This is a genomic window from Desulfosporosinus sp. (genome assembly GCF_014237355.1).
Classification (GTDB): Bacteria; Bacillota; Desulfitobacteriia; order Desulfitobacteriales; family Desulfitobacteriaceae; genus Desulfosporosinus.
Window position 1 is genome coordinate 1 of record NZ_JABZFS010000080.1, and the last position, 57,671, is coordinate 57,671.

Consider the following 57,671-nt stretch of genomic DNA (forward strand, 5'->3'; position numbering starts at 1 on the left):
CGCCCCGACTTCTCCTGTGGCCCCAGTTGCTCCTGTCGCCCCAACGTCTCCTGTGGCCCCAGTTGCTCCTGTCGCCCCAACGTCTCCTGTGGCCCCAGTTGCTCCTGTCGCCCCAACGTCTCCTGTAGCCCCAGTTGCTCCTGTCGCCCCGACTTCTCCTGTGGCCCCAGTTGCTCCTGTCGCCCCAACGTCTCCTGTGGCTCCCGTAACTCCTGTCGCCCCAACTTCTCCTGTGGCCCCAGTTGCCCCTGTCGCCCCGACTTCTCCTGTGGCTCCCGTAACTCCTGTCGCCCCGACTTCTCCTGTGGCCCCAGTTGCTCCTGTCGCCCCGACTTCTCCTGTGGCTCCCGTAACTCCTGTCGCCCCAACTTCTCCTGTGGCTCCCGTTACTCCTGTCGCTCCGACTTCTCCTGCAGCGCCCGTCGCTCCTGTCGCCCCGACTTCTCCTGTGGCTCCCGTAACTCCTGTCGCCCCAGCTTCTCCTGTGGCTCCCGTTACTCCTGTCGCTCCGACGTCTCCTGTAGCGCCCGTCGCTCCTGTCGCCCCGACTTCTCCTGTGGCTCCCGTTGAACCGGTTATTCCATCAGGCCCTATTGGATCGAGTTCTGCTGGTAGCACTCGATGAGCTGAAACCAAATTGCCAGCAGCATCTTTCCCCCAAGCCGAGACCTTTACAGCATCGGTACTGGTGATGAATTGAAACTCAAAAGCATCCAACTGCGCAAAATAGTTTCGGGTGACAACATCCCCCGCTGCTATAGCAAAAGCCTCATGAACATAAAGGTTCTTCGTAGTCCCTGTCACAAAAAAACCCAATATTTCAATGGTTGTAGCGATTGTGTCGTCGTTGCTGATTCTTACCGTAAACGTTGACGTTGGTCTTACACCAGCGACCGATGTATTTTCGATTAATCCGGTAGTTAACTCAGGCATTTTCCAGACTCCTTTACGTTTTTTATTTTAATAATTTAAGTTAATATTTGACCGTACTTACTTTAGTCTTCTTATTTGGGATATTCTCTTTTTATAGTCTTTAACTATTTTATTGTACAGGTTGATTTTTGTTACAACTTGTTTATTTTCTCGTATACACTCAAAACTAAACGGCATTTCATGATAAAACCAAAAGGGTGAAAGCAAACTCTTGTGCCTCACCCGTTTGGTTTTTCAAATCCACTAAAAATTATTGCAATTCTTACAATCTCTTAGTAATTTATTCTTTTTCCTGCCAGGCCAGTTGAAGCTGACGTTTCCTACAAATTGTTAGGCCTGGAGATAGCGGAATTGTCATTAACTCATATGACAATCCTTTTTCTCGAAATAACTCTTCAATTGCCAAGTAAGCTGTACCGCACCATTCTGGTCGAATCATCTGCTCATTTCCAGGATGAGTATCATGCAGTAGAATCAAACCATGTGGAACAATATAGGGAAAGAAACTTTTAAAATCTTCTAGTACTGCCTCTTTTGAATGATCTGCGTCAATAAATAGCAAATCAATTTTTAGGGAATTACTTTCTACTTCCTTAGCAAACTCTTGGGTTGTACCGTTAAAAAAACGTGTTTTAGAAGATTGTTGCATATAGTTGCCAGCTTCAGGGCTAATATCCACTCCAACTAATTGTTCGGCAAAGGGGATTATTCTATTGAAAAGGGTACAATGATATAACCCCAGTTCAACGTAAACCTTTGGTCTGATTAGGCTTACCAGGTGAACAATAAAGTCTTCGTGCCAATTTAATACGGCCATTTTACTCTACCTCTTTCTCTGAATGATAGGGAAATTTTAATTTGTGTTTTTCAAAGACACCTTCCAGATACTTTTTGTTATATAAAACCTGGGTATTGTCTGGCCGATACTTTCTGGCAATTTCATTATGCTCATAAGCTAATTCATATTTACCAAGGCGATCATAACAGACACATAACTGTAAATGAGGTAACCATGTCCAGCAAGCTTCATTTATAGGTCCCCAGCTATTAATGGGTTTTTCTAACTTAGTAGCTAATTTGTACCAAAATACCCCTTGTTCATATTGCTCGGCACTTAGAAAATAAAACCCCAATCGACAGCAGAACTCCGCCCTTGGGGGAGCGTACTGAAAAGATTTCAATATATACTCAAGCTGTTTATCTTTTTTCTGGAGCTTTTGGTAACAGTCTGCTAGTTTTCCACAAGCAGAAATATTGTCCTCCACCCAACCCTGTCCAGTATTCAAAAAGTCCCGATAAGACTCAATTGCGCGTTCATGGAATTGGTGATCGTAGAGTTCATTGGCATAGTAATATAAGTCCCGTGGGGAAAACGCTTCCCCTATTTCCTTACGCCTTTCATATATCTTAAGGTTTCGGTCGGAATCGTGACCTCCTATACCTTTGTGGGTTACACAAATATCTGAATTGAGAATATTTCCATACACTTCCAAATACTCGTGTACTGGTCCAATCCAACGATAATTCTTACTTCTTTTAACCAGGCGATTCCTTCTTAAACTAAAAGTAGCTATTCCAGACTGATCGAATGCTAAGAGGTAAGGCATATTAACGACATCAAATGAGTTATTAAAATCTTCCTTTAATTTAAGAAACTTGTCACGATCAGAATCTGCAAAAATATCATCTGCATCCAACCAAAGGATATATTCCATAGTCGCTTTGCCAAAAGCAAAATTTCGAGCTGCAGCAAAGTCGTCAATCCAGGTAAAGTCATCTATTTTATCTGTATATTGACGTACAATCTCTTTCGTGCGATCAATAGAGCCTGTATCAATAATTACAATTTCGTCTGGAATTCCCTTTACCGAGTCCAGGCACCTAGCGATTGTCTTTTCCTCGTTGCGTACAATCATACACAAACTTATAGTAATGGAGTTATTAGACATGATTTACTTACTCCTCAACGTTAGATTTAGTCATATTATATGGTATTCAAAGATCCTGGAGGGGGAAACCACGTTTAATATCTGTTTTTCCTAGACCTTGATAATACTAAATTGAACATCTTGCGTAACTCTCACAACAGTAACCTCTGGAATTGTCAAGTTTTAGCGGTTAAGCCCGTAATGACAACTTCAAAAAAATCCATTATTTGAAAATTTGAGAGCCCTTCTTGATTACTAAATTTACATAAAGGACATTCAATCATCCGATATGCAACAGCTGCAGGCCCTCCAGAGCCCGCAGCTGTTATTTATTTGAATCCCTTTTAACTTATTAGTCAAACTTTGCTAACGTCATTTGAGCACCTACACCTGGCGCCAAAGTCATCGTAAATGCGATTGCCGAGTTATTTCTAAGTGTTATAGCGTCCCCAGCTGCAAGAGTTAAAATAGCCTGCCCAACGATTTGACCTGTAGAAACTAGTGCCGGTATTGATGTCGATCCATCCACGATGCCATTTACGGCAATAGCTATCTCTGAGCCAACACCTGCTGTTATGCTTACACTATAGTCAATCTGATAATTTCCGGCAGAAGGCACAGTTACAGTAGTTGTACCGGCAGTATGCGTTACCCCCACTAATGGTCCGTTATTACTGAACGGTACATCAGCGCCGCCAGCTATGGTTGCATCTGCTAAAGTAGCAAGTTCATAAACATATCCGAAAGCAGATAAACCGGCTCCTGTGGCTCCTGTCGCTCCGGCTTCTCCTGTCGCTCCTGTAGCTCCCGTCGCTCCGGCTTCTCCTGTCGCCCCGGTGGCTCCCGTCGCTCCGGCTTCTCCTGTCGCACCTGTAGCTCCCGTCGCTCCAGCTTCTCCTGTGGCACCTGTGGCTCCTGTCGCTCCGGCTTCTCCCGTTGCCCCTGTGGCTCCTGTCGCTCCGGCTTCTCCCGTTGCCCCTGTCGCTCCGGCTTCTCCCGTTGCCCCTGTGGCTCCTGTCGCTCCGGCTTCTCCTGTGGCTCCCGTTGCTCCGGCTTCTCCTGTCGCTCCTGTGGCTCCTGTCGCTCCTGTGGCCCCTGTTGCTCCGGCTTCTCCTGTGGCTCCCGTCGCTCCGGCTTCTCCTGTGGCTCCCGTTGCTCCGGCTTCTCCTGTCGCTCCTGTGGCTCCTGTCGCCCCTGTAGCTCCCGTTGCTCCGGCTTCTCCTGTCGCCCCTGTGGCCCCTGTCGCTCCGGCTTCTCCTGTGGCTCCTGTTGCTCCTGTAACCCCTACATCTACTGAACCAATCGGATCTAATTCTGCTGGTAAAACTCGATGAGCTGCAACTAAATTTCCCTCTGGATCTTTTCCCCAAGCAGAGACTTTCATCGCATTACAGCTAGTAATAAACTTAAACTCGAAAGCATTAAACTCCGCGAAATAATCTCTTGTCACAACACTCCCCGCCGCTAAAGCAATAAGCTCTTGAGCATAAAGTGTTTTTATACCTCCAGATACAAAAAAACCTAATATTTCGATATCCGCAACAGTTGTGTCATTGTTAGTAACCTTTACAGTGAACGTTGACGTTGGTCTTATACCATTAACTAGGTTATTTTCAATTAATCCGGTAGTTAATTCTGCCATGGCCTCTTCTCCTTAACCCTTGAAGTTGAATGTCTTAATATACGACTCTTCCTATACGTTAAAATATCCATTATATGGATCTATATAATATAATATATTATATTGTACTTGTTTCATTTTGTTACCCCCATATGCCTAGGGTTACCTTTGGATATCGAGTACTTCTCAGTTGTATTAATTAATGGGATAACCATTTAAATGTTGGTAATTGTTAGAATGAATCAACCTCTTGGGCAACTACCCGATGGGCTGTAGTTAAATTTCCCGCAACATCTTTGCCCCAAGCTGTAACCTTAACTTCTTCTGAACTCACAACAAATTGGAATTCAAAAGCATCAAAATCTGCGTAGTAATTTTCAAGCACAACGCCACCTGCGGCAAGTGTAAATAACTCCTCGACATACAGTACTTTTATCGTTCCGCTTTGGTAAAAACCTCTAATTAAGACTTCTTCAGGTGTTGTATCATCATTCGTAATATTCACCGAGAGCGTTGAACTCGGCCTAACACCCATAACAGGGGTATTTTCAAACAAACCTGTTGTTAAATTAGGCATATTTTTTCTAACCTCCAAACTTTTTTTGGCCTTATATTGTATGGTACTTGTCTAATTTTCGTTACGACTTATACGTTAACTTCGGCAGCTTTTAATGGAGCTGAAATAAGATTTCCGCTAGAATCTTTGTACTCTAAAGAGATTGCCACTGTTGGAGAGCTAATAAAAAAAACAAATTCGAATTGATCAAATGGGATAAAGTAGTTTTTCAAAATCACTCCACCCGCAGAGAGAGTAAAAAACTCTTCTACATACTTAACTCTTTTAGATTCGTTCTGAGAAAAGCCTTCGATTTGAATGGCAACCGTTGAATTATCACTATTTGAGATGTTTACCCAAAGCTTGAGGCTCTGTCTTATACCCTTAGTCGAGACATTTTCCAACAACCCCGTTGAGAAATATGGCATATTTTCCCCTACCTCCTAAATTATGGGTTTATATATTATATTGTTCATGTCCTAATTTTGTTACTAACAATTAATCCCTTATATCAAGTCCCTTGACGGGTACAAATTCTTTAGTACAACATATCCCAGACAATTTATATTCCCACCGATCCATTATGATCAGCAGAAGGAATAAGGAGTTACTAGGGCGACAATCTCTCATTCAGGAGTTTTATCCAACAAAAGCAACAATCATAAAAACGTCCTCACTTCACTTTACCGTGAAACGAGGACGTTTTATGATTGTTGTGGTCTATAGTTTCCCCCACTCTCTTCCTTCATTTCTTACAATTTTGCCCATTCTGGAAAAGTAGAGGTTTTTATTATAGTCCCACTCAGGAGGACCTCCGCCCTCATAATACCCTTCTGCTCTGGGGTGATATAAATGAGCTGTCGCTGCATCCGTCTGGCAGTACCGGCAGCCATTTGCCAGTAATCGATCGATAAAATCCCGGTCATCATAGGCTATCCCAGTAAAATCCTCATCATAGCCCCCTATCTCCACAAATTGACTACGATGTAAGGCCATCAAAAAGGGCATTCTGATATCTAGATTTATACAATTATTGTACGTTTCTAGTTCAAAGCTGCCGTTATTCTTTTCGACTGATTCTAATAGTACACCGGTTCGATCATCTTTTCCAACCGGGACGCCTAATAATTTATGATTATCTAAGATGGGAATTGTAAGTTTTTCTATCGTTTGGTTAACATGGAGCATTTCAGCACAACACATTACTAAAATATCCCCAGTAGCTTGCTTCACTCCAATATTAATTGCAAAACCGGGAACTCTCCAAATAGGATCGTCTTGAAGGTTTCTTTGTCCGGTAAAAATATACTTCAAGTTTAGCTTTTCTTTAAATTCATTGCAGATCTCTTCTGTATCATCTTGTATTCCATCATTGACAACAATGGTTTCAAAATCAAAGGGTATTGTCTGTAAGGATAAGGAATAGAGTCCCCACCGTAATAAGTGTGTTCTCTTAAAGGTAGTAATAATTATTGAAATTTTATGAGGTTTCTTATTCTGTTTGTCATTGGTTTTCGCTATCATAATTTCTTTGAAAACAGACCTCAGCAACCTTTGCCATTTCTGAGCAGAATCCGGTGCAGCTATATTCTTTTTTAATATAACCTGCCTAGGAGCAAAGGAGCGACAAGACAATCCTTGAACAGCCCCTTCGAGGTCTTCACCAAAAACTCCACACAAGGCTCGCTCTTCCATACTCAACTCTCTAAAAATCCCTATTTTCCTCATGATCACAGGCACATCGCATAAACATGCTTCAATAATTCCGTGACTTGTGTTCTCTATAGGTGAAGCATTAATAAGGAAATCCGCACAATTAAGAAGCTTAACCAGTAGATTCTGAGGTGCTTGATAAAAGAGTCTTACATTGGCAGCTATTAATGGCTCAATGTGGTTAGTTACAATAATCCAAGTTATTTCTGGGTGAGCTTCAATGCAGGCCCGAACTTTACTCCAACCGTGGCTTTCATTTAAGCCTCCAACAAAGATTCCAATTTGTCCCGAACCGAAACAGAATTCCCGTCGAACCTCTTCTTGATTCATCTTCTTAAAAAGACTTAAATCCACCCCCTCAGAAATTATCTCAAAATCAAATTCCGGATAAGAAAGAGCCGTCTGTGTGGAATTGGTAATTAGTTTATCGGCCCGCCGCAAAGTTTCCTCGTGCTGAGTATTGGGAATGCCCATTGATCTGATATCATCCTGCAAAACTGCTATGGTGTAGCGCGATTCATCGATGGACATGGACATAGCATTTTGAAGAAATACTTCTACTCCGGGATAATGCTGCTGAATATACTTTCGTGCATTGGCAGCGTAATCTCCTTGATCTCCAAGAAGATCCCTTCCTATACTTACTGAGGCAGGCAAAGATTCTCCCAACAAACTCCATAGTATTTTTTCACTTAGTTTTCCCGCGGCAGAATCGTGACAAACAGCAACCTTGATTTCTCCATCATAGACTGTGGTTTCTGAACTATCCAGTTCTCCCCACTGAAAATGATACGCCAAACTGTCAAAGGCTGTTTGATGTTTTATTCCTATGGCTTTAAGTTTGAGCATTAAAACAGTATCCCCCGAAATACATGCCTCTCCTTGCTTGGCAATGACCGGACGATTAAAATCACTTCCTAAGAGAACCTGACCTTCAGGATAGCCCCCTACCTTTTCAAAATGCTCCTTGCGAATTAACAGAGGCATAAAAAGTCCGCCGTCTAACAATTTCGGCTCAGATAGATCCAGAGCATAATGTTGAAATTCCTTTTCTCGATAGGAGGAATAATCCCGGCCAAAATCCCGTTCCACACCGTATTGACCACTGGGCAGCTTACCGGACTCTACTAAGCGTGATACAACACAGTTTTCTCCGTTATATGCTTTCCATAGATTATCAAACCAATGGGGTGTAAAGGCCATATCTGAATTGATGAAAACGACAAAATCCCCTTTAGCCTTGCCGGCGGCAAAGTTGTAAGCACGGTAGACATTATTAACGTACCATTCCTGCTGTTGCTGGGGAGAATTTTTAAAAGTATAGTGGGGGATATAGTTATTGCTTAAATAATTAAGAACCGAAGGTGCAGCGTCATTAGCAACAAAGAAAAACTCTTTATCCGTCATGTCAGTATATTTATAGACTTGCTCATAGACAAATTTCAACCATTCTACGCTTTTATAGACTAGACAAACAATGGAGAATTTAGGCTTAAACACTTCCTCTCGGTATTCTTCGACATAAGTTAAAGATTCCACAAAGTTCAGTGGTTTAGGCTCTTCATCATCAACCCAAAGCCCCTCTGGAAAGAGTTCTGGAGGAACTTTCGATACAACGAGCTTTTCTTCGCTGATTAACCGATCCAACATATCGTAACCACGTTGCCCGTGAGACCTGTATACTAGATATTTATAGGCTAAACGTTGCTTCGATGAAAAACCATAGTGTAATACCTGAACATCTAGGGTCCACATCACATTTCGAATTGTAGAAGGGAAAAGTGGCTGGTGAAGTCCAGGTTTTGTATCATGAAAGCAAATTCCTGGGACCACTCGCCAAAGACGACAAAACCAGCCCTTATCGTACAAACTGTCCAACCTCTGCCAAGAATAGCTACGCCAAAGGTTAATCTCATGGAAGTTCACCGCATCATAATGATTTTCGTCACATTTTGCACACACTTCCTGAAGCTTTTCAGCGGCGTTGGCAGTTAATACTTCATCTGCATCTAACCACAAAATAAAATCCGGATTCAGCTTTAAAGCTTCTTGTAGAAGGAGTTGTTTATGACTCCGTTCATTAACAAAATCATTCTTGGTTCCTCTGAGGACATGGGGTGTTTGTTTGAGCATATACTCGTAGCTGCCATCTGTACTGCCGTCATCATAGACAACCAAATGATCCACTGCCGGTAAAACATATTTTACAAACCTTTCAAGGTTTTCTTTGCATAGTTCATTATAAATTTGACAAATACAAGCTATTCTATAGTTTTTTTTCATCTTAAAAATTCCTCTGCTTCTCGGTTTTCTTGACTTATCATCAGATGATCCTAGTCCTTAGTTGCCTTTCTAAAACAAATTGCGATCAGCGGCAAATTTATTGATCCAAAAAATCCAAAGACTCTCTCAGTAAATTCTTTAACAATTTCTTTCGTACGATCCGAAGACCTGTATCAACAATTATTATTCATCAGGTATACCTTTGACGGCAATAGTAGCTCTTAATTACGGACTATAATGCACAGACTAATGCTTATTTCCTTGCCCTCCATTTTCTCTCTCCTTTAAACATGATTACTGTATGTATATTCAAAATAAATTGGGAAGTTAATGAGAAATAATATGTAAATTAAAAAGGGTCTCGGTACATAAACCGAAAACCCTTATTCAGTACTTCTATCTACCTTTGATCAGCAATTGAAGCATCGCTATTATTATCCGATAACACTGTCAAAGGATCGTAAGGCGGACCCACTATTGTACCAACCAGCAGTGCAATATCAACTGCATTTTCTGGAATTCCCCACGAGTTACCTGAAAAAACAAAGATCGCCTGATCAACAACAAATCCACGGGTATTATAGACTACATTGTTGATAATATGCCCCGTTGAATTTGGATTTAAATAGGCAGGTTGCCTGAGTGAATAGAAAATATTGTCCTGAACTATTAGATTCATTACATTTCCCTGTGTTATAAATCCACGATTTACTACCCAACCTGTTGATGGTCCTGCTTGAGGCGGTCCAAATATAACACTATTAACAAGCTTATGATCCGATCCAGCAAACTGAATAAACTCAACTGCGTACGGATTATCACTGGTAATCGTTAATCCGTCTATAGTTATACCATTTCCTGTAACAAGAAAAGGAATTACGGCAGCTTGTAATAATACTAGTGTATTAGGATAACCTCTTAACGTTACTCCAGCTTTATTAATTACTATTTGCGAAGTAATTGGATAAGTTCCACCTAGTACATGAACAATCCCTGTAGGGGAAACAGCCGTTATCCCTTCTTGTATTGTTCCAAATGGATTATCCTGGGTCCCGTCTCCTCCAACTGCTCCGGCTTGAACATATACTTCAAATGGGTTAGGTTCAACTGTACCCGTTGCTCCGGTTGCTCCTGTGGCACCTGGGGCTCCGGTAGCTCCCGTGGCTCCTGTGTCTCCCGTGACTCCTCCTGGAGTACCAGTTGCGCCCGTGACGCCTGTTGCTCCCGTTGCGCCTGTTGCGCCTGTTGCACCTGTTGCTCCCGTTGCTCCCGTACCTCCGGTGGTTCCTGTTATCCCTTGAAAACCTATTAGATCTAGTTCTGCTGGTAATACACGATGAGCTGCTACCAAATTTCCAGCAACGTCTTTTCCCCATGCGGATATTTTTACAGCGTCAAAACTTGTGATGAATAAAAACTCGAATGCATCAAACTGTGCAAAATAAGTTCTATTCGCAACTCCTCCAGCTAATAAAGCAAACTCCTCATGGACGTACAGTGTCTTCGTAGTCCCTGTCACGAAAAACCCCAGAATTTCAATGTTAGCCGCAACCGTATCGAGATTAGTGATTTGTACCGTGAGCGTTGAAGTTGGTCTTACCCCAGCAACCGGAGTATTATCAATTAATCCTGTCGTTAATTCAGGCATTTTCTCGTCTCCTCACATATTTTGAATAATACTTCGTTATCCTTAGGATGAATCTACCTAGCCTGTTGTTAAACTAGGCCTATTTTCTTAACTTCCTTAAATTATGGGTTTATACATAATATTGTACTTGTCCAGATTTCGTTACTTTGGTACAGCCCTTACCTATAATGAGCTAAAACTATTATCACACCCGATTTTCCTATTCAGAGGTTGCTTCGGTTGCTCGCAAAGGTATTACCGTAAGATTTCCAGTAATGTCTTTACTCCATACAAAGAAAAGGGCTGCCTCTTCATAGAATTTCTATTTGAGACAGCTTCTTTTTATAGTTTCCCTCTCTTTTCCTTGTTTCTCACGATTCTACCAAGTCTAGAAAATAACAAGTTCTTGTTATAATCCCATTCTGGGGGACCTATTCATCTTAAAATTTCCTCTGCTTCTCGGTTTTCCTGGCCTATCATCAGATGATACTTCTGCAATAAAGCAACGGTTTCTTCGTAGGTCATTAGAAAATCACCTGAACTATACTCTTTCGACAACACTTTGAGGTCTTGATCTGCTTTTACCAATTCCGGCAGCATCGGCTTGATTGCGTAATAATCCCCACGATCATAGGTTCGCCAAGCCTCTTCCTCAGAAATCATTATTTCATGGACCTTTTCTCCCGGACGAATGCCCGTGTATTTTACCGCAATCTTTCGTTCTCCCATTAAGGCCTTTGCCACGTCTTCAATTAAGGCTGCTGGAATTTTCGGAATGAATATTTCTCCTGGCTTAGCATCTTTTAAAACTGCCAATATAGTGTCTACCGCACTTTCTAAAGGCAACAAAAATCGAGTCATTTCTTTTGTGGTAATAGTAACCGGTCCTCCATGTTTAATTTGTTCATGAAATAATGGGATTACTGATCCCCTGGAAGCCAGCACATTACCATAACGGACACAGATAAATCTAGTCTTGGGGAGCGTTACGTTTGCTGCGATAAAAATCCGCTCCTGCAAGGCCTTAGAAATCCCCATTGCATTTACAGGCTTACATGCTTTATCCGTAGACACTCCAACCACGGTTTCAACGTGAAGATTGTTCTCCCGAATAGCTCGAATGATGTTTTCTGCACCAACTATATTTGTCAATACTGCTTCAAATGGAAAGTATTCACAGGAGGGAACCTGCTTAAGGGCAGCGGCATTGATGACGATATCCGCTTCCCGTAATACTGAACCAACGGAATGATAATCTCGGATATCCCCTATTCTAAACTCGATTAAGCGATTGAAGTTGTCATAAATCACTTCATCAGTAACGTTTTGTTTATTCTGATATTCAATTCTCATAGAATGCTGTTTGGCTTCATCCCGGGAAAAGATAATAATTTTCTTAGGCGAACCAAATTCCTTTTTTAATAACCGACGGGTTAGCACCTTACCGAGTGAACCTGTGCCCCCAGTTATTACAATAACTTTGTTATCGAAAATCTCCATTTTTATCCCCCTTGGCTATACCGTTATTATAGGGGCCTTGCAAATAATCCCTATGCATCCCAGAAACTAAGTCTGACCACGTTGGCGGATTATAGCCCGTTAAGGAGCGGAATCGTGTTGAGTCCAACGATCGATCTAGTCGAATACTGTCCTCTGGTACGATTTTCACGTTTTTGTCGTACTGCGCCTTGATAAGTTTTAGTAACTCGTATTTGGAAATTGGATCTGAGGATACGTGGTATAGCCCCTTTATTTCTGAATTAGGGATCACGTATTCACAAATAATCCTAGCCAATTCAACGGTTGGGAACCCGGAATAAATGACCTGCCTGTACCCACTCACCTTGGTTTCTTGACTAAGAAACCATTCGACTAACCCGTAGTTTCCATTCAGTTCATGCCCAATAATCGAAGTTCGTAGAGTAACACAATTTGGGTAGGCTACTTCACCAAGAAGTTTTGTTCTGCCATAAAGGTCATTGGCGTTAGGAAGATCACCTTCTTGATATCCACCTTTTTCTCCATCAAAGACACAATCTGTACTGATATGAATTAAACGCGAACCTATAGCACCACACAATAAGGCAATTCGGTGTGGTAATAATGAATTTGTAGTAATCGTGACAAGTGGGTCTTGGGCCTTGGGTACTTGCTTAATCACTCCGATACAATTCACCACTAGGTCTGGTAACACATCAATGAATACTTTCATTAAGCTATCTGGATTCAGAACATCGACATCACTACGCACCTTCTTTATCCATCCGGAGGGTAGCCAATAAGATAACTCCTTAGCAGAGCGAACTGTAGCATAGACATCAAACCTTGAATCGTCTGACAGATAACGAACTAAGGCATGCCCTAACATTCCTGAACCTCCCAAGATTAATACCTTTTTCATGCCCCTAATCACACCTTTCAGGGAAAGGTCCCTTCTCTAAAAAACCATGCCTATCGCGAGAGTACCCTAGTGCTGTTTCTCGTTCTCTTTAAGGAAGCCTTAACTCCTTAAACTCCTCTTTCGCCTTTTCCAGGTCAGAAGGCGTCCCAATATCAAACCATAGGTCCTCGCTTTCATAACTAGCAACTTGGGCCTGTTGTGAAAGGAGAGTTTGAACAAGATCAGGCATATCATAACGTTCATTATCGGGAATTAAGGAAAGTACTCGCTTATTAATGACGTAAATACCCATACTAGCCCAATAGTTAAGAGTAGGTTTTTCCGAATAGGCGATCACTTGACCACCTTTAACCTCTAATACTCCAAACGCTGAATGAACGGCCTTCTTGTGTACAGCCACAGTCATATCCGCTTGCATCGCTATATGATGTTCATACAGTGCTCGAAAATCTATAGTTGTTAATTCATCTCCATTGACGACAAGAAAATCGTCTTCTAAATCATTGACAATTTTCAAAGGCCCTGCTGTACCTAAAGGGATATTTTCTTGTGAATAGCGTATTGTCAGACCAAAATCGCTGCCATCTTTGAAGTAAAGCTTAATAAAATCTGCTAGATATCCTAAACACATAATTATTTCATCAAAACCTGCATAGTTTAGTTGGTTGACAAGAATATGGGCAATCGGCCTATCCCCAATGGGGAAAAGGGGTTTGGGCAAAACTCGAGTATATGGGTCAAGGCGTGACCCTCTCCCTCCCGCTAGAATTATTGTTTGCATAATATCCCCCTTAACCTTTAAATTTGGTATTTCCCTATTTGAAAACGGTTCATATGGCTTGCAATCCAAGCAACTGTTCGCTTAATTCCTTCTTCTAACGAGACACTAGGTTCCCAGTTGATCGTTTCTTTAGCTAAGCGATTATCAGCTAGAAGTCGGTTTACCTCGCTTTTACTCGGGCGAACTCTCGTCTCATCTACAACAATTTTCGCAGTGCTCTGGATTGTATTCGTAATAACTTGTGCTAGCTGTCCAATCGATATTTCTTTTCCTGAACCAATATTTATCACCTTTCCAAACCCTGCCGAGCTCTGAGCAGCTTTTATAAATCCCTCTGCTGTATCTGTTACAAAGGTAAAGTCACGCAGAGTTTCTGTATTGCCAAGACGTATTTCCTGACAAGCAAGGGCTTGGGTGATAAGCGTGGGGATGACGGCCCTGGCAGACTGCCGCGGTCCATAACAATTGAATGGTCTTACAGTTACAACAGGTAAATCGAAGGAGGCGTAAAAACTTTCGGCTAACTTATCAGCTCCGATTTTACTGGCCGAATAAGGAGACTGTCCTTGAAGTGGATGAGACTCATTAATAGGCACATAACATGCAGACCCATAGACTTCACTAGTTGAAGTATGGACGACTCGCTCCACACCATGATCCCGGGCTGCAGTTAGAATATTTAATGTACCTAAAATATTTGTTTCTACAACCTCACGAGGATTTTTATAGGAATAGGGAATTCCCACTAGGGCCCCAAGGTGAAAAACAGCGTCACACCCTTTAACCGATCTCTCTATTACATCCGCATCCCGTAAGTCCCCGGCGATTACTTCAATCTGCTCCAGCAGTCTTGGCTCCAAATCCTCGAGGTTCCCTCGACCATCTCTGGAATTATATCGAATAAAAACACGCACCTTGGCTCCAGCTTTAACCAAGGCTTCCGTCAAGTGACTGCCAATAAATCCACCAGCACCCGTGATTAAGACCTGTTTTTGTTCCCACATCACGCTCTCCATCCCCTCTTAATCCATGAATTAATATATCGTATGTCAGTTTTTGTCTATCTGACACCCCTAGCACCTTTGACACAAGTTCTAGGTAATACTTAAGGGACGGTCCTCTTGGCATGCTTGCGTGTCAAAAGGACCGTCCCTCTGACACACTCTGAGCTCTTCTGAAGTGAGATTTCCATTAGAATCTTTGCTCCAAACCGAAACTTCTACGGCTTTTGAGCTGATAAATAAAACAAACTCGAAGCTGTTAAATGGGACAAAATAATTCTTTAAGACCACAGTTCCAGCCGTAAGAGTGAAAAACTCTTCTACATACTTCATTTTTGCTGTTCCACTCTGAAAAAACCCCTCAATTTGGACTGCCACTGTAGAAGTATCATCGTTCGATATATTTACCGAAAGCATAGAACTCTCTTTATCAACATGGTACGAGGTGCTATGCAACAAACCCGTTGTTAAATAAGGCATGTATCTACAATCTCCCAAATTATGGTTATAATTAGTGTATTGTTCATGTCCTACTTAGGTTACTACTTAAGAAGAATAACAGAGGAATAACAAGGTGACGGTCCTTTTGACATGCTAGTTTGTCAAAAGGTTCCGTCACTCTGTCACTCTTTCTAAGAGTGCTAAATACCTTGGTGCAAGCCGAGACCACTCAAAACTTAACGCATTCTGGCGCCCCTTAATCGAGAGTGATTTCTGAAGTGAGGGATTATCTTGTACGCTTGCTAAAGCTTGTGACAGCTTTCTAACATTACCCGCCTCAAAGGTTAATGCACAGGCGTTTGGCACCAATTCTGCTAGGCCGTCAGCATTTGAAGAAATGATGGGTGTCCCAATCGCCATTCCCTCCAAGGCTACTAATCCATAGGCTTCACGGCGACTAGGAATAACGAGGGCTGTGGAACGTGCCATCCGTCGCCATACCTCTGAGCTTGGTATACGTCCATGAAAATGAACATAATTCTCTAACTGAAGAGACCGTACTAGCTGCTTCAAAAAACCTTCATAGGAGTCAGTTCCCTTTCCGACTATATTTAAGTGGATTCGTTGACCGCTCTTATGCCTAATTGACACCGCCTGGATCAGATCCTCGATCCCTTTATAATCTAACAATCTTCCTACATACAGAAATTCATTCCTGACCCCTTCTTGCCAACGTTGCGAAGGTATAGTGACACCGAGAGGTAAAACTTCAGTTTTATTAAGGTACTCTGGAAAGCGACTTGCTAAATACTGTCTTTCGCTTTGACTTATAAGCTGAATCCGTTGACAACGCATGAGAAGTTCTTCCTGTATCTTAAATTGCGCTTGTAGCTCAGGCTCTAATCTGTCTCCTAACTCCTTGCGCAAGAATGAATAAATTGAATATAAAATGGGAGTAACACCCTGGGAGAGGGTATACGTCAAGGGGGTAAAATTAATGGCATGGCTATGAATAATATCCCACCCCCGAAGAATCTCCGGAAACTCCTGACAAACGACATCCGCCTTGATCATTCCTAAATAACCAAAGTAATGGCTGTTACGGGGTATTCTGAGGACCTTAATCCGTTGTCCTTTTAAATCCCAGCTCGGTACATTCCAATCACTGCGTGGTACTATCACGGTTTGTTGAACTCCCATACGATCAAACATATGCACGATTCCTGTTACTGCCGTTCCCGCACCGCCGAAACTTTCATCTTCGAATTCATTGGTCAATGATAAGATCTTCAAAAGATCCCCCCCTATAGACTAGTGTATTTAACAATTACCCAGGTTGGTCACCATTTCTAATACTCTATGCACAAGCCTTTGAATATGTTAGATAATAAAACTTAAGAAGTCTGTCCGTAGCTGCACGGCAGACTTCTTTTGCTTTTGTAATTATAAAACTCACTACCTAATTTATGGTTTCCAGAGGAGATTCACGATCGCAGCAAAGGCTCCTGACAAGGTTATAATAAAGCCCGACCACCAACGACGGCTAGTTTCCATTCCCTTTTTATAGTCTTCAAAGTCCTGTTTCAGGATATAGTTTCCAGCTAACATCACTCTTAAATCGTTAACGACGGTTGATACGTCCTTGACCGCCTCCCTTAATTCTGCAATATCTTCTCTAATCGTTCGGACTTCCTCTGCCTCCATAATCCACCCTCCCACGAAAATACGACTATCTTTTTACTTTATACTATGAATCACTTTGGGCAAATGGTACAGGCCTCAGCATTCCCCCTTAATTCTTTTCCACATATCCTAATACTATGTACGAATATTACCGGTCATCAGCCAATAAGGAGGTTACAAATGCCTACTATTATCTATCCTCCTTCAATCCCTTGGAGTTGGATGTTTCAACGCCCACAACAGTTACTAGGTCGATTTTCTGCATCCGGCCAAACTGTTCTTTATGAGGACCTCGGCATTTTTTCAAAACCTGGGATCTATCCACTATCACAGTCTCTTCTCCTCTGCCAGGGAACTTCTGCACTAACAGTCTCTCATCAAAGACCACGTATTCTTTGGTTAACGGTCCCCTCCCATATTAATTTAATTGAGAATTACGACCCTGATCTGGTTGTTTATGATGCGGTTGATGAACCCAAAGAGGAGTTTGCTAGTTGGGCACCCTATTATCCTACAATCCTGGAGAAATCAGATTTAATCATCTGTAGCAGCGGTAGCATTTACGACTATTTTATTACCCGACATCCCCATGTTTCTCTGGTACCGAACGGAGTGGATTATGTCCATTTTTCACCCACTCCGCCATACCGCCCAACAGATCTTCCCACAGGGAAACCAATCGTAGGGTATAGTGGTGCAATCGCTCCCTGGATAGATTGGGAGTTACTCAAAGTCGTCATTAAAGAAAATCCGGGAATTAACTTTGTTTTTCTGGGAGCTCTTTTTCAACTCAATAAGTTCCCCTTGCAATTCAAGAACGCTTTCTATCTAGGACTTAAATCTTATCAAGAACTTCCAACGTATCTTCATCACTTTGATATTGGTCTTATCCCCTTTCTTCAAACAGAAATGACGCGAGGATGCAATCCCATCAAACTATATGAATACTATGCAGCAGGAATTAGGGTTCTAGGGACACCACTCCCTGAACTCCTTACTATTCCAAAAATTAATCTCGAAAGCAACCCACATTTATTCTCCCTACGCCTACGACATCTATTAGAAGAGAACGATTTGCATAAAGGAGAAAGAATGGCCTACGCACAGACAAACGATTGGAGCGAAAGGGCCGGTCGGATACTTCAGCATATTTTTCAGACGGCTTATACAAATAGGAATAGCGTGTAACACCCTACTCAATGAACGAATAGTATACGTTGAAAGCTACTAAGTCTACTTTTCTTGAATCAAAAAAGGGGGGAATACACACATGCTATTTGAAACCCATGCTTGGGTAACACTCGACAATGCCGTCGCCATATATAATGTTTACAGCGATGTGCTAGTCGCTACCATTCCCGTGGGGATTGCACCAGCTTTCCCAAAACGCACACCGGATGGTACAAAGGTTTTGGTTCCAAATTTCGGCAGTAACACAGTCTCAGTTATTTGCACCGCCGGAAATTCAGTCTTAGCAACGATCCCAGTAGGTCTTGCACCAACCTCAGTCGCCATCGACCCTACTAGTACTACAGCATATGTGACAAACTCTGGAAGTGGAACTGTTTCTGTTATTAGCATTCCAACCCACACTGTTGTAAGCACCATTACAGTAGGTACAGGGCCAGTCGACGTTACTATTTCCCGTGATGGCAGCCGTGTCTACGTAAGTAATAGTGACAGTAACACAGTCTCAGTTATCAATCCGGTCACCAATACCGTCATCGCAACAATCCCAGTCGGTACTTCACCTAATGGTTTAGCTGTTAGCTTAGACAATACGAAGCTCTTCGTTGTCAACAGCGACAGCAACAACGTCAGTGTTATCAATACAGCAACTAATACTCTAATCAGCCTCATCCCAGTCGGCTCAAACCCGCAAAAAATTGTGGCTAACCCCGTCAATCCTGCCTTTATGTATGTAAGCAATTTCGGCTCAAACAGCGTAAGCGTACTTTCGACTGCGGGACTTAACGTGGTAACATCTATTCCTGTCGGAATTAATCCTCTCGGGCTAGGTATTACTGGCGATGGCACACAATTATGGGTTGCTAACGAAGGTGACAGCTCGATTAGCATTATTAACACCTTGACAAATACTATTTCCGCTGCATTACCAACGTCCTTCCCTCCACGGGGTGTTACCGTTGGAAGAGTTGGTTCAGCCTTATCACCTAGTGACCCCATTGATTTGACAGACCCTTATCAACTTGAAGAAATAACTGAATCCGTCTGTATTATCGTTGAAAAAGTTTATGCTAGCTGTTTACAAAGAGAATGCTTCCCAGCCTTTATTGTCACCTTGCCCACAGGTGGTGTTCCTCCGTTTACCTTTGTTAGCATGACCTTTGCTACAGGTGTCATTGTTCCTGGTAGTGTCGTCATTACGCCGATACCAGCTCGACCCAATTTCTCAAGAGTTCAGTTTACCATTCAAATCCCTTATACCTTAGTCTTAAGGGATGCAACCGGAACCTTGTTTACCGTAACAGGTAACCTACCTGATATCAACAAAGATATTGTTATGTACTTCCCACCAACCCGACCAGAATTTGACTTTAACCTTCGCGTTGAAACAAGAACTGAAGTATTAACAAGCCCAGTACTAACAACTACTACAATACAAATAGCCATTGGTAGCTTTGTCATCACCAAAGTTACAGGCCAAGTTCAACTCCTCGTTCCAGCCTTCGGATTCTGCCCAGAACCTCCTCTCTGCGAAGAATTCCCAGATATCCCAGAGAACCCTTGTATCAATTTCTTCGATGCTACACTCACTCCATTCCCTAGTGATTTCTTCCCACCACAATTAGATAGTTGCCAGTAATTAAATTAAGATGTGTTATTCACCCTCTTTAATCTTATAAATCGTTGCCCTTAAAGAGAAAGGGCCGTCCATAAACGGCCCTTTCTTATATAGATGGATCACTTAAATCATGAAAAAAGGAAGTGATCGAGTTGGCTTTCCTAACTCGAAATACGTTAAGCCCCCTCCTCTTAACCTATGAAAATGACTCTTCATACCTACATATAGATCCTCAGGGTTGTGCGCTGTTTTTTGACAACAATCCGGAACCCTCTTTTAAAATTCAAGAACCTCTACTACTAGCCCATGGCATTATGACTGATTCTAAGACTGTCCATCTGGTCTTACTTAAATCTAGTGGAGATCTGTGCTATACCCTTATTTCTGGTGCAGGTACGCCTCAAACGACCTTAATTGCTAAACTGGATGTACGAGGCACACGATATGGCAGGCTTTTTCTTTTTCCTCAAGGCAAGGTAATACATATTTTTTATGCTTCTACTCACCAATCCATTCCAGAACTATGGCGTATCGAACATCGTTTTTGGAACGGCGCTTCCTGGAAGAGTACACATATGGGAGAGGTCGTTCACCCGCGAGAACCCCTTTACCATGTTAACTTAGATAGTCAAGGCAACCTTCATATTTGCTCCTTAACTTTCCAAGGGCGTCATTCGCTGCTCTTTACCAACCGCTTTAATGGAACATTTCATCTATGGGGATCTCCAACCGAAACACTGAAAATACCTGGTGAAGTCGTGGATATGGCTGCTCTCATGACAACTGACAATGCTCATCATCTTTTTTGGGTCGTTAAAACACCAACTGGGCAGTTCGAACTCCGCTCAGCACAGCAAATAGATGCCCATGAACTAGCCAGCACTTGGCATCCGTCAATAGCTCCGATCAAAACCTTTAACTCTTCCTGTAAAAATATTGGAGCCTTGGAAATAGGCGGAGTTCTGTGGTTGCTCGTCAATTCAGGAGAAGCTGTTCTCATGCAAAACGATGGAAAAGGGTGGAAACTAATTTCGTCACATAACCCTTTTAATCAACGCCTAAAATGGGTTCATAGAGGTAGAAAATATTTTCATCAAACGTTCTGGTTAGAAGACCAAACTGCGAAACATGCTCCAGCATATTACCGGGAACTAGGGTTCACGGTTAACTTGCAACCTCCCGCTCCTTCTCCCTATCAATCTCTCCCAAATCAATTCACCGCTCCTATCTCAATGGCTTCTCCAAGCCTAACCCCTCCACCCGTACCAGCCTTCTATCCAGAACAACCAGCTCCCCACAGTGACCCTCACCCATCGGTTTCAATCGCGGAAACAATAAGCCCCGACGTCCCAACAGCCATAAACTTACGTGACGCAAATTCACCTCATCCAAAGTCAACCAATAATTCCTCGATGCCTGAAGTCTTCGAAGAATCTAACCTTCCTGAAATACTAAATGCAGCTCAAACTTCGGTGGTTTCCGAAGAGGCAAATACATGCGAATCCCTTGGCTTTGTCGAAGCCCCTCAGACATCTGAAACAATACCCGAAGAAACTGAGGTTCCGGAAACTGACAAACTCGAAGCACTTGAAGAAAAACAAGAAAACGACCAACTCCAATCTTTAATTAAAACCGTCGCTCATCTCGAACAAGAAAACACGCTTCTTAACCTTGCGGTTCATAACATGCTCTCCAAGTTTGATGAAATAATGAACGTGATCTCAGAAAATGCACTTCAAGCTAAACAAGAACCTGATCCAACGCCCATTGATGAACTCGAACCAGTCAAGGAAGCTATGTCTAATCTTGAGAAGGAAACTCAAAGCCTCTCCCAAGTTCTTCGGGTCATGCTAGACAAACAAGAAGAGAGTGATTCTTCCCTTGAAAAACTCGAAACACAGATTTCTCAACTTCAATCCCAAACGGTTGATGCTAAAGTTAAAGGAGGTTTTTGGAATAAATGGATCACCTAGATTTAACCACCAATATTGCAGACATTCTATGCAAATATCCTCAGACAGCCAAAACGTTTCGTAAGTTCGGAATTCTGACATCTGGTTGAGGGGCGAAACAATTACTCAATATGAGCGTTGAGCAGGCTGCTCAGCGATACCGAATTAACTCTGCAACTCTGATTAAAACTTTGGAAGTAACTATTGAACAATCAAAACATCAATGGAGAGATTAGTCAATGAACGTTCTATTCTTGAATGATTCCTCCTTATTATGCCAGGGTTTAGCTTCAGGTTTTTCCCCATTGGATGACATTCGTTATATTCCAGTTCATCTATCTGGTTGGGAAGACCGTTTGAGCTCACTGCTTCGGACTTGGAAGCCAACCTTTGCCTTAGCAGAGGGCGTTTCCATTTCCACGGTGGCTCAAAAGCTATTTCCTTTATTACGCCGTTATCGTCTACCTCTCGTTTATTGGGCTATTGATGATCCTCCCGATTGGCTCCGTATGTCTCGTCCTTTGGCACGCGGAGCTAGTCTTGTTCTTACTCCCGCTCAGGAATGCCTTCCCCTTTATAAACGGGAACGAATACGAGCGCATTATTTTCACTTTGCCTGTAATCCATCCTTTCACCGCCCTTTAACGCCATCGCCAGAGTTTACTTGCGACTTACTTCTAGTTGCTAATTACTATACCTCGTATCCTCAAAGGAGAGTTGGGCTAGAAACACTCCTTACTCCTTTACTATCTAAACAGTTTGATTTAAAAGTCTTCGGCAACGAACACTGGCTATCGAATACGGACGGTTACATCTTAGAACCCAATGTATATCAAGGATATTTGCCTTATGACCGATTACCGAACGCTTACTCCTCAGCCAAAATCGTTCTAGGTTTACACTCTGTGATAGACTCTCCCACAATGATGAGCATGAGGACCTTTGAGGCCTTAGGGTGTGGAGCCTTTTTTCTAACGCACTGGACTCCTGCCCTAGAAAACTTTTTTAAGAACCATGTTCATCTCGTCTGGAGTCGCCATCCTGATGAAACGTTAGAGCTTGTACGTTTTTACCTTAGCCGAGAAGACCTACGACAAAAGATCGCGCGTCAAGGACGGGAAGAAGTATACCGCAATCACACTTATCAGCACCGCATTCAATCCGTCCTTAAATACCTTCAAGGATTATAGGCTATTTAGCCGTTTAGGCGTTGGAAAACAGTTTGTTGGGGGAATCTTTATGAAAGTACTTTTCCAGGCTCGCCCGGACTTCATGAAAAACCCTGCCGGGGATACTGTTCAAATAGTTTCAACCGGGCAAGGGCTTAAAAACCTTGGTATCGAAGTGCATCTATCAACAGATCCCAATATCGATCTTTCTCCCTATGACCTTGTTCATATTTTCAATATAACTCGCATTAAAGAGAGCTATATGTTTTTTCTCAATGCCCAAAAACAGGCAAAAAGAATTATTATATCTCCTATTTATTGGCCACCTAATGCATACCTTAAGCGCGAAGGGGCAAGCTCTAATGCCTTAGCAGTCTGGAAACATATGCAACCCATGCGAGCCCGCCTCTTGGGAGGATGTGATCTCTTACTACCTAATAGTCAGATTGAAATGGAGGTTCTTCAACAAGACTTTCTCAAGCTGGCCCCTTATCAGGTAGTACCCAATGGGTTTCCAGATTCCTTCATCGGAGCAACTCCTCATCGTTTCCGGGAACAGTTCCCTGATCTTCCTGAAGAATTTGTTCTTTGTGCCGCTCGAATATCCCCTCGTAAAAATCAACATTGGTTAGCAAAAACATGTCACGAACTTGGTCTATCTCTCGTTCTGTTAGGACCAGTTAATGATCAAAATTATTATAAGATTGTGACGGATTATTCAAACGTCATCCATATTGGGACTCTGCAGGGGGAGCTTCTTGCTTCAGCTTATTCGGCAGCCAAGGCTCATGCTCTGCCGAGTTGGTTTGAAACCCCTGGACTTTCCAGCTTAGAAGCCAGCGCCTGCGGGACAGTTGTAATTACAACAGATCAAGGAAGCCCCAAGGAATACTTCCAGGATATGGCCCTCTATGTCCATCCCCTTGATGACGCTAGTTTGCGAACTGCCCTTGAGCTATCCTACAATGCCTCTCCCGAACCGTTAATGCAGCACATACATAAACACTATTCTTGGTCGAGAGTAGCTGAAATAACCTTAGAAGCTTATCATAAAGTCCTTAACTAAGGAGCAGATATACCTTCTTCGTCCATTCTGAGATAAAAGACACCCACTTTTTCTAAGTGAGTGTCTTTTATACTTGCTTCTCCACCCTAAATATCTTTAATACGATCCAATGCTTTTTCTGCTAAAGTCCTGAGATCATTTTTCATGCGTTCTGCTTTAATGCTAACATTCAAGAAATCCAGAACCCCAACCACGGATCCACAGTTTGTGCATTGTACAAAGAGCACGGCTCGTGTCGTTCCTTCAAGATTATTGGCGTGGACTACCTCAAACTGGTTGTTCCCACATTTCATGCAGCTGGATTGTGCCATATTTGTACCCCCTATATTTATGTCTATCCTCTTAGTGATAATAGTCTATGTCTTTTGGGGGTTAATTGACTCGAATTATTCAGTTAACAAGTTAACAACATTATATCCAAAAAAGAGGAGACCAGAATGTCTGGTCTCCATTTGCTTCTTATTCTACAATTCCCCTTGGAAGAATATATTCAAGGTTACCGCACTGGCTGCATTCACAGCACTATAATAGACTCTGGCATACTTTAGAAATATCGAAGAAACTAACGTAGTCAAGGAGTTCTGATTAATCGTAACCGGTCCAGCTTCATCTAACCAGTGTGTCCCATCTGGGCTGATCTGCATTGTCACAAGAGCCTGCGCGTTTTCAGCTAATGATTCATTAACAACACCAAAGGTCCAGGTTTCAATACCTAGGACGGTATAGGTCGTGTCCCCACTCCCTGCAGTATCAGTAATATTTGCTAGGGTAGCGGATACATCTGTCGTTGCACTAATAATGGGTAGTCCTGCAGATGTGATAAGCAGACCGCCGGTCGGCGCGGTAATCGCTAAACCAGTTGACGTAATTGTTAAGCCATCGGTTGGCGGGGTAATCGATAAACCACCTGTGGGCGGAGTGATCGCGAGCCCTTCTGCCGGTGCGGTAACTGTCAAGCCATTCGTCGGAGCGGTGATTGCCAAACCCGTTGACGTGATTGCTAAGCCGTCCGTTGGCGGAGTAATTGCCAAACCACCCGTTGGCGGGGTAATCGCGAGCCCTTCTGCTGCCGCAGTGATTGTCAAGCCATTCGTCGGAGCAGTAATTGCTAAACCCGTTGACGTAATTGCTAAGCCGTCAAGTGGCGACGTAATTGCTAAACCTGTAGAAGTGATCGTCAGGTTACCCGAGGCGTCCGTGTTTAATGCGGTGTTATTACTCCCGAATATCTTGACCTTTGCCTGATCGGGGTTGTCTTGAAAAATCTTAAAATTCGCCATGCCTTACATTCCCTCTCTTTCGTAACGATCCATATTTATCCAGATCGCATTACTAACATGTTATTCTCTTTCTCGACGTAAAGTTTCAGTTTTTGTATGCATATAGTATTAAAACTAGAAAGAGATGCGAGGCAGACAAGTTATGGCGGAAAAGATCAGTATATGTATGATTGTCAAAAATGAAGCTCTAAACTTAGGTAGGTGTTTAAAGAGTGTATCTGGTATTGCCGATGAGATCATTGTTGTCGACACAGGATCAACCGATTCTACCTGTGAAATCGCTCGCCAATATGGCGCAGTTATTCATCATTTCCTTTGGAATAATAATTTCAGTGATGCTCGAAATGCCTCTTTAGAGCTGGCTCATGGGGATTGGATTTTATTTTTAGACGCTGATGAAGAGTTATCGCCTAATAGTCGGGAGATTTTAATCCCCTTAATTAAAAATAAAGCAGTTGAAGGATACTTTGTCAAAATCATAAATCATCTTGGAAAGGAAGGCTGGATCGAGACTGTCCCTGATCTTGTGTTTCGGCTCTTCCGCAACAAACGTGAGTACCGCTTTCATGGAGCAATTCATGAACAGATCGCTGATGTCATTTTGCAGAAAAACCCAAAAGCCTGTTACCAGATCGCTGAAAATCTTACGATCATTCATCATGGTTATTTAGACGAAGTGATAAAGCAAAAAGATAAAAAATCACGCAACCTAAGGTTGATTGAAAAAGAACTTGAGTTAAACCCCACGAATCGCTTACTTCAATATCATTATGGGGTTGAGCTTTTTCGCGCTGAGCGCTATTCAGAAGCTGCTAGGGTCTTTATCCAGTCTGCAACAGATATTGACCCGAATACGATCTACCTTCCCAAACTCATTCGCTATATCGTAATGGCCCAACAATCTTCAGGCCAACCACAAGAGGCACTTAATACTGCTGCCCTAGGGCTTAGGCTCTTCCCGGACTATGCAGATCTTTACTTTTATACGGGTCTCATCTTACTTGATTTAAAGCGCTATTCTCCAGCAAGAAAGGCCTTTCTTCAAGCACTCACTATGCCTGAGCAACCACCTCAATATGCTTCCTTTGGCGGAGTCAGGGGTTTTCGTTCCTATTACTATCTGGCGCAAATCGCCGAGGCCTTTTTAGATGAAGAGGAAGCTCTCAAGTACTACCTCTTTAGCCTTCGTGACAATGCGCACTTTACCCATGCTTTGGAACACCTAGTTCATATTCTAAAACCAACCAAAGAACCGACTTATACGATGGAATGCTTAGAAAAGGTTTGCGATTTCTGCACTCCAATGGCCAACCGTCTTATGGGGGACATCTATTTTAGGCACGGTGCCTATGACCTCGCCCTGCACTACTTGGACCAAGCTGAGGATGGGTTCCCTGTTTCATCAGATCTTAAACTTAGAAAAGCGATTTGTCTGATTCAGAAGCGACGGTTCTTTGAAGCCGTAAGACTTCTTGAAGACTTCTCTAGGGAAAGCCCAGAATACCCCATAGCCACGGTTAATAGGCTCTTTTGCTTCTGGATTCAGAATAAACCTCAGAAAGTTCGTACCCTTTGGCAAGAACTTCACGCCCTTGGCTTAGCAGAAGATACCGAAAGAGTACTCTCCCTCTTCCCCATGTTTATTAAAAAAACAGCACCTCCTCCGCAATTAATTTTAGGGCCGGAGGGGATGTTGCTTCTGCTTGATATTTTCCAGCGTTTGGTTGCTATGCAAGAAATCGAACGCGCGATGTTTTTCTTAAAGGCCCTTCATCCTAAAAGCTTAGCAGACTACTCTTTGAAAATTGCCCAAATCTTTGTGGATTATGGAGAGGAAAGCAGAGCCATTCCATTTGTACAAACCGTTCTTGAAGCAGATCCCTCAGCAGAAGCTCATTTCCGGCTTGCCGAGATATTCTCTCACCTAGGACGGCTTTCCGAAGCTGAACAACATTATAAACATGCTCTCGAATTAGACCCGGACACTCCTAGCTACTACGTCCGTCTTATCGAGCTCTATACCGCTTGGCGACAGACCATTCTCAAGGAAGCCTTAGAAAAGCACCCAGAGAACGACATTTTTAGGAAGTTACTAGAGGAGGTCTCGTCCAACCATGAAGCAACGGATTAGCCTCACGATGATCGTAAAAAACGAATCAGATCATATAGCCAATTGCCTGGACAGCGTTAAAGATTTGGTTGATGAAATCGTTATTGTCGATACTGGATCCACCGATGATACTGTTAGCATTGCTCAGCGTTACACTTCAAATGTATACTTCCTTTCTTGGCAAAATGATTTTAGTGCCGCCCGTAATTTTGCTATTGAACATGCCTCTGGTGACTGGATCTTGGCGCTAGATGCGGACGAACAAGTTATCTGCCAAGATCAAGACAATCTTCGTTCCCTGATAAATCGAGAAAACGATAAAGAATCATTCCTGCTTCCTCTTCTTAACCCAATTTCGGATTCTGCACAAGAATACAATACGTTTTATGTGCTCAGGTTGTTTAGAAACAACGGGAGATATAAGTATGTTGGTAAAATTCATGAACAGGTCTCCCTTCCAGATCAACACGACGTCGGTATAGCTAGAGACCTTATCATAAAGCATAGATTTCTACCACTGAAACTCCGTCATCGTAAACGAAATCGTAACCTTACCTTGCTGAAAAAAGCCTCCTGTGAAGAGCCTGATAATCCCTTTTTACATTATTACCTAGGGGTCGAGTGGCTCATGTTAGGTAAGGCAGGATATGCTCTCCCCTTCTTGCAAAAGGCCTATCATACTCTAAGCGATGATCACCTGCTTTTTCGAGCTCCTGCTCTAAAATATCTCCTCCTCTGCTTAAAAGAGTTAGATCATCTTGACGAAGCTCTCGCTCTATGTCTGGAAACCAGCGTACACTATCCAAACTTTACGGATCTGTTCTTTCTTGGCGGACTTTTGCTCGAAGAAAAAGAAGAATATTCCATTGCACTGAAATGGTTTAATCAGGCAATTTCTTGCGGTCGCCCCCCAGCAGTGCTTAGTCATATTACAGGTACGGAAAGTTTTTCTGCTTACTATCACTTAGGCTTCTGTTATGAAAGGATTGGAGGGCTACTCGAAGCAAGAGAGGCTTATGAAACGGCCCTTAAGCTCAACCCGAAGTACCACTTCCCCCTATATTCTCTTTTTTTAAACCTGCTTAGTGATAAAGGTCCCGCGTTTTGTTATCACCGTCTAGAGGATTTAGGATTGTTTGAGGATCCCCTACTTTGCCTGACCTCGGCCGAGCTTTTTTTCCGCTCCAATCATGTAGAGCAAGCCTTTTGCTGTTTGGAAAGTCATAAAGACCAAGGTCAAAATGAGGGCTTCTCTTTTTTCTACGGCAAGTATTGTATTTATTCTGGCAGAATTCAAACGGGGTTTAACGTTTTACGCCAAATATCAAGTCAAAGCCCTCATTATAACTCTGCCCAAATACTCTCAATCGTCGCACTTATCTTGCTCGATGATTTACCGGAAGCTAGAACCATGGCTATTAAGCTTTGGGGAAATCATTTGACCCGTGGTGAGGCTCATATTTTTCTATGGTTAATCCGGCTTATACAACATCAACCTCTCCCTCCCTTTCCGCGAAACGTTCGAGAGAAGGAACTTTTCGGAGTAACTACTGAACTGTTCGTTGATTGTAAGCGTTATCAATCTCATGAGTTCTTCCATAACCCTATGGTTGACAGTTACTGCCTTGCCCTTGAAACACTCATAAAAGCCACTGAGGAGGGTTTCCAGTGGCTTCTCAGTGACTATGACCAACGCTTACAGGACCTGGAGAGTCAATTTACTAGTAAATATGGTGGTAGAAAGATGATGGTTATTCATGAAAACTAAAGCAACTGTTAGCTTATGTATGATCGTCAAAGATGAAGAAGACTGTTTATTGGCTGCGATCCAAAGCGTCCGAGATTTAGCGGATGAGCTCATCGTGGTGGATACAGGAAGTATCGATCATACTCCTCAATTAGCTCTTGCAGCAGGCGCAAAACTGTTTCATATAGAATGGACGAAGGACTTTGCAGCCGCCAGGAACTTCTCCCTAGAACAAGCTGCTTCGGATTGGATTATTGTCCTAGATGCTGATGAAGTTCTCGAAGCAATAGATCCTCTATCCTTCAACAAACTTTTAAACGACAGCCAGGTCGAAGGATATTTTCTTCGAGTCCTTAATCATCTTGACTCAACAACAAGTGCATCTAAAGATCAGGTTGTACGCTTATTTCGCAATAGAATTGATTATCGATTTGAGGGAGCTATTCATGAACAAGTGGCCCCTTCTATTCTTAGAGTCAATAACGGCAGCGGTTTAGCTTCGGTTCCACTCACAATTCATCACTATGGTTACCTTAAAGATCGTCAAGTGTCTAAGGAAAAGTTTTCTCGAAACAGCGAAATCATTCGTCAGGAACTCAAGCGGGGTCCAGATAATCCATTCCTCCTCTACTGCCTTGGGCTTGAATACTATCAACAAGACTCTATCCTCGAGGGGCTAAATCACCTAACTAAAGCCCTAACACGCCTGTCAGGTAATGAGGGGTACTTTGAAGATGTACTTCTGAATATTGCACTTGGCTATCTCCGTCTTGAAGAAGCATCCCAATTAATAGACTTTTTAGGTAAGGCTTTGACAATGTATCCGGATCAAGCAGATTTACTCTATCTTCGTGGACTTGCCTACCTTCAACAATCGAATTACAATCAAGCGGCTGAGGACTTCGCAGAGTCACTTTCTATCGGAACTACGCAATTAGCAACCCCTTGCCAGGTAAACTGTCTGCTTGGCGACGCCCATCAATCTGCCGGGAATTTTCCCCAAGCTCAAGATGCTTACACTCGTGCCCTAGAAGCTACGCCTACGTCGACTTATTCAATACAGCAGTATATTGAGTTGATTCGTAAGGGTTATCCAATTGATTGTTTATTTGAACGCACCTTGCTTGTTGATAACTGGCCAAAAGCTGAATCCTGGCAATTTTTGCTTCCTCGGATGACCAGTATGAACTCAGAACTCTACCTTGTTATGTATCTTTTATCGTTCTACCGAACCATTAATACCCCCCCTTTTTGTCATCAGGAACTCTTAGACATTAATCATCTCCTACAGGTTTTGGAGTATAGTGCAACCGTATCCAATTCTGATATATCTCAAAAGGTTGCCCGCCAATGCTTGGTACTTGCGCTTAAGGAAATTGAGTTATGTCGCAGGGGCTTGATGAAAGACGCAACCCTTAGAAATTTCCATGTTATAAGCCAAGTTAATACCACACTGAAAAAAGCGTTCTTGATTCTATGTCACTTAGCCGATTGCAAGAGTAAATTAATATAAATTCAGTTTCTGGAAGGAGCTAAAATTATGATCTGTCGTGTTCTCCTAGCCAGTCCTGTCAAGCAACATGAAGGAATCCTTTCTGAATTTCTAACTTCAATCATCCGCTTAGAGACTAGCGGAGTGGCGCTTGATTATATCTTTATTGATGATCATAATGACCATCATCTGCTCTCTCGCTTTGCCAAGGAGCGTCCTAATGTCCGAATTCTCCCAGGCGATACCAAAACAAAGAGCACTTACCTCTGTGACGAGTCCACCCACCATTGGCGGGAGGACCTAATCTGGAAAGTAGCTGGTTATAAGGATAAGTTTATTGAAATAGCCCTCGATGAAGGATATGATTACCTTTTTCTCGTAGACTCTGATCTCTACCTAAATCCTAAGACTCTGACCCATTTGCTTTCGCTAAAAAAAGACATCGTCTCTGAAGTCTTTTGGACCCGCTGGAAACCTGAACTTATCCCTCTACCCCAAGTGTGGATGGAGGATCAGTATACTTTATATGAATCGAGAAGAGAGCCACTCAGTGAAGCGGAAATAACTAAACGAACTCAAGAATTTCTGCATATGCTTTCCCAACCAGGCACCTATAAAGTCGGTGGGTTAGGGGCCTGTACCCTCATTAGTCAGCAAGCCCTCAGGCGAGGAGTATCCTTCGGCGAACTATACAACCTAGGACTTACCGGAGAAGACCGACACTTTTGTATAAGGGCTGCAGCCTTAGGTCTAGAACTTTATGCTGATACCTACTACCCGCCTTTTCATATCTACCGTGAATCTGAACTTGATAAACTGCAAGAGTATATTGAAAACCTGTCTTGTGCCAAGACGCAAGCGACTCCTTTTAGTGAAATCGTTCAGCTAGAAATAAACAACGAGACTTCGGTGGGGATCTCGCGATTGGATCAATCCCAGGTAAATTCTAAACAGAGGATAATCCCCGGCAGAATCACGCTTGGAATGTTAGTTCATAATGAATCCGGACGATATCTAGAAAGGGTTCTGAAACAGGCCACAGAGTATATAGATCATGCCGTTCTATTAGACGATGCCAGCGAAGATAATACTATCCAGCTATGTCAAGAAATCCTCCAGGGAATCCCCTTAACTCTCCTCTCTAACGAAGAACCTCAGTTCTATAACGAGATACTCCTTCGTAAACAACTCTGGGAAATGGCCGTGAGCACCCATTCAGAATGGATTATTATTTTAGACGCTGACGAGATGTTCGAAGAAGATGGTCCTAAGCAGCTGCGTGAGTTATTAGAGTACTCTTCAGATATAGATTATGTTAGTTTTAGGCTCTTCGATCTTTGGACAGAAAACTACTACCGTGAAGATTCACTTTGGCAGGCCCACAAATGGTATCGCCCCTTTATCGTACGCAACATTCCGGATTTCCAAGCAAAATGGCAAGAAACCCCTCAGCATTGCGGGAGGTTCCCCATGAATATTACAGACTTACGCGGAAGCACTAGCCCCCTTAGAATTAAACACCTCGGTTGGGTCAGACCCCAAGACCGCTTGGCAAAATACTATCGTTATAAAAAGCTTGATCCTAACGGCACCTATGGTAATTTAGAACACTATCGCTCGATCTTAGATCCTACTCCTCATTTGGTACAATGGAAACAGTAGTAAAAAGGGTACTTTCATATCTAAATCTATACTTGTCCAAATCCAGTTAACCTAAGAAACCATATTCGGACCTAAATCTTGAGACTGGATTCGGACACCTTTTGAACGCCTCACCGCCCTATAGTCTTATTGTTCTTGCCGAAGGTATGGAAAAAATCATGAGCAAAATTTGCTCCCTTTCCTATTACCAGTCCCGTGATCACTATACCTATCCCAGGAGTAGAAATCTTAACATCCAATAGTTCTAAGGCATTAATGTCGCTCTGAAATGCAAGAACTACACCACAAGCTAAGCTCAATACTTCCAAAGTAAGTGGTCTAAACTTATCCGGAAAAACTGGGATAGCATAAACTATATCCTTAAAGATCTCAACGACCTTCTCTACTAGAACTGCTAAGAAAAAAACCAATGCTAGTCCGTCCATGCCTGTCTCCCCTCTGTAAATCACATTATTTTCTTACATTATATTCCAGGGGGCTTATGGTGTTCCAAGGAAGCAAAGGGAGGTTCTTCTGTTTCCTTCCTGCAAACCCAGAACGTTCGTGACTCGAGGGCTGCTCTTTTGAATTGTCTCACGAATCAGCCCTGAGCCTGAAACCAGACCATGAGAGGGTTGGGCAATTGAGATCGATAAATAATGCGAACATAACGGAGAAAATGATTGGGGGTAAACACTGTCAGAGCTCCCGGTAATACAACATGTTCTATATCATCCGCTGTCCAAGTTGCTCCGTCCGGACTTATTTGCAATTGAACCACGACTTCATCAGTTCCGTTATTATGGACAGCATAGGAATAGGCACTTAGCTCAGAAACATCTTTGGGCATGGTTGCCAGAGAAATATTAGATGAAGTCACTGATTCAACACTTTGTAAATACCTTCTTCCAGACATTTTAACTTGGAGTGGGGTTCTTACATCCACAGGTATTGGAATTGGGCTAACCAATCTAACCGAGACTGGAGCTTGGATCTTCCCAATAGAATCGATGTGTCGGACATATAGTTGCCCTTTTTCATCGAGCCGTAATTCTCGCTTAGGGTAGAGCCTCCAGCCCTGAATTTTGTGAATAGTGACGACTCCCTCGCCGAGAATCCCTACCTCAACTCGAATTCCTGTCACGCCGTTTGGCGTAGAAAAAACTCGACTATAGTCTTCTGGCTCTGAACCTGGTCGTAGGGTCAATAAATACTGACTTACAGCGCCGAGGTACACTCGTATATAGCAAGGAGTCTCTGCGGGTTCCGTTTGTAGAACCACTCGAAATTCCCATCGTTGTCCCTCTCCGGCAGGGATTACGACATTACTTTCAAGAATAATCCCCGCTCTCGGTCCCGAAGGATGCTCAATTTTAATTGCTCTCGGTCCATCCGGTAGGCCCACCCACTCCCACCGAGTCGCTCTATCTCCGCCCGTTTGAGCCCAACCATCCGGAAAGTCCGGATGACCTTCTTGCCACAATAGGAAATGACTATTATAGACTTGGTTCGCATCAGTCATTTCCGACCCACCTTCAAAAAGAAATTTTTGGTAACCTATAAATCAAGGTTTTATTTAAATAGGTTATGTAAACATCCTCAATTTTGAGCTTGAACCCAAATTCTTAACCGAGTTAAAGTCTCAGCCCAATAGGTCAATCTTGTATAGCGCAAAAACTTTTCCGGGGAAATGATGGCTAGTTTTCCTGGACGAATATTCTTTGGAGTTCCCTCTTCTGTCCATTGGACGCCGTCTGGGCTAAGCTCTGTCTGTACGTATGCAAGCTGGCTGCCAGAATTATAAACTGCAAAGGAACAGCGAGTAAGTGACGAAATATCGCGAGTAATAGTGGACGATATTGTTTCACTAGCCGTAACATCTTCTAAACTTTCATAAAATCCGTGCCCGCTAATTTCTACTTGTACCCGACCACTTACTGATGTTGCTATAGGGACTTGATTGCTTCCAAATATCTGAACTTTATCTCGAATTGGTGTGAGATTTCTAACATCAGCATTAACATTGGCTTGGACATTCACTGGGATCTTGAGAGGAATTGGCGAAGCAAGCTGAATGGGTTTAATGATTTCTCCAATCGTCTGTATAGAATTGATCTGATGGACCTGTTGCCTAGACTTCTTTACTCGCCTCTTCATATGATTTGGAGAAAGTGAATAGGCAATTATTTTGTATATTGTTAATGCTCCTGGGCCTAAAATTCCAGTCTCCAAACGCAAGAACTCAACATCAGACCCCGCACTAACGACTTGCTTAATCTGTTCTGGCTCTATCCCTAGCGGGTAAGAATAATCCCAAGGCTTCAATACTTCTCCCTTAGAAACGATCGGGTAAATGCGCAAATACGCCTGTGTATTAGACTGATCACCTTTTAGGATAATTTTAACTAGCCATTCCTTTGAATTTCTAAGTCCGGGAGATGCATTAGGCATTTGGATGATTCCTGCTCGTAGGGCCGTTTTATTACTGATCTTCAGAAATGGTTTTTCATGAGGTTCCTGATTGAATATCCAACTCGATTGATAATTCCCTCCAATTTCTAACCAGGCCTCAGGAAAATCGGCTTCGGTTTTGCCTTTTTTAAAAAAATCACCGTTAGGTACTCTATTGAATGTCCCCACTAAAGTTCTCTTCATAATTGTTAACCATCCCTTTCGCCTCGCTCAAGGCACAAAACGTAAAACCTCCTACAACCCAACCCGGACGATTAATAAAGTACTTTAACCTATCCTATCGGTTAAAACCCTAAAATATCACTAGAATAGACAAGCTTCTCAAAGCAAAAATCATAAACCCACGCAATTAGTATGGGTTGATGTATGGATATGTAAATTAAAGGGATTAGCCATTAACTAGCTAATCCCTTTAATTTATGTGGATATGAAGATTTTTGTGAACTATACATCCGGGGAGTCTATTCCTCTTCGTTATTAAATGGTGTACCTAATTGCCTTTGAGTTTGCGCAAGGACCTGTTTCAAAACTGTCAAATCCGAAGGCTTTAGGTAAGGGTCTCTGCCCTCTTGTACTTGGCGAATGGCAGCTTTAACATCCACTACGCGAAAACGAAGACGCCCATTGTCCCGATAACTATGTGAATAGGTTGGGGTGTATGATACATTTTTTAGAATAGTTTCCCCTGCATTCACGTCCTTTTGAAAGGACAAGTTTAAAATTACTCCGCTATTCCGTTCAACCCCACGTTGATCCCCAATAAAATTGCCCATTGAATAAATAACAAACTTATCTTTGTTATTAATTCTCATAACTTCCATGGGTTGAATTACATGAGGGTGACTACCTAGGATGACATCCACTCCCGCCTCAAGGAAGATACGAGCCAGTTCTTTTTGATCCGCCGTTGGCTGTAGGCTATATTCAACCCCCCAATGTAACACGAGAACTAGAACATCCACCTTTGGTCGGAGGTTACTAACATCCTTTAAGATTGTCTCCCGATTGAGGAAATTGAAAAAATGGGGGTGTTCCTTTGGAACTGGAATCCCATTTGTTCCATAACTGTAAGCCAGATACCCAACTCGGACTCCCCCTAGATCTTTAATCAAATAGGTATCCTTCTCCTCTTGACTTTGATATGTCCCTACAATATCTAATCCTGCATTTCTTAAGACTCTCATGGTTTTTATCGCGCCCGAGTAACCTCTATCTAAAATATGGTTATTCGCGGTGATGACCAAGTCATAGCCTGCTTCTTTAAGAGTTGCAGCCATTTCATCCGGGCTATTAAACTTAGGATATCCTGTATAACCTGAATCTCTACCCGCCATTGCTGCTTCGAAGTTGGTAGAAGCATAATCACCATACTGAATTAAGGATTTTACAGGAGCGAAGAAAGTGTCGAATCGGAAGGTTCCGTCCGCCTGCTGACCGGAGGCTATTTGAGTATTGTGCATTAGAATGTCCCCAGTTGCCACTAGAGTAACGGTTTTTCGGACAGGAGTTTTTGGTTCTTTTTCCGGGGATATTTCCCCTGACCCTCCAACGCCTGGCGTTGAAATTTTAGGTGCTAACGTCGGTTGAACCCCACATCCCAATAAAGTTAAACATAAAAATCCTATAACAATGAGTCTTGAACGTTTCAGAAATTATCACCTCTTTCTATGTTAGTTTCGATAAAAGGTGGAGGTTTCCTTCCAATTTCGAGAATATATTCAAAATGGAACATAAATCTATTCTAAAATTTGGTTTTATGATTAATTAACTCCCTTTTATCAAAAACTCCTAAAAAATGGGCATTGATTCCTCCTTCAATTCGTGCTAAATTTGTATTGTACAAGTTATATAAAAGAAATTAAAGACATTAGCGCAAAAACTTAAACCTCCCGACGGGGAGGTTTCTTTTTTTTAAGAAAAACCGAGGCTGGCGCCTCGGTCCTTTCGTACGGAATTATACTAATAAAACGATGGGGCTAAGATCCTTCGCTGTGCTCAGGATGACAAGCTTTTATCGGTAGCAGCTTTACATTTCCCCAAACAGCTAAGCGTTCGTCTTTGATGATTAGAACACCCGTAACCCCTTTAATCCGAGAAGCAAATTCAAGGGCTCCTTCTAAATCCTCCACAGTCTGAACAAGGTTTCCCGTTGCCGTGGCTACTGCATCCGCTAAGGGAACCGAGGGTGAAAGGACGACTACGGCGTCGGCTTGACCAAAACTCAAGGAGTGACCTATTTTTCCTGAAGATGTGCAAATTCCAAGAGGAGTCTGTTCCGGTTTAACCTCAATTGCAATTCGATTAGACAAAGGGGATTCCCCAGCATAAATCCCAACCTTGCGAATCCGACTGGTACGCATGAAAACATCCCCGCCATTTTCCACAATCACATCCCGGGAGCGCTTGGCAATGGATTTTCCAACCCATTCTGCCACGGCTCCTGCAACTGCAGCCATGGGACCCACTCCGGCAAGGCGTCCGGCTTCTGCCATAGTCTGAACAATTACTGGAGCATCTGGTAAAACTGTGTATGGTGTTAAAGAACTTACAAAATCATGATCAACTTGAATATAATCTTCAAGTGGCTTGCGACAGGCTCGAATGGTTTCTGCTACCCACTCTACCAGTTCGGGGGAAAATCGTTCTTTTCGTATTCCAATATCCAAATCAGTTTCTTCCACAACAATCTGAAAATGTACCAGATCCTCTTGGCGGTGATACTCCCGATAAGTGCGTTCCGTAAAATCCAATTACAGACGAACCTCCATGGCCCACATTGGGCAGACTTTCACACAAAGCTGACAAAAAACACATTGATCCCCATCGAAGCGCACTTCCATCGATGGGCGTTCCATATATAAGGCGCCCGTTGGACAAACCCCGGTGCACGCTCCACACATGACACATTTCTCTTCATTGCGTACGATTTCTTGATTGAGGGCTTGAACTGAAACCCCCAGATCTCGCAAATAGTTTAGTCCGTTTTCACTCTGATCTCCGGTAACCTCTAAGATCATTGTACCTTCTTTTTGCGGGTTGACGTCCGCTTTAACGATATTCACCACTAAATCGTAATCTTTAACCAAGCGGTACACAATAGGCTTAACGGAGATGTCTGTTCCAAAACGCAATACTATTCTCTTCGGCGACACTTTCATCAATCCTCCTTTAAACTGTGAGCGATAACGCCATCAGCGGGTGAGGGAAGAGTTTTAACCGGCTCTGTTAACTGGAACTCTCCTTTTTGAATCCACCCTTTTAAAGTAGCTGCGATCTCACGGGCCCGGGGCAGACTCGATAAAGGAGCCGTGGATACTTCTTTACCATTGACAGTGATCTTTCCGCTCTTAAGGTCTGCATAACTAACATATCCCAGATTACCCGGAGTAAATGAAGGATAAGCCTCCCCATAGTCGACTACGGGAGCAAACAATTCCTCATCCTTCTTAGCAGCATATAGGGCAATCTCCTCATTTAGAATTGGGATCGGTATGCCGATTCCAACACTCAGGGTTGCTCCATACCCTAGATAACTGGTACCAACAAGCCATCGCGGACTCATTTGCTTCAGATCCCCTGTAACAGCCAGTGTTCCCCCTGCACTACCCAGTTCTTTACCATCTAAGTCAATCATGGATGGAAAATGTTGAGTACCGTTCCAGGCAACATAACCAATTCCGCCGCCGAGGAAAATTTTTGTTCCCACACCAATTGTTTTGAAATGGGGGTCCTTCAAAAGCGGGCTCAGTTGTCCTGCTGTAGAAAAATTGGCATTACCTAAATTGGGCTTGATCATTCCCATATACGTGTAAATCGTTCGGTCGGTTAGATTGACGGCACAGTTATAATTCTGATAGCAATTGCGAGGATTAAATAGAATTGCCTCATTGATCTCATCCAATGTAATAGTCGTTTCTAAATTGCGACGAGGGTAACAGTCTGTACCATAGGCTAGTGCTTTTAATTTAACAGGTTTGCGTGCCACGAGGTCCGCAATAACATGTCCTCCGCCATATCTAAATTCCCCCGGATAGTTACTGTTAAGAGGATCATCTTCGTGCATCTCCGTCGCACCGATATAGGCATCAACTGCCGCTATTCCTGTGTAAGCGGCTACCCCGTTCAGCCAAACTTTCTGCATTTTCATACGTGGGGCTGTATGCCCAAAACTTAAAAAGGCACCTGAGGAACACATCGGAGCGAAGGTGCCCGTCGTTACCACGTCGACTTCTTGGGCTGCGTTGGAGAGGCCTTTTTCTTCTACTAGGGAGATAAGCTCCTCAGCTGTCACCACTACTGCTTTGCCTGCTTTGATCTTTGCATTAATTTCTGCATATGTTTTTTCTACACCCATGACGATCTCCACCTCCAGATTTGATACACCCTTGTACTAATAAACTATAGACGAGAGAAAAATTACCTAATAGAAAAGACCTCTTCTGTGATAGAAGAGGCCAAAATCTCAAATATTCGACACTCCTCTTATCTGCCAGGAAAATCTTCTCCTGCAAGAATTAGCACCATGCTTTGTCCACGCCATGACATCGTCGCGCATCAAGCTGGTTGCCGGGTTTCATAGGGCTAGTCCCTCCACCACTCCGGATAAGAGCTTATTAATTAAATTCATTACGCTGAGTCTAACATCTAGTTTATATCATGTCAACATAAACTTTTTGTTAATGTTAGCCTGAAGTTGGAGCCAACTAATGTAAAATATTTCATGCCTTAGACATAATATAATACGACATATTCCTACATATAATAGTATCAAGTCTTTTTCGTTTTCTTCATGTAGTTAGTCCTCTTCTTTCGATCTCCTTAGACCCTAAGGAGATCTTTTTTTGTCATTTATATCCCAAACTTAAAGGCTGTAGGATGATTCCTTGCTCCATCTACCCTAACGTGTCAAACTACCTCTGGATAACATAGAGTAAACAGAGTGTATATTGAGGGGAGGTTCCTACATGATTTATCCAACCCAACATGCGCCAGATTTCGAAGCCGAGGCATACCAAAATGGTAAAAAAGTAACGATTCGCCTAAAGGATTTCCAAAATCAATGGGTTCTCCTATTCTTCTATGCCAGCGATTTTACCTTTGTTTGACCGACAGAATTGGCAGCCGTGGCTGCCCAACAGGAGACATTTCAAAAACTTGGTGTAATAACTTTAGCTATTAGTACAGACAGTGTCTATTCTCATAAGGTCTTCGCAGAAACATCTCCCTCTGCACGTACCATACATTATCCCCTCCTATCTGACCGTTCACACTCCATATCATATCAATATGGCGTCCTTAGAGCAGAATTAGGAATCGCTTACCGAGCTACCTATATTATTTCTCCTAATCATAAGGTGCAGTATGCCAGTCTCTATCCTCCCGAGGTTGGCCGTAACGTCTCTGAGATTATTCGGGTTATACAGGGACTGATCTATGAAGAAACGACTGGCCTTGGGGTACCTGCATACTGGAAGCCTGGAATGACTGGTATCCTTAAGGATTTTAAATTCGTGGGAAAAGTCTAATTCAATGCTAATAATTATTAAATCATAGGGTATTCTAAAGGTATTCCAACAATAGGGAGGAATACTTATGGATCAGCCAAAGAAAAGTAAAAAACCATTTCCTAAACGTGAAGACCTACCCTATAGCCACCAAGCGGATCAGGACGGACGGACAGATTATGGCCGGGATGGACAAACAACGTATAATCCTAGCTAAGACAGGGGAGGCATCTAGATGTCAAATAAAGCAACGGATAAAGCACAGACAGGGAAACCAGATCGAGGCAAAAATTCTCCATTCAAGAAAAAGACACCTCAAAGCCGGGCTTAAGCCCGGCTTTTCGCTTGGAAGGATTTTATCCATAGAAACATTCTGATATAATAAGTTGAATGTCTGGCAGCAAAACTAGAAATAAGGGTGGTACTATGAAAAAAATCGAGGCTATTATTAGACCTGAAAAAATGAATGACGTGAAGGTTGCTCTATCAAACCTTGGCGTAAATGGAATGACCGTCTCTAATGTTTCAGGGTTTGGAAATCAGAAAGGTTACACCCAAATTTACCGTGGTCAAGAAATCGTTACCAAACTTCTTCCAAAGATTAAACTAGAAGTCGTGGTTTCAACAGAAAAAGCCGAAGAAGTGATCAAAGCCATTGTTACTACATCAAAAACCGGGGAATTTGGAGATGGCAAAATCTTTGTCTTTGATGTTATTGATGCAGTCCGAATTCGGACAGGTGAACATGGTGATGCAGCCCTTTAAATATAGACATTATCACTAAGTTCGAAGTCCGGATAAGCCTTTTCTCTATGTTGAGTTAAATCTAATCCGTTAACTTGCTCTTCATCGCTTGCTCTTAGGGGGGTAATCAAAGCTATTCCCTTCAAAATTATAAATGTCATCGTTCCAACAAATATATAAGTAGCTAGGACTGCAAGCATCTGTATTAAAACGGGTTCAAATCCTCCTCCATTAATCCAGCCGTTTTTACCTTGTGGATTAAGGCTTAAGTCGGCAAAAATCCCAGTGGCGATTGTCCCCCAAGTCCCTCCAATCCCATGGATCCCGAAGGCGTCCAAAGCATCATCATATCCCAGTTTGGCTTTAAGAATGCTGACACCTACATAACAGACTCCTCCAGCAATAAAACCAATCAATAAGGCACTGACTGTTGAAACATATCCTGCTGCTGGTGTAATGGCCACAAGGGCGGAAATGATTCCACTTACCGCTCCAAAGACCGTTACTTGACGGCGATGGAGCCATTCGACCAGAGCCCAGCCAATCATGCCTGTTGCCCCAGCAATTTGAGTTGTCGCAAGAGCAAGTACTGCCACGCTATTTGCCCCCATTGCTCCTCCAGCATTAAATCCGAACCAACCGAACCACAGTAACCCGCCTCCCAAAAGAACGTTTGGCATATTATGCGGGATGTTCCATTCGTACCCCACTTTTAATCGTTTACCTATTACAAAGGCTGCTACCAGCCCAGACACACCAGAAGCCACCTCAACAACCGTACCCCCCGCGAAATCCAAGACTCCAAGATTACGCATCCATCCACCAACACCCCATACCCAATGGGCTAAAGGTATATATACAAATATACTCCAAAAAATCACAAACAATACAAATGCCGTAAAACGTAATCTTTCAGCTGTTGCTCCGCTGATGACTGCTGGAGTAATAATCGCAAACATTAGTTGGAATAAAAAGAACAACAAATGTGGGATTGTAGGAGCATAATCAGGATTCGGAGAAAGGCCAACTCCTCTAAGACCTATCCAATCAAGTCCGCCTATTAGGTGCCCGTGATCTGGTCCGAAGGCTAGGGAATAACCAAATAATACCCAAATAACTGTGACTATTCCCATGGCAGCAAAACTTTGCATCATAATGGAAAGCACATTCCGCTTTCTAACCATTCCACCATAAAATAATGCCAACCCAGGCGTCATTAGAAAGACTACGAGTGTACATATAACTACAAACGAAATATCCCCAGAATCTAACGTCGTCATATTGATCCCCCTTATATTACTATTTTTATCCAAGTGTCTCTTTGAATGAAATGGATAATCCCTTAACAACACATTCTACCCACAATAAAAAGGGGCTCTAAAAGGCGTTTGTAAAAACGTCGCTTTTAGAGCCCCTTTGCTCTCTTGTTTCTAAATATAAGCAATCTCATTATAGCTTCCAAAAATAAGGGTGTCTATAGTGTTTTTTATGATTATACAATATACATAATAACATAATGACTGATAGTTAGAGCTATTTGATAACGATAGTATTACTTTCTTTCATAGTAATCTGATATAAGTTTATATATTTTCTTTAGTATAGACGTTTCCTCAATGTCGCCGGATATAACTTCTTTCGCAATCAAATTATATATTCTTACGATGTCCTCGCCGTACCCATTCCCCGGAACTGCCCAACGTCCATTTAGATCTTCCCAGTTCGGGCAACTTCCTCTCGTAACTAGGTCAAAGCGGGGGTCTACTTTAGGAATTGCAACTGGCAAAGGACTTTTTGAAGCGTACGCAAATAAGTGTTCCAAATGAGCTAATACCCCTTCTTCCTTGGTAGAAAATGTTGCGCCTTGAGCTCCCCCTCCAACAGCTCCAATACCCGCGAAGTTGTTTTGCTCTGCTTTTACTGCCCCATTAAATTTAAGATAGCCCGTTTCTTTAATCATTTGGGCTACTGCGTAGCCCCATCTAAGGCCAAGGATTTCCCCATTTTTCTTGTAGAAAGGAATAATATCCGGCGCATTAGGATTATGCTTTAATAGAAACTGCGAACATTGCATAATGGTGATGGTTTCAATACCCATAATTGGAGTTTTCACTACATTTGGGGCTGGATCATACACGAAGATGTTTACGTCGTCTGATGTTCTTTGTACAACCCCCTTTAGCGCTTGACCACTATCAACTGCCTTTTTCACCTCAAAGATCGCATTGTCTTGAGAACTCAAGGCCATAGTCTGCTTATCATCCAAAATAACACGATACATAACACTAGGGTTGGGCTGTGACGAAATCTCTTCCCTATATTTAATACCAAAATAATCACAGATCCCTTTAGCATGAGCTACTGCAAGTGTCTGTCGGAAGTTTGGTTCCCTTAGCTTGGCCACATCTGCTTCTTTATCGATAAATCCATTCTCCGTTAGAATGGCAGGCATACTCGTTTCTCTGAGCACCATGACATTCTGGGTTTTGACTCCGCGATTTGCCCAACCACCAGCCTGAACAAGAAAGGGTAATACCTTCTTTGCAGCCTTTTCCGCTCGTCCGCCAGGACCGATAATAAGAACTTCAACTCCTGTGCCTCCACCTGCATTTATATGGACGGAAACAAATAAATCGACCTTTGCAGATTCAGCCTTGTTGACTCGCGCCCACAACTCTCCATTTAGGTTATTTTCATTATGCCCAACAGCGTAATCCCCTTCTCTAGTGAGGGTTACATTTATACCGTTAAACTCTAGTAATGGCTTTAATTTGAGGCAAATGTCCAGCGTTAGGTCTTTCTCTTTCAACCCGTAAGCCATAGCTCCTGGATCATAACCGCCATGCCCTGGATCAATACATACTTTCACATCAAACCCTCCCCTTATATTCTATTCTTGAAAATTTAAAAGGGGTTACTACTTTGACCAACTTATCAAGTGAAATATTTAGAGAGAGTTCGTTTGACTAAAGGATCAGAAAAAACTCCCCCTGCATGTATTTGAGGAGTTTATGTATCAGTTCGATAAATCCTTGCCTAGTGTCATAACCTTAGGATGGTAAAGATTGGCATCAGGTTACTTTTTAGTTATTATAATTTAAAACAGGTAATTACTTGTACCACATCTAAGATTTCTTGCATAGCTTATTATGAGGAGGGGATATGCATGATTTCGGAAATAAATAATACTATACGAGAAATTAAAACTAATTTTACAGTATCTTGAAGACGAGATACGTATACCACTTGATAATCACAACTACGATACTAGACTATGGAGCAAGGGGTATAGGATAGGCCCCCCCATTGGCAAAAGAGGGGGTCTTTACATTTAGTTCTATAAGTTACCAAGTTACTTTTTAACACATATATGTAAATATATAGTATAATATGTCGAAGGCTGTTTTAGTCTTTTTCATGTAGTTAAACTCTTTTGTCCTTCCGTTTTTCGGAGGGACCTTTTTTTGTGATGCCTCCAGATCAAGGTCATTGGCGTGCGACAGGCTTAGCGAAAAACTAAAATATGATGATAAACCTGGGTCAAAAAAACCCCGGATCTTAACTGCGTAAGCATTCTTTCCTTCCAATGCACTGTGTTTATCCTGAGCTGAAATTCCTTAATAACTTCAGGCGTAATTCCCTGTTCACTGTCAATTCCGTGATTATCTAAGAAAAAGCAGTGAATCATAGCCATGGGGTTGATGAATTTGTTTGATCTGAATGGTTCCAGCTTTTTTTCACAAGTAAAACAAAGGAGCTCTTCACACCTAATAAAGCGAAAAGTGCTCCCTTTTATCTGAAATAAATAATCATCAATAGGCATGGAACGTCATTTGGCTAACATTCTTAAAGTGATGGACTATCTACGTTGCAACAATAACTTTGTTCCTACCTGTTCGTTTTGCTTTGTATAACGCAGCATCTGCAATCTCGACTAACTTATCAATATGATTATCTGGGTAAATTGAAACACCAATAGAAACTGTAATATTAATAATCCTGTTATCAATTAAAGAAAAACCCTGTTTTTCAACTACAGTTCTAATCCTCTCTGCAACTTTTAATACATTTTCTGGTGGACAATCTGTGATTATTATCGAAAATTCTTCTCCACCATTTCTAGATACTATATCAGAAGATTTACTTGAACTCAGTAAGATCTTACTTAAATCCTCTAAAACTTTATCCCCATTCTGATGACCATACTCATCATTAACCTTTTTAAAAAAATCAATATCTATTAAGAGTAATGCCACTAAGCTATTATTTGTTACTCTTTTAGTTACTTTATTAAGTTCTGTATCGAACGTCCTTACATTGTTTAAACCCGTAAGGTGATCTTTAGTGGAATCCTTTTTATACTTTTTATAATTCTGCTTCGAAAAATGAAGAAATTGTAAATAAAAATAAACCAAACTTAGAGTCAGAAATGTACCTAACCAATATATTATTAATAATTTACTTAATAAATGTTGATTATATAATAAAACGACAAATCCTATTGTGGGGATTAATAAAATACAAATACTCATATAAATCCATTTTTCACGATTGCTAATCTTAAGCTTAGAAATAAGACCACAACTAATACCAACTACTAAAGCCGTTATTAGTCCCAGTATGGAAGTAAAAGAAATACCTAGATACAATAAACGAAATACCCCAATTATTAAAGCCGTAAGAATGGAGGGCATAAATCCACAATAAATTGCACTTATTAGTATTGGAGTACTTCTAAAATCTAGTATTATCTTTGGCATTATTTGAATGCTATTGATCATCAGAAATATCCCTAATACTCCTAGCATTATACTAATAAACAACTTCAATCTAAGAGGTGACGTAGGTGCAATGTCGTGATTTATTAAAATCTGATTTCCTAAACTTAAGCATGCAATTAGAATTGCTGCATTCAATAGTACGTCGTTTAGCATATCCACACTCCGTTTATTAGAAAACTTATCAAGAGAAGTTTTCTAATATACTACACAATTATTTATTTAATTTGCTTAATTGAATTTATGCTTAAATATTATAGCATGGAATAAGCCATTTTTATTAAGGTTAATCTCAAAAAATCTCATTTCCGAATTCGCCCAAATTACTCACCTCACTTTCCAAATATGCTGGCTAGAAATTCAGGGTTGACGTTCTGTCTAATCGCTACAAGGTTGATAATAATGGCTATGATAACAAACCCCTTGATGATCCATTGCCCTCCTGGGGTTTGCCAAAATCCAGGTTCTCAAGCTCCCATTGCCGTTAATTTGGCCATGAGAACTTATTATGCGTTTTATGATCATTTATTGGTATCCTTAAACTTAGCCAAAATGTTGCAAGCAGTATCACAAGTTCCAACTGCACAGATTCCAATTAAAAATCCTTTTGCAAAATACTCTACTATCGAGGTACAGTTTAGCAGGCCAAAGCTGCTGAGGATTCCTAAAGGAATTGCAAGCAAGTGTGCAATCTTTCTACTTAAGCCTAACTTCTCAAGAGACTCTACGATTGCATAGACAAATCCGATCAAAATTATCAGTTCAGCCGCCACAGATTACCACTCCTTCACAAACCATTAAGGCTTGTTCTTCTATGGCATAGTATGTTGATGATTCGGAATCCGTGAAAACTCTAATCGGATCCGCCTATGGGCTAATAATCCGTCATTACGCCTATCTTTTTGGCAATAAAAATAACGCCTTCTCCACGGCGTTTTTACTTTAAATTTGTCATGTTTAAGTTGGGTCAGGCTAATTATGCGGCGTAGGCATCGCCTGTAATAAACTCATACTATCCCCCTTATGATATATCGAATAGGTAACCCCTAAAACATGAAGCCGCTGGTACGTGTACATTTGGGCGACGATTCGTTAAAATGAGCCTATTCCCAGAAAAAGCAAAATCCCGCAATCGCTTGCGGGAGTAAGTTTCCAGTGGAGCCAATGGTCGGAATCGAACCGACGACCTGCTCATTACGAGTGAGATAAATTGCATTTGTGAAGGATGGGCCATTTTGTGAAACCCTTGATACAAGCGGTTTTCAGGGTTTTAGATTTTGTTCAATTCGGTGATTTTGGGCGACATTTAGGAAGTTTGGGCGACGATTTGGCGACGATTTTTTGATGCTCAAACTACACCTAACAACACTAATTAATTAAGGAATCCCAACTACAATGTGTAAATTTATTCATTGGCGTGAATAGGATAAGCAAAAAATTAGTGGCGAACTTAGATTAACAAACGTCACTAGTATAAATGGGAATTTAGCTAACCAAATAACATTCCAAACCGCCGATATTTAGGGCACCGAAAATGGGAAATGATCATGTGCTTGTCGTAGTGGCAGATATCGAAGACGCAGGAGGAAATTTATGCTAAAATGACGAAGACATAGTAATAAGAGATATATGCAAACCTATTTCGGTCATCCAGCGTTAGATGAAATCAGCATTCTGGAGTTGTTTGCACTAATTAGAGATAGGAGTGTTCATAGTGAATGAAAATAGTAGATCGAAGCATATTTTAGAACTTGCAAAGGAACTTTTGGATGATATTGAATTATCAAGATTGCCCGCTGAAAGTTTATTATTAAAGGCTACAAGACTTGCTCGATATGAAGGATCCGAAGAAACAAAATATTGGCTATCAATTGAAATGCGAGGCTATAACAGCAGTAACAAGATTTCACGTAAATATATGGGTTTAACTGGGCGATGGACTGACATAGAGAAAGGATATGGTTATTGGGGACCACTGGCACAAATCGAAGCTGCAATTGATGCACAAAAATCGCAGTTAAGTGCAATGAGAATACCTGATAGTAGCGGAGATAAAGCACTGTTAGCTGTTAATTCGGCTGCCAATGCAATGTCTACCACATCAAATAACATTTCAACCTTAAGTGGCATAAAAAGTAGAGTATTAGGTATTTTACATCAATTTGTGTCGGATGTTTACTATGCAAAAGTTTTTGATAATTTAGCTGAAAGCATCTTTGATAAATATAAAAAAGATGTCGACTTACAAATATCAGAAAACTGTGGAAATGTTTTAGAACAAATTCCTTCCGTAATGGATAGGTTATCTGAGGGAGATACCGAGGCTATTAGTCAAGCTTTAACTACATGTCGTAGAATTATTGATGCGTTCGCAGATACAATATATCCGCCAACTGATGAAACAATAGAGATTGGAGGCAATACACTGTCTCTAAAAGCAGATAAGCACCAAAATAGACTTAATGCTTATGTGCACCTAAGATGTCACAGCACTTCCAGAAAGAAGAAAATTCGTCAGAATATAGCAAATATATATGATCGAGTATCTACTGGTATCCATAACGATGTTGATGTTGAAGAAGCAAAATCCCTATTTTTAAATACATATTTATTGGTTGGTGAGATTTTATCTTTAAGTTCTGAACTTGCTGAAGTAGCTGCCAATACTATTAATGAGGCACTTGCTGACATCAGCTAACAAAAGTATTTACGATGCGATAATTCAATCCCTTCGTCCAAAAGGTAAGAGGGGACTTGACGTAACCTTCATTTTTTCTCGTTTCAAGAACAAAAGTTTGGCACTTCGATAAAGACTACAAAAACGAACTTATAGACGTTTATAGATCCATGCTCCCTTTAAGCTCAACCAAGATCCTAAACGTTTGCAGCTAACTCATCCCAAGTCCAGCCGCTAATCGTGCAAGCGTATAAATCCGAATTCTAGCCTTATGGCCTGCTTCAATATTACTTAGAAATTTAGGATTCATTCCCGTTATAGCAGCTAACTGAGCTTGAGATAGCTGTCGCTTTTTTCTCTGTTGGGCTATTTGCTGTCCAAGAGTCTTATTATGGCAGAGCAAGTGGTTCACTCCTCTCCTGCCTTATTATTGCATAGGGTCTTGGAAAAACATGTCATAAGTAGTCGAAGTCTATAAAAAGACTCCCACCGTTTCAGTGAGAGCCAAAAGCAAGATGAATTGTAACCTTATTGGACAATCCGGTACATAGAATATGTATTGTGGTGACGGCCATACTAAACAGATCCTTTCGAAAAGAGGAGAGCCGCTAAGCTCTCCTTTTTCTATGGCCCCAGCAAAAAGGTTTGAGAATGATCTTTACAACACCCAATACATCTTATGTCTAAGCTGTCCCATATGTTACATCTTCCACAAAAGCCACTTGCAGGTATTCAGTTCGTATTTAATTTCAAATGGCCTGAGCTCACCTTTGATCTCACTCTGACAGCGAAAAACGAGCATACGATTACCAGCGAGCTTCTCCTCCGCCGTAGAGACAACTTGCGCGATCCGGAATTCTTTTTCCTTATATTTGATGCGTAATGGACGAGGTCTACAGTTGGTTTCAAAGTGTGCTAGGACTTCGATAGGAGTGGCTAGAACTTTCATTTGACCACCTTTGTTTCGTAATTGCTTATGAATAATTCGCTGGCCTTACTACTCTTATCGGTTCTGCAAACTGAATATCTCACTTCTACTTGGTTAATGTCAAATCCAGAATATAATTCTCTAATTTCCGGATGATCATTAATACTTAGTAAGAACTTCCCTTGTACTTTTGAAAGGCAGTCTCTTAGCCTGACGTGATCTTCTTTCGTAAACGGCTTACTTCCTTGACTTGCATAATCAGTTAAACCGTAATAAGGTGGATCGCAATAGAAAAATGTTGAGCTTCGATCATAACTGGATACTATCTTTTCGACATCCCTATTTTCGATAATTGTATTTACCAACCTGACCTTTACAGATGTTATGTTGTCTCTTACTCGCTCAAGGACTATAGGCGGTTTCTTTAAAGGGGTAATCATAAAGTCCTTCATCAAGGCTCCAAAGCTGAAGTGTAGTAGGTAATAGAATCTTACTGCCCTATTTACATCGGATGTGCCGGCGATGCTCAATTCTTTGTATTTCTGGAAGATCTCTCTTGAGATGAGCAAATAATCAAATGCCTGAATGAATTGTATAGGCTTTTCTTTTACAACTCGAAAGAAGTTGACCAACTCGGAGTTTATGTCGTTGTAGACCTCTACTTCGGAAGGGGCCTTTTCAAATAGGACCCAGCCGGCGCCGCCGAAGGGCTCACAATAGCATATATGATCTGGGATCATCTTTATGATGGTCTTTCTTAGTCTGTATTTTCCACCCATCCATTTGATAGGACTGTTCAAATTGCTCACCCCTAACTTAATAAATAATAGAACGTATGTTCTATTATAGGGCAGTTTGAAGGAAAAGAAAAGACCCCAAAGGGGTCAACTAAAAGAATCTTAAAATTCGAAAATTTATTTGTCCAATACAATATCATCAAACAAAATGAACGATTATATGTTGTCCTAATGAGCATGTAACAAATTTAGGTCTAGTCCTCAAGAAAATAGAACCAAGGATAATCAGCAGCAACAACTTTACGGTCACAAATGCACGTGGATTTTTTTCAATTAGCCATTTCATTGCGGATTAACTTCTTCTATGGCACCGAATCCTAACCTCCAAATTGTCAATATTCATCAAGGACACTAAGAATTAAGAACACTATAGAACCAACGATGATACTATTATCGGTTCTCATATGTAGAGATACCGAAACACTCCCTTTAATCATTTTCTCATTCTTCGGACAACTATTGTTCCTGGAAAAGTTTGATCATCCATCTCATGATCAAACTATGCTCCTATTGGAAACATTAAGGGTTCCTTTAGATCTCCTTAAAAAGGGTTAATTAGCCAATACTCTTTTGCCCACTTATTGACCCAATAAATCCTTCAAAGAACTCAAGCATCTTTTTTTCATCAAATTGTTCTTCGCCTAAGCTTATATTTTTCATCTTTTTTGAAATCAAGTTAGTCCTTTGTCTTAAGTATAATTTATCTGGAACAACTCTATTTAAGTATTCTTCATCATGCCCAGTAAAATGGTATACCGATATTTTTACCCCATGTTTTATTTCTATATCGTTGTATTCAATGAATTGTTTATATAGGTCAGGAATATCAATGAGATCTATTAGCTGATCATGGGCATCCTTTGTAAAAATGATTTGATTACTATCTGCCAATCCCATGACACGTGATGCCATGTTAATTACGTTTCCGGCAACGTTATAATTCCCATTGATATCTTTATAGATAATTCCTTTTCCTTCTGCAATACCAATTCTAACATTAAGATTGGGATGACAATTACACCAGCCTTCTGACATAAATTCTTCACAATGGTTTGTGCTATTTATGTTGAAGATCTCCAAAAGTACTTCTTTGGCATAATCTAAGTGTATACCCGGTAAAGCCTCGAATGGGAAAACCACGGCAGCGCCATCACCAGTAGGTATTAAAATTATGTCATTTTTAAAGTTTAGGTTATTCTTTTGAGCGTAGTCTAAATACGCCTTGCCTACTTGGTCAAGCGCCTTTTTAAGTATACCCGTAAATTGATCAATTAATGAAACCTGCATTGAAGTTCTACGCTTTGAATATTTTTCAATGTCCAAAAATACTACCTGCATATTAGTAACTCTGTTTTGATTAGTAATAATACCTTCAAGATGATTGGATGCAACCATAACTCATACCCCTCTTTATGTGTTTTGTTTTATTAACTTTCAGAGTAAAATCAACATACTATGCTAATTATCTCATATTTTTTTTGCAAAATAAGGGGAACCTTGTCTTACAATGGAAAAAGGTCCACTTCCTAAAGAGGGAATGGACCTTAACGGTTTTGAAATGATATTATACCTCTTTTTAAAAAAGTCTACAAATATTCTGGACAAAAGCATATAATGTTGTTAATGATAAATATTTCATGCTGGAGGTGATAAGATGAGCACATACGAGTTAACAATTGCATACGATGGTTCTGCGCTTCAAGACGGAACAATGGATGTAAGAGAATTAGCTCCGGCTCTTCTGGCCTTTGGCAATTTATTAGAGGAAGCAAATAAGGAGCTAAACGGTTCTAATTCTAAAATGCAGTTTTTAGTAAAAACCGACTTTAAAGCCGGTTCATTTCACGTTGACTTTGAAATTATTAGAACATTAGGAGCTCAAATTAGTTAATATGGAACAGCGTTTCCACATTATCAATTGAAGAAATCTTAAATCACATAGGACTTGTGTCCACAATTTCAGGCATAACACTTCTTGAGCTTTTCAGGAAAATTCGAGGTCGAAAAATAAAAAGAGGAACTGCAATTGAGCATGATAACGTGAGAATCGAATTTGCGGATAATTCGGAGCCAATTATAGTTAACAAAAATGTCTACCAACTTTTCATTAATATCAATATACTCTCTGCTGTTCAGAAAGTCCTGAAACCTCTAGAAAAAGAAGGTATTGAAAAGTTCTTTACGCAAAAAGGCGGGAAGATTCAGAATGAAATAACTAAGTCTGAAGTTGAATATTACCGTACTCCCGATGTCACCAAAAAAACTTCTAGCGAGGAGAAAATATTAGAGTCTACCACCAGATCGGCTTTTAAAATTATCACAGCCTCTTTTGAGGAGGGCTATAAATGGCGCTTAACAAATGGGCAAGATAAAATTACTGCAGCTTTGAATGATCCAAATTTTATCAATCAAATAGATAATAACGAGGTTGCTATATCAAAAGATGATTTATTAATAGTTGAAATGAAAACCACTCAATGGCAAGCACACGACGGCAATATAAAAACAGAAAATGAAATCGTTAAAGTTTTGGAACATAAACGAACACCTAAACAATTAGCTATACCTTTTTATGAAGAAAATAGCAATAATAATGATTAACCACCTCAAGAAAGACAACAGCGATGAAATCACAAAAAATCCCTCCCACGCCTAAGCGAGAGAGGGATTCGTTTATGTCCGTTACGCTATTTGTTGATCCAGTTCTTATGATACAATTGGATCCTTTTGTTCCTGTATCTTCATCACATAAACAGCCGCCTCGGCAGTATTCCTTATTGTCTGCTCAAGTTCCTGCGTAATCTCCCGCCCTGTCAACTTAAGCATATCTATAGTGTACTGAGTAGCCTGTTCCTTGCGAAGATCCGGAGGAAGTTGTCCGCTATTATAAAGCTGTTGTGCCGAATGTACCCCAGTTTGAGTGACCTTTAGGATCATATCAATAATATTATCTATCGGATCCGGAATGATGGGTTCTAATACCGTGTGCACTGTTTCGGCAGTGTCCATAATAGTATCAGTCACCTGCAGCTGCTTGCCTGGATCCTTACCTTGCTTAACTAGAGCCTGGATCCCGTACATTGTCCCGAAAAAACACACCAAGGATAAACTCGCAATCAATAGTGTAATAACTTGGACACTCATCCTATTTCCTCCTCCTATAAGTAAATTGGTAAAGCGCTTGCGAATATTAAGCTCCAGTAGCACTCACAGCAGCTGCAGTATCTCCCCAGGTCTTTCCGGAGAGAATCGTTTCGTTTGGATGGCCAACGGATCCACCTCCAACAATAGTTAAGTGCTCGGCTTTAAAAACGTCTGCCGGTGGGGTTTTGTCATCAAACCTTAGAAACACTGCACAGTTCCCAAGCTTGATGGATTCCTTTCGTGCAGGCACGAGATAATCCTCAATTCCATGAGCTAAGACTGCTTCTCTCATCTCATAGACCTCCTTTCTTATTACATTCGAGCAGACACTTACTCCGAAATGATCACCAATACCCTGAGCGATGACCAGAGCAGCCTGATCCATGTTGGCCAAGATTACGCTCTCCTCAGAATTAATAAAACCGTACTCAATTAGCACGGCTGGCACCTCTGTCCACTTTAATACATACCAATTTGAATATTTGACTCCACGATCCACCATACCCAGCAGAGCCATTCTCGCCCGGATTGCTTTGGCCATCTTCTCGCCTTCACCGCCGGCCGCAAGAGCATAGACCTCATTTCCGAAAGCCTTGACCGCAGCCGAATTATTGTGGAAGGAATAGAATGCATCGCCGCCCAAAGTATTAGCCTCTTTCACCCGATTCTTTAAGTCAAGGTCATCGTTATAAGGTGCAGGGGAGCAGAAGTCTTTATCTGTAGTCCTGGTGAATTTTACTCTGAAGCGACCTGTTGCTTCGAGGATCACTGCCGTTTTTTTGGCCAACACTAACACATTATCCTTTTCCTTGGTCGTCTGGCCTACAGCTCCCGGATCCGGGCCGCCGTGGCCCGGATCGAAGACCAGGTCATATATTTTTAATTCACCCAATATAATTACCTCACTTTCCAAATATACTAGCCAAAAAATCAGGGTTGACGTTCTGTCCAATGGCTGCAAGCGTTATGATGAGCGCTAGGGTCACGGATCCTTTGATAATCCATTGGCCACCTGGGGAGTTCCAGAACCCATTGGCCTCCTCGATATCTTCACGGGCTGTTTCCAGAGCAGCGACTCGCTTTTCCATTGTTTCTAGTGCCTTGGTTGTGGTTTCTAATAGCTGAGTAAGTTGGCCAACGATGATCTTTAAGTCTGTTATAGTCTCACTGTGCGCGTTCAATCTACGCTCAGCTACCTCCAACTGTTTGTCTATCCCTTTATGTGTTCTTTCACAGGATTGCTCTGTGACTGAGCTTTCCCCCGCCATAGCCCCACCTCACTTCTTTTAGGCAATAAAAATAACGCCCTTCTCCACGGCGTTTTACTTAAAATTTGTCATCGCTTCTAATTCGACCAGGCTAATTATGCAGCGTAGGCATCGCCAGTAATTAATGTGTATTCCTCAGAAGTAATCTTCCCAAAGGAAACGTACCTTGCAACCTGGGCCTTCGTGGCCCATCCCTTGTCGTAATACATTTTAATTCGCTCGAAATCATTCATCTTATAATCCTCCCATTAATAATCTTAAGTCAATATCAACCATCTGCTGTCCTAATACCTGATTCTCCTGCTGAAGTTCGAGAATTTGGAGCTCCTTCTCAACTAGTTGTTGCCCCAGGAGGTCAGTCTCGATAGGGTTCTTAAATTGGCGCTGCAGATCCTCCTCGGGAGTTAGGAAAGTTAAGAAATTACCTTCAACCAGATTACATTCCCCGGCTAGTATCAGTCCGCCTAATAGTTCCTCCTGAATAATCAGCTGCTTTTCCTCTTCAGTTCCATATGGTATTTTCTTCATTATTTAACCTCCACAGTACCTATTTGGGATATTCGGTCTACCAGTACCTCTAGCCTATCACAGTATGCCCTATTAGCCCCATCGGTGGATTTTACAAATACTCCAATCTCATCCCCTGGGCTCCATGCCGGAATATCTTCTGTAAAAGTAAGTCTCGTAACATCCTTGGCATATCGCTCTATACCAACGGGTGTTCCGTTCCTGTATACTCTTCCATACGCAGCGTATATACCACTCATCATGTTACTTCGTAAAATAAAGGAGATTCTTAAGGTTCCCCCCTGGCCAATAATCACGGATTTAACCTTTACGTATGAAGTAGAATAAGTTTCGGATCCAACGGTGGATTTATCCCGGTAGGCAATTATATTCCCAGGTGCGAATTGTGCCATTCCAGAAACTTCAGCCTCAACTGTAGATCCGCTAGCCATCTTGACGTTGGCAGCCTTGGTTATGGGAAAATAATCATCAAATCCCCCATCAGCCCGTTTCCTTTTCATCTGAAAATTTTTCTCAGCCATGATTTACCTCCTTTATAATTCTTGATACCACCAGTCTCCTGTATTAAGAGTTGGCTCCGTGGAACTGGGGATAATGCTAAGGCCCGCCCCAGCCCCGATGTCATTTTCTAACTGGGACAGCTTTGTAGGAAGACGTACCGATATGGCCTGGGCTACCCTGAGTGCTGACCATAACCTATTGGTTGTCGCTGTCCCAGCTTCTGCTTCCGCCTGTGATACTGTGCTCCAGGTTGCAGTATGAGCCATGGTTCGAGTTACCCCATTAATTCGGGCCATTATAGAAGTTGTGGTGGTCCAAATATCGCCATTGGATGGTGCAGTGGGATTAGATCCGTGAGGAATGTTCAGAGGAGTTCCATCTGCAGTACTTGCTGGTAGGACTAAACCACCCTCCATGGTATCCCCCGATTTGTTAACCTTTGACGCGGGATCAAAATTACCATTATGCCATAAATCAAACCCATTAAATTTAAACTCTAAACCGAAGATCTTCATCTATTCAACACCTTCTTCCTAACCCACCACAGTTACTCGATATTGGTTTAGTGTAGGGGCAGATGGAAAGGTAATTCTTAAGGTATTTGCATCAAAAACCTTACTATCTACCAGTACCATATCTCCCGTGGATGTTTCTCGAACAGTCCAAGAAATATCCAGGGTAGCTAGTCCATGGGCAATATTAAAGACGGTAGCCGTCCCATCTCCGATGTTAACAGATCCCTTTTTGGTCCTTGCAGCTACCATATTGGTGATCGTTGTCGAGAAATTGGGATCATCACCAAGTGCAGCAGCCAATTCATTAAGGGTATCTAATGTTCCTGGTGATGAATCAACCAGGGCAGCCACTTTTGTATCCGTATAGGAGTTAGCGTTGGCCAAAGCGGTATCTGCTTTCGACTGAGCCCCCGAGGGGGTCTCTTTGGCGTTCCAAGCCGTCTTCTCAGCGTCAGTTACGAATCTGTTAGAAGCGTCTTGCGTGATGATGGAAGGGGGATGATTAGCCGGATGCGTGTAGGCATTAGCCCCAGTTGCTATACCATCTAGTTTGGTTTTATCTGCTGCCGTCATAAACCCATCTGTGGTTGTTGTAACGTCAGCGTGTGCCGTTCCCCCGGTGCCAACGTGGCCGGAGGGAGCAGCTCCTACGTCCGTGGCTGATAGGGTGCCCCAAGCTGAGCTTCCAGCCGTTGCCCCTGCCTTTAACACCTTTCCATTGTTGGTAGTTCCAGTGGCTGGAACGTGAAGACTACCATCACTGGTTGGATGAACGTAATTATTGGCCCCGGTAGCTATCCCATCAAGCTTGACCTTATCCGTGGAGGCCATTAGACCGTCAGCGCCAGTGGTAGCCACAGCGGTTGAGGCTTTTGCATTCCAGGTTGCCTTCTCGGTATCCGTTACAAATCTATTAGAGGCATCCTGGGTGATTATAGACGGGGGGTGGTTCGCAGGGTGAGTATAATTATTCGCCCCTGTAGCTATGCCAGCAAGCTTTGTTTTCTCCGTTGCAGTGTATGACTTATTAGTAGTCCCATCGACGATCATGTCAGCACTGTGGGTGGACGGATGTGAGTAGTTGTTGGCATTGGCAGCTACCCCGTCCAGCTTCGATTTATCGGTAGGACTCATGAGACCGTTCTGAAACGTTGTTGCATTGGGTATCGGATCTACTCCTGTACTAATGTGTTCGCTAGCGTGATAGGGAAACGGATGGGAGTTAAGGACTTCGATATACTCCACCATAATCTCAGTACCTTCGTCTAGCCCCCCAGTAATCTGAAAGCTCGTAGCCGATGACTCAATTAGGGCCTCGTTATCCTGCTTCTGTCCGAACATATACCAGAAAAGGGAATTGGTTCCGGGCTTATAGGACCCCTTGGTCAAATTGAAAGTACCCTGTCCCAATCCTACAGTAAACAATTCCTGTCGGATGAGGAAACTGGAGGGATTATCATTGGCACTTAATACGCCATCTGTGATGGATAGGTTTGCTCCAACCTTAACTCCGCCTAGGGTAGTAGCAGAAGCTATAGGCAGATCCTGTCCTCCCATCTGAGTCCATACCTCGGTATCTTTCCA

At 42.0% G+C, this 57,671-nt stretch carries 54 protein-coding genes, 1 pseudogene and 1 riboswitch (1 of these 56 running past the window's edge); of the genes and pseudogenes, 15 read left to right on the forward strand and 40 right to left on the reverse strand.

The genetic code is table 11. From position 1 onward, the window contains the following. The 15 genes and pseudogenes from HGJ98_RS19240 to HGJ98_RS19310 form a co-directional block, all read right to left on the reverse strand. A pseudogene (locus tag HGJ98_RS19240) lies at positions 1-933 on the reverse strand (hypothetical protein); the annotation flags it as partial. A 280-nt stretch (positions 934-1,213) separates the two neighbouring features. Continuing rightward, complete coding sequence (locus HGJ98_RS19245; RefSeq protein ID WP_291353328.1) at positions 1,214-1,750, reverse strand: class I SAM-dependent methyltransferase; 537 nt, start codon at positions 1,748-1,750, stop codon at positions 1,214-1,216. A 1-nt stretch (position 1,751) separates the two neighbouring features. After that, positions 1,752-2,882, reverse strand: coding sequence for a glycosyltransferase family 2 protein (locus tag HGJ98_RS19250; RefSeq protein WP_291353329.1), 1,131 nt, complete (start codon positions 2,880-2,882; stop codon positions 1,752-1,754). Between the two features lie 331 nt (positions 2,883-3,213). Beyond that, positions 3,214-4,503 carry a hypothetical protein gene (locus HGJ98_RS19255; protein ID WP_291353330.1) on the reverse strand — a complete coding sequence of 430 codons (1,290 nt, stop codon included), beginning with the start codon at positions 4,501-4,503 and terminating at the stop codon, positions 3,214-3,216. Between the two features lie 211 nt (positions 4,504-4,714). Beyond that, the gene (locus HGJ98_RS19260; RefSeq protein WP_291353331.1) at positions 4,715-5,059 is read right to left on the reverse strand and encodes a hypothetical protein; all 345 of its coding nucleotides are present in this window, start codon (positions 5,057-5,059) and stop codon (positions 4,715-4,717) included. A gap of 68 nt (positions 5,060-5,127) precedes the next feature. Then, entirely contained in the window at positions 5,128-5,466 is a 339-nt protein-coding gene (locus HGJ98_RS19265; RefSeq protein ID WP_291353332.1) for a hypothetical protein, read from the reverse strand. Between the two features lie 292 nt (positions 5,467-5,758). Beyond that, positions 5,759-9,034: a glycosyltransferase gene (locus tag HGJ98_RS19270; RefSeq protein ID WP_291353333.1), complete on the reverse strand. Its 3,276-nt coding sequence runs from the start codon at positions 9,032-9,034 to the stop codon at positions 5,759-5,761. Between the two features lie 400 nt (positions 9,035-9,434). Beyond that, positions 9,435-10,682 carry a hypothetical protein gene (locus tag HGJ98_RS19275; RefSeq protein WP_291353334.1) on the reverse strand — a complete coding sequence of 416 codons (1,248 nt, stop codon included), beginning with the start codon at positions 10,680-10,682 and terminating at the stop codon, positions 9,435-9,437. Positions 10,683-11,096: 414 nt separating this feature from the next. Continuing rightward, positions 11,097-12,161: a polysaccharide biosynthesis protein gene (locus HGJ98_RS19280; RefSeq protein WP_291353335.1), complete on the reverse strand. Its 1,065-nt coding sequence runs from the start codon at positions 12,159-12,161 to the stop codon at positions 11,097-11,099. Continuing rightward, complete coding sequence (locus tag HGJ98_RS19285) at positions 12,145-13,062, reverse strand: SDR family oxidoreductase (RefSeq protein WP_291353336.1); 918 nt, start codon at positions 13,060-13,062, stop codon at positions 12,145-12,147. The genes HGJ98_RS19280 and HGJ98_RS19285 overlap by 17 nt, the downstream gene beginning before the upstream one ends. Positions 13,063-13,150: 88 nt before the next feature. After that, a complete protein-coding gene (locus HGJ98_RS19290) occupies positions 13,151-13,843 on the reverse strand; it encodes a sugar phosphate nucleotidyltransferase (RefSeq protein ID WP_291353337.1) in 693 nt (230 codons plus the stop codon). Positions 13,844-13,860: 17 nt separating this feature from the next. Beyond that, positions 13,861-14,847, reverse strand: a complete 987-nt coding sequence (locus HGJ98_RS19295; protein WP_291353546.1) for an SDR family NAD(P)-dependent oxidoreductase — start codon at positions 14,845-14,847, stop codon at positions 13,861-13,863. A gap of 90 nt (positions 14,848-14,937) precedes the next feature. After that, the gene (locus tag HGJ98_RS19300; protein ID WP_291353338.1) at positions 14,938-15,324 is read right to left on the reverse strand and encodes a hypothetical protein; all 387 of its coding nucleotides are present in this window, start codon (positions 15,322-15,324) and stop codon (positions 14,938-14,940) included. Positions 15,325-15,459: 135 nt separating this feature from the next. After that, positions 15,460-16,578: a glycosyltransferase family 4 protein gene (locus tag HGJ98_RS19305; RefSeq protein ID WP_291353339.1), complete on the reverse strand. Its 1,119-nt coding sequence runs from the start codon at positions 16,576-16,578 to the stop codon at positions 15,460-15,462. Between the two features lie 171 nt (positions 16,579-16,749). Further along, positions 16,750-16,989, reverse strand: a complete 240-nt coding sequence (locus HGJ98_RS19310) for a hypothetical protein (protein ID WP_291353340.1) — start codon at positions 16,987-16,989, stop codon at positions 16,750-16,752. 159 nt (positions 16,990-17,148) lie between these two features. Between HGJ98_RS19310 and HGJ98_RS19315 the strand changes: the two genes are divergently transcribed. From HGJ98_RS19315 to HGJ98_RS19335, 5 genes are all read left to right on the forward strand, one after another. Further along, a complete protein-coding gene (locus tag HGJ98_RS19315; protein ID WP_291353341.1) occupies positions 17,149-18,156 on the forward strand; it encodes a glycosyltransferase family 1 protein in 1,008 nt (335 codons plus the stop codon). Between the two features lie 82 nt (positions 18,157-18,238). Further along, a complete protein-coding gene (locus tag HGJ98_RS19320; protein ID WP_291353342.1) occupies positions 18,239-19,795 on the forward strand; it encodes a YncE family protein in 1,557 nt (518 codons plus the stop codon). A 293-nt stretch (positions 19,796-20,088) separates the two neighbouring features. Further along, a complete protein-coding gene (locus HGJ98_RS19325; RefSeq protein ID WP_291353343.1) occupies positions 20,089-21,747 on the forward strand; it encodes a hypothetical protein in 1,659 nt (552 codons plus the stop codon). Positions 21,748-21,965: 218 nt separating this feature from the next. Next, a complete protein-coding gene (locus tag HGJ98_RS19330; protein WP_291353344.1) occupies positions 21,966-22,916 on the forward strand; it encodes a glycosyltransferase in 951 nt (316 codons plus the stop codon). Between the two features lie 49 nt (positions 22,917-22,965). Then, entirely contained in the window at positions 22,966-23,961 is a 996-nt protein-coding gene (locus HGJ98_RS19335; RefSeq protein WP_291353345.1) for a glycosyltransferase, read from the forward strand. An 86-nt stretch (positions 23,962-24,047) separates the two neighbouring features. Here HGJ98_RS19335 and HGJ98_RS19340 read toward each other — a convergent pair whose 3' ends face one another. Then, positions 24,048-24,272: a hypothetical protein gene (locus HGJ98_RS19340; RefSeq protein ID WP_291353346.1), complete on the reverse strand. Its 225-nt coding sequence runs from the start codon at positions 24,270-24,272 to the stop codon at positions 24,048-24,050. 153 nt (positions 24,273-24,425) lie between these two features. After that, entirely contained in the window at positions 24,426-25,241 is an 816-nt protein-coding gene (locus HGJ98_RS19345; RefSeq protein ID WP_291353347.1) for a DUF6385 domain-containing protein, read from the reverse strand. 142 nt (positions 25,242-25,383) lie between these two features. On the opposite strand from HGJ98_RS19345, the gene HGJ98_RS19350 reads away from it, so the two are divergent. Genes HGJ98_RS19350 through HGJ98_RS19365 form a run of 4 tightly spaced genes read left to right on the forward strand, consistent with a single transcriptional unit; the run spans position 25,384 to position 32,252 of the window. Continuing rightward, positions 25,384-27,372 carry a TPR domain-containing glycosyltransferase gene (locus HGJ98_RS19350; RefSeq protein WP_291353348.1) on the forward strand — a complete coding sequence of 663 codons (1,989 nt, stop codon included), beginning with the start codon at positions 25,384-25,386 and terminating at the stop codon, positions 27,370-27,372. Continuing rightward, positions 27,356-29,119 carry a glycosyltransferase gene (locus HGJ98_RS19355; protein WP_291353349.1) on the forward strand — a complete coding sequence of 588 codons (1,764 nt, stop codon included), beginning with the start codon at positions 27,356-27,358 and terminating at the stop codon, positions 29,117-29,119. Before HGJ98_RS19350 ends, HGJ98_RS19355 begins: the two co-directional genes overlap by 17 nt. Next, on the forward strand, positions 29,109-30,611 hold the full coding sequence (locus HGJ98_RS19360; RefSeq protein ID WP_291353350.1) for a TPR domain-containing glycosyltransferase: 1,503 nt from the start codon (positions 29,109-29,111) through the stop codon (positions 30,609-30,611). The genes HGJ98_RS19355 and HGJ98_RS19360 overlap by 11 nt, the downstream gene beginning before the upstream one ends. A 27-nt stretch (positions 30,612-30,638) precedes the next feature. Next, entirely contained in the window at positions 30,639-32,252 is a 1,614-nt protein-coding gene (locus tag HGJ98_RS19365; RefSeq protein WP_291353351.1) for a glycosyltransferase family 2 protein, read from the forward strand. A gap of 110 nt (positions 32,253-32,362) precedes the next feature. Here HGJ98_RS19365 and HGJ98_RS19370 read toward each other — a convergent pair whose 3' ends face one another. The 7 genes from HGJ98_RS19370 to HGJ98_RS19400 all read right to left on the reverse strand — a co-directional run bounded on the left by HGJ98_RS19370 (position 32,363) and on the right by HGJ98_RS19400 (position 39,057). Beyond that, positions 32,363-32,677, reverse strand: a complete 315-nt coding sequence (locus HGJ98_RS19370; RefSeq protein ID WP_291353352.1) for a hypothetical protein — start codon at positions 32,675-32,677, stop codon at positions 32,363-32,365. Positions 32,678-32,832: 155 nt separating this feature from the next. Further along, the gene (locus HGJ98_RS19375) at positions 32,833-33,753 is read right to left on the reverse strand and encodes a DUF6385 domain-containing protein (RefSeq protein ID WP_291353353.1); all 921 of its coding nucleotides are present in this window, start codon (positions 33,751-33,753) and stop codon (positions 32,833-32,835) included. A 77-nt stretch (positions 33,754-33,830) separates the two neighbouring features. Beyond that, positions 33,831-34,886: a DUF6385 domain-containing protein gene (locus HGJ98_RS19380; RefSeq protein ID WP_291353354.1), complete on the reverse strand. Its 1,056-nt coding sequence runs from the start codon at positions 34,884-34,886 to the stop codon at positions 33,831-33,833. A 278-nt stretch (positions 34,887-35,164) separates the two neighbouring features. After that, on the reverse strand, positions 35,165-36,304 hold the full coding sequence (locus tag HGJ98_RS19385; RefSeq protein WP_291353355.1) for a CapA family protein: 1,140 nt from the start codon (positions 36,302-36,304) through the stop codon (positions 35,165-35,167). A 375-nt stretch (positions 36,305-36,679) separates the two neighbouring features. Beyond that, on the reverse strand, positions 36,680-37,453 hold the full coding sequence (locus HGJ98_RS19390) for a UPF0280 family protein (protein ID WP_291353356.1): 774 nt from the start codon (positions 37,451-37,453) through the stop codon (positions 36,680-36,682). Continuing rightward, positions 37,454-37,855: an NIL domain-containing protein gene (locus tag HGJ98_RS19395; protein ID WP_291353357.1), complete on the reverse strand. Its 402-nt coding sequence runs from the start codon at positions 37,853-37,855 to the stop codon at positions 37,454-37,456. A gap of 5 nt (positions 37,856-37,860) precedes the next feature. Next, positions 37,861-39,057 (reverse strand): homocysteine biosynthesis protein, encoded by a 1,197-nt coding sequence (locus HGJ98_RS19400; protein WP_291353358.1) that lies wholly within the window; start codon positions 39,055-39,057, stop codon positions 37,861-37,863. 125 nt (positions 39,058-39,182) lie between these two features. After that, positions 39,183-39,312, reverse strand: a riboswitch (SAM riboswitch). Positions 39,313-39,667: 355 nt separating this feature from the next. Between HGJ98_RS19400 and HGJ98_RS19405 the strand changes: the two genes are divergently transcribed. The 3 genes from HGJ98_RS19405 to HGJ98_RS19415 all read left to right on the forward strand — a co-directional run bounded on the left by HGJ98_RS19405 (position 39,668) and on the right by HGJ98_RS19415 (position 40,972). Further along, positions 39,668-40,228, forward strand: coding sequence for a peroxiredoxin (locus tag HGJ98_RS19405; protein WP_291353359.1), 561 nt, complete (start codon positions 39,668-39,670; stop codon positions 40,226-40,228). Between the two features lie 67 nt (positions 40,229-40,295). Then, entirely contained in the window at positions 40,296-40,424 is a 129-nt protein-coding gene (locus HGJ98_RS19410) for a hypothetical protein (RefSeq protein WP_291353360.1), read from the forward strand. A gap of 209 nt (positions 40,425-40,633) precedes the next feature. Next, on the forward strand, positions 40,634-40,972 hold the full coding sequence (locus HGJ98_RS19415; protein WP_291353361.1) for a P-II family nitrogen regulator: 339 nt from the start codon (positions 40,634-40,636) through the stop codon (positions 40,970-40,972). Here the strand turns inward: HGJ98_RS19415 and HGJ98_RS19420 are convergent. From HGJ98_RS19420 to HGJ98_RS19435, 4 genes are all read right to left on the reverse strand, one after another. Continuing rightward, complete coding sequence (locus tag HGJ98_RS19420) at positions 40,969-42,231, reverse strand: ammonium transporter (RefSeq protein ID WP_291353362.1); 1,263 nt, start codon at positions 42,229-42,231, stop codon at positions 40,969-40,971. The genes HGJ98_RS19415 and HGJ98_RS19420 overlap by 4 nt on opposite strands. A 272-nt stretch (positions 42,232-42,503) precedes the next feature. Continuing rightward, positions 42,504-43,820 carry an N-acetylmuramoyl-L-alanine amidase gene (locus tag HGJ98_RS19425; protein WP_291353363.1) on the reverse strand — a complete coding sequence of 439 codons (1,317 nt, stop codon included), beginning with the start codon at positions 43,818-43,820 and terminating at the stop codon, positions 42,504-42,506. A 994-nt stretch (positions 43,821-44,814) separates the two neighbouring features. After that, on the reverse strand, positions 44,815-45,885 hold the full coding sequence (locus tag HGJ98_RS19430; RefSeq protein ID WP_291353364.1) for a diguanylate cyclase: 1,071 nt from the start codon (positions 45,883-45,885) through the stop codon (positions 44,815-44,817). A gap of 365 nt (positions 45,886-46,250) precedes the next feature. Next, on the reverse strand, positions 46,251-46,502 hold the full coding sequence (locus HGJ98_RS19435; protein ID WP_291353365.1) for a hypothetical protein: 252 nt from the start codon (positions 46,500-46,502) through the stop codon (positions 46,251-46,253). A 941-nt stretch (positions 46,503-47,443) separates the two neighbouring features. Here HGJ98_RS19435 and HGJ98_RS19440 point away from each other — a divergent pair. Further along, on the forward strand, positions 47,444-48,427 hold the full coding sequence (locus HGJ98_RS19440; RefSeq protein ID WP_291353366.1) for a hypothetical protein: 984 nt from the start codon (positions 47,444-47,446) through the stop codon (positions 48,425-48,427). 190 nt (positions 48,428-48,617) lie between these two features. Here HGJ98_RS19440 and HGJ98_RS19445 read toward each other — a convergent pair whose 3' ends face one another. The 4 genes from HGJ98_RS19445 to HGJ98_RS19460 all read right to left on the reverse strand — a co-directional run bounded on the left by HGJ98_RS19445 (position 48,618) and on the right by HGJ98_RS19460 (position 51,526). Further along, positions 48,618-48,809 (reverse strand): helix-turn-helix transcriptional regulator, encoded by a 192-nt coding sequence (locus tag HGJ98_RS19445; protein ID WP_291353367.1) that lies wholly within the window; start codon positions 48,807-48,809, stop codon positions 48,618-48,620. Between the two features lie 297 nt (positions 48,810-49,106). Further along, positions 49,107-49,355, reverse strand: coding sequence for a hypothetical protein (locus HGJ98_RS19450; RefSeq protein ID WP_291353368.1), 249 nt, complete (start codon positions 49,353-49,355; stop codon positions 49,107-49,109). Continuing rightward, positions 49,352-50,143, reverse strand: coding sequence for a DNA adenine methylase (locus HGJ98_RS19455; protein WP_291353369.1), 792 nt, complete (start codon positions 50,141-50,143; stop codon positions 49,352-49,354). The genes HGJ98_RS19450 and HGJ98_RS19455 overlap by 4 nt, the downstream gene beginning before the upstream one ends. Before the next feature lie 543 nt (positions 50,144-50,686). Beyond that, positions 50,687-51,526, reverse strand: a complete 840-nt coding sequence (locus HGJ98_RS19460) for an adenylate/guanylate cyclase domain-containing protein (protein WP_291353370.1) — start codon at positions 51,524-51,526, stop codon at positions 50,687-50,689. Between the two features lie 259 nt (positions 51,527-51,785). Between HGJ98_RS19460 and HGJ98_RS19465 the strand changes: the two genes are divergently transcribed. Further along, positions 51,786-52,022 carry a hypothetical protein gene (locus HGJ98_RS19465; RefSeq protein ID WP_291353371.1) on the forward strand — a complete coding sequence of 79 codons (237 nt, stop codon included), beginning with the start codon at positions 51,786-51,788 and terminating at the stop codon, positions 52,020-52,022. Positions 52,023-52,078: 56 nt separating this feature from the next. Then, complete coding sequence (locus tag HGJ98_RS19470; RefSeq protein WP_291353372.1) at positions 52,079-52,732, forward strand: hypothetical protein; 654 nt, start codon at positions 52,079-52,081, stop codon at positions 52,730-52,732. Positions 52,733-52,837: 105 nt separating this feature from the next. On the opposite strand, the gene HGJ98_RS19475 is transcribed toward HGJ98_RS19470, so the two are convergent. From HGJ98_RS19475 to HGJ98_RS19510, 8 genes are all read right to left on the reverse strand, one after another. Further along, the gene (locus HGJ98_RS19475) at positions 52,838-53,275 is read right to left on the reverse strand and encodes a hypothetical protein (RefSeq protein WP_291353373.1); all 438 of its coding nucleotides are present in this window, start codon (positions 53,273-53,275) and stop codon (positions 52,838-52,840) included. A 46-nt stretch (positions 53,276-53,321) separates the two neighbouring features. Next, on the reverse strand, positions 53,322-54,188 hold the full coding sequence (locus HGJ98_RS19480) for an N-acetylmuramoyl-L-alanine amidase (protein ID WP_291353374.1): 867 nt from the start codon (positions 54,186-54,188) through the stop codon (positions 53,322-53,324). Then, positions 54,178-54,543, reverse strand: coding sequence for a hypothetical protein (locus HGJ98_RS19485; protein ID WP_291353375.1), 366 nt, complete (start codon positions 54,541-54,543; stop codon positions 54,178-54,180). The genes HGJ98_RS19480 and HGJ98_RS19485 overlap by 11 nt, the downstream gene beginning before the upstream one ends. A gap of 95 nt (positions 54,544-54,638) precedes the next feature. Beyond that, positions 54,639-54,776: an XkdX family protein gene (locus tag HGJ98_RS19490; RefSeq protein ID WP_291353376.1), complete on the reverse strand. Its 138-nt coding sequence runs from the start codon at positions 54,774-54,776 to the stop codon at positions 54,639-54,641. Between the two features lies 1 nt (position 54,777). Further along, complete coding sequence (locus HGJ98_RS19495) at positions 54,778-55,071, reverse strand: hypothetical protein (protein ID WP_291353377.1); 294 nt, start codon at positions 55,069-55,071, stop codon at positions 54,778-54,780. Further along, complete coding sequence (locus HGJ98_RS19500; protein ID WP_291353378.1) at positions 55,071-55,592, reverse strand: hypothetical protein; 522 nt, start codon at positions 55,590-55,592, stop codon at positions 55,071-55,073. The genes HGJ98_RS19495 and HGJ98_RS19500 overlap by 1 nt, the downstream gene beginning before the upstream one ends. Before the next feature lie 12 nt (positions 55,593-55,604). Beyond that, the gene (locus tag HGJ98_RS19505) at positions 55,605-56,087 is read right to left on the reverse strand and encodes a hypothetical protein (RefSeq protein ID WP_291353379.1); all 483 of its coding nucleotides are present in this window, start codon (positions 56,085-56,087) and stop codon (positions 55,605-55,607) included. A gap of 18 nt (positions 56,088-56,105) precedes the next feature. Next, positions 56,106-57,671 carry the 3' portion of a hypothetical protein gene (locus HGJ98_RS19510; RefSeq protein WP_291353380.1) on the reverse strand. It continues 696 nt past the right edge of the window, so 1,566 of the gene's 2,262 nt are visible here — the last part of the coding sequence; its start codon lies off the right edge, out of view; it ends in the stop codon at positions 56,106-56,108.

Coding starts and splice junctions, on each gene's coding strand:
- HGJ98_RS19245 (WP_291353328.1), bottom strand. CDS start 1,750: ATGGCCGTATTAAATTGGCACGAAGACTTTATTGTTCACCTGGTAAGC.
- HGJ98_RS19250 (WP_291353329.1), bottom strand. CDS start 2,882: ATGTCTAATAACTCCATTACTATAAGTTTGTGTATGATTGTACGCAAC.
- HGJ98_RS19255 (WP_291353330.1), bottom strand. CDS start 4,503: ATGGCAGAATTAACTACCGGATTAATTGAAAATAACCTAGTTAATGGT.
- HGJ98_RS19260 (WP_291353331.1), bottom strand. CDS start 5,059: ATGCCTAATTTAACAACAGGTTTGTTTGAAAATACCCCTGTTATGGGT.
- HGJ98_RS19265 (WP_291353332.1), bottom strand. CDS start 5,466: ATGCCATATTTCTCAACGGGGTTGTTGGAAAATGTCTCGACTAAGGGT.
- HGJ98_RS19270 (WP_291353333.1), bottom strand. CDS start 9,034: ATGAAAAAAAACTATAGAATAGCTTGTATTTGTCAAATTTATAATGAA.
- HGJ98_RS19275 (WP_291353334.1), bottom strand. CDS start 10,682: ATGCCTGAATTAACGACAGGATTAATTGATAATACTCCGGTTGCTGGG.
- HGJ98_RS19280 (WP_291353335.1), bottom strand. CDS start 12,161: ATGGAGATTTTCGATAACAAAGTTATTGTAATAACTGGGGGCACAGGT.
- HGJ98_RS19285 (WP_291353336.1), bottom strand. CDS start 13,062: ATGAAAAAGGTATTAATCTTGGGAGGTTCAGGAATGTTAGGGCATGCC.
- HGJ98_RS19290 (WP_291353337.1), bottom strand. CDS start 13,843: ATGCAAACAATAATTCTAGCGGGAGGGAGAGGGTCACGCCTTGACCCA.
- HGJ98_RS19295 (WP_291353546.1), bottom strand. CDS start 14,847: ATGTGGGAACAAAAACAGGTCTTAATCACGGGTGCTGGTGGATTTATT.
- HGJ98_RS19300 (WP_291353338.1), bottom strand. CDS start 15,324: ATGCCTTATTTAACAACGGGTTTGTTGCATAGCACCTCGTACCATGTT.
- HGJ98_RS19310 (WP_291353340.1), bottom strand. CDS start 16,989: ATGGAGGCAGAGGAAGTCCGAACGATTAGAGAAGATATTGCAGAATTA.
- HGJ98_RS19315 (WP_291353341.1), top strand. CDS start 17,149: ATGCCTACTATTATCTATCCTCCTTCAATCCCTTGGAGTTGGATGTTT.
- HGJ98_RS19320 (WP_291353342.1), top strand. CDS start 18,239: ATGCTATTTGAAACCCATGCTTGGGTAACACTCGACAATGCCGTCGCC.
- HGJ98_RS19325 (WP_291353343.1), top strand. CDS start 20,089: ATGACTGATTCTAAGACTGTCCATCTGGTCTTACTTAAATCTAGTGGA.
- HGJ98_RS19330 (WP_291353344.1), top strand. CDS start 21,966: ATGAACGTTCTATTCTTGAATGATTCCTCCTTATTATGCCAGGGTTTA.
- HGJ98_RS19335 (WP_291353345.1), top strand. CDS start 22,966: ATGAAAGTACTTTTCCAGGCTCGCCCGGACTTCATGAAAAACCCTGCC.
- HGJ98_RS19340 (WP_291353346.1), bottom strand. CDS start 24,272: ATGGCACAATCCAGCTGCATGAAATGTGGGAACAACCAGTTTGAGGTA.
- HGJ98_RS19345 (WP_291353347.1), bottom strand. CDS start 25,241: ATGGCGAATTTTAAGATTTTTCAAGACAACCCCGATCAGGCAAAGGTC.
- HGJ98_RS19350 (WP_291353348.1), top strand. CDS start 25,384: ATGGCGGAAAAGATCAGTATATGTATGATTGTCAAAAATGAAGCTCTA.
- HGJ98_RS19355 (WP_291353349.1), top strand. CDS start 27,356: ATGAAGCAACGGATTAGCCTCACGATGATCGTAAAAAACGAATCAGAT.
- HGJ98_RS19360 (WP_291353350.1), top strand. CDS start 29,109: ATGAAAACTAAAGCAACTGTTAGCTTATGTATGATCGTCAAAGATGAA.
- HGJ98_RS19365 (WP_291353351.1), top strand. CDS start 30,639: ATGATCTGTCGTGTTCTCCTAGCCAGTCCTGTCAAGCAACATGAAGGA.
- HGJ98_RS19370 (WP_291353352.1), bottom strand. CDS start 32,677: ATGGACGGACTAGCATTGGTTTTTTTCTTAGCAGTTCTAGTAGAGAAG.
- HGJ98_RS19375 (WP_291353353.1), bottom strand. CDS start 33,753: ATGACTGATGCGAACCAAGTCTATAATAGTCATTTCCTATTGTGGCAA.
- HGJ98_RS19380 (WP_291353354.1), bottom strand. CDS start 34,886: ATGAAGAGAACTTTAGTGGGGACATTCAATAGAGTACCTAACGGTGAT.
- HGJ98_RS19400 (WP_291353358.1), bottom strand. CDS start 39,057: ATGGGTGTAGAAAAAACATATGCAGAAATTAATGCAAAGATCAAAGCA.
- HGJ98_RS19410 (WP_291353360.1), top strand. CDS start 40,296: ATGGATCAGCCAAAGAAAAGTAAAAAACCATTTCCTAAACGTGAAGAC.
- HGJ98_RS19415 (WP_291353361.1), top strand. CDS start 40,634: ATGAAAAAAATCGAGGCTATTATTAGACCTGAAAAAATGAATGACGTG.
- HGJ98_RS19420 (WP_291353362.1), bottom strand. CDS start 42,231: ATGACGACGTTAGATTCTGGGGATATTTCGTTTGTAGTTATATGTACA.
- HGJ98_RS19430 (WP_291353364.1), bottom strand. CDS start 45,885: ATGCTAAACGACGTACTATTGAATGCAGCAATTCTAATTGCATGCTTA.
- HGJ98_RS19450 (WP_291353368.1), bottom strand. CDS start 49,355: ATGAAAGTTCTAGCCACTCCTATCGAAGTCCTAGCACACTTTGAAACC.
- HGJ98_RS19460 (WP_291353370.1), bottom strand. CDS start 51,526: ATGGTTGCATCCAATCATCTTGAAGGTATTATTACTAATCAAAACAGA.
- HGJ98_RS19465 (WP_291353371.1), top strand. CDS start 51,786: ATGAGCACATACGAGTTAACAATTGCATACGATGGTTCTGCGCTTCAA.
- HGJ98_RS19475 (WP_291353373.1), bottom strand. CDS start 53,275: ATGAGTGTCCAAGTTATTACACTATTGATTGCGAGTTTATCCTTGGTG.
- HGJ98_RS19485 (WP_291353375.1), bottom strand. CDS start 54,543: ATGGCGGGGGAAAGCTCAGTCACAGAGCAATCCTGTGAAAGAACACAT.
- HGJ98_RS19490 (WP_291353376.1), bottom strand. CDS start 54,776: ATGAATGATTTCGAGCGAATTAAAATGTATTACGACAAGGGATGGGCC.
- HGJ98_RS19495 (WP_291353377.1), bottom strand. CDS start 55,071: ATGAAGAAAATACCATATGGAACTGAAGAGGAAAAGCAGCTGATTATT.
- HGJ98_RS19500 (WP_291353378.1), bottom strand. CDS start 55,592: ATGGCTGAGAAAAATTTTCAGATGAAAAGGAAACGGGCTGATGGGGGA.
- HGJ98_RS19505 (WP_291353379.1), bottom strand. CDS start 56,087: ATGAAGATCTTCGGTTTAGAGTTTAAATTTAATGGGTTTGATTTATGG.